The organism is bacterium (assembly GCA_035308905.1).
In the GTDB taxonomy this organism is placed as follows: Bacteria; Sysuimicrobiota; Sysuimicrobiia; order Sysuimicrobiales; family Segetimicrobiaceae; genus DASSJF01.
The window spans coordinates 1-55,670 of the sequence record DATGFS010000022.1 but is presented as its reverse complement, the minus strand read 5'-3'; the positions used below and the strand labels follow the sequence as shown (position 1 = coordinate 55,670).

Sequence of the window (55,670 nt, the reverse complement as noted above, 5' to 3'; positions counted from 1 at the left end):
CGTCCGTGCCGAGCGCTTCGAAGCGGCGGCGCTGGGCGTCCCGCGTCTTCGCGAGCTGCTGCCGCCAAGCCGCGGCGCTGTTCCACCGTCCTCCGGCCGCGGCGGCGGTCATCTGCTCCACGATCGCGCCGAGATCGCCGGCGATCCCCACGTGCACGCCGCGGTTCCGCCCGATCTCCGCGGGCGAGGGATCGGCCTGAATCAGCTTGGCGGCCGGATGAAAGAACGGGGGCATCCCGTAGCGGTACCGGTGGTCGAGGCGCTTGCCCAGCAGCAGAACGGCGTCCGCTTCGCGGAAATGCCTCGCGGCCTCGTTGAGGGCCGGATCCGCGTAGCCGAAGCACAGCGGGTGATCGTCCGAGAGGAGGCCGCGCGCCTGGTCGACGGTGAAGCACGGCAGGCCCGTCTCTTCGATGAACTCGGTAAGGCTCCGCCGCGAGACGGACGGCCGCGCGGCGTTCGCGGCGATGACGACCGGCCGCTCCGCGCCGCGCAGGATCGCGACCGCGTCCCCAACGAGGGCCGGGTCGCCCTGGGCGCGGCCGGCGTGACGGTATTCCCGTGGCGAGTATTTCGGCAGGTCCGCGTCGGTGATCGGCTCTTCCTGGATGTCGATCGGGATCGTGAGATGCACCGGCCCCCGGTGCCCCTCGAGCGCGGTGCGGAACGCGGTCGCGACCATGTCGGGGATGCGGCGCCGGTCCAGCACCATCCAGGAGCCCTTGGTCGCGGGCGCGGCGAGCCCGACCTGATCGATCTCCTGGAACCCGTACATCCCGCGCTCGGCGAGTTCCCCGCACCCGGCCAGGAGAATGACCGGACTCTCGCTGGCATGGATCGGGGGCAGCGCCGAGATCGCGTTGGCGAAGCCGGGGCCGCCGGTCACGAGCGCCACTGCCGGCTCGCCGGTCACCCTCGTCCACGCGTCCGCCATATGCAGCGCCGCCGCCTCATGGCGCGTGTCCACGAGCTCCAACCCTTCGTCCACCGCGGCGTCGCAGAGCGGCAGAATGGTATCGCCGACGATCGTGAACAGCCGCCGGACGCCTTCGAGTTTGAGGCAACGGAGCGCGAGGTGCGCTCCCCGCAGGGTCATGTCGTCTGTCCTCCCGAGCCCGACGCGGTCGATGAGGGATTCACTCCCGGCGAGCGACGCCCCTGGGCGGACGCGAAGTCTAGCCCTGATCGTATGCCCGCTGCAGGGCCGCGATATCGATTTTGCTCATCTGCAGCATGGCCTGCATGGCCCGCTGCGACTTCGCCGGATCCTTGCCTCCGAGCAGGCTGCCTATTGCCGTGGGCACGATCTGCCAGGACAGTCCGAACTTGTCTTTCAGCCACCCGCACTGGCTGGTGCGGCCGCCCTCGGACAGCTTCTCCCAAAAGTAATCGACTTCGTCCTGGGTCTCACAGTTCACGACGAACGAGACGGCTTCCGTGAATTTGAACTGCGGACCGCCGTTCAGCGCCAAGAAGTCCTGTCCCTCGAGCTGAAATTGCGCCACCATCACCCGTCCCTTCGGTCCGGGCCCCGCGTCTCCGTAGCGGCTGACGTTTCCCAGTTTCGAGTTCTTGAAGACGGACGTATAAAAGCGCGCGGCCTCTTCGGCCTGATCGTCGAACCACAGGAACGGCGTGATCTTCTGCATCTCAACTCCCTCCACACGATTTGTGTCGACGAATAGTCGTTCGGCGGCGCGGGGAATCGACACCGCCGCGCCCTCAATTATGAATGCGCTATGAATGTGCGCGAGATACCCTCGAGTTTCGCCGGGGTAAAAAATATCGTTGAAGGCCACCAAAAACCACTAGAGGAGGTGACTCCATCATGGTGGCTGGCACTCGATATCCCAAGCACGTGATTGTACGCGGCGCGGCATTGGCGCTCATCGCGGCGGCTTTCATCGCAATGAGCGGGCTTCCCGCTCAGGCCCAGGTTGTCTATTACTACACGTATCCGCCGGCCCCGGTGTACCAGACGTCCTGCTCGACGGTCTCGCTCGGGGTGTTGTCGTATATGTCGTGCACGAACCCGCCGGCGACGGTGTATAGTCCGGCTCCGGCGGCGCCGGTGTACTACGGCTATCCCTACAACAACTACTACTACCCGCCCGACAACACCATTTACTATTCGCGTCCGTATTACTACTACTACGGACCGTAGCGCCGCGCGGCGACGCGGTAGAGTCTAAATTACGCCATCGCGAGGGTGCGGCGACCCTGCCGCACCCTCGCTCTATACCACGCGCGATAGCGTTAGGGGAGATCGAGGATCTCAACCCAGTTGGGATTCTCGCCCATCGGGTAGCGGTGCCGTGGCGCAAGGGCGCCGGTGTCCGGATCGATCGCGTAGCACGTCATCTGGTTCGATGCCTGCCCCACCGCGAGGAGATACCGTCCCCGCGGATCGACGTTGAAGCCCCGCGGCTTGTCCTCGGTCGGAACGTTGCCCGCCGGCGCGAGCGCGCCGGTTTCGGCGGCGATCCTGAAACCAGAGAGGGTGTTCGACGCCCGCTCGGAGGCATAGAGACGGCGGCCGTCCGGCGTTATGTGAATATCCGCGGCCGCGAAGGGCGCGCCGCCCCGATGGCCGGACGGCAGCAGGCTCCATGCGCCGATCGGCCCGAGCGTCCCCGCCGCTTCATCGAGGCGGTAGGCTGCCACCGTCGCGTCGAGCTCGTTCGTGCAGTACGCGAACCGGCGATTCGGATGGAACACAAGATGGCGCGGTCCGGCCTTCGGTGCTGCCTCCGCGGCGCGCGGTGCGCTGGGCGTGAGGCGTCCCGTCGTGGAGTCGAACGTGTACTGCAAAATCACGTCACCGCCGAGGCACGGGACGAAGAGGTGGCTGTTCGACGGGTCGGTCATGATCGAGTGGGGGTGCCGGTCCGTCGCGAGGATCTGCAGCGGCGCGGCCCCCACCAACCCGTCGCGGCCGATGGGGTTGACCGAGATTTTATCGCCCGAGTACGACGCGCCGAAGAGGAACCGCCCCGTCCGGTCGACGGCCAGATACGCCATGTTGTCCGGCAGCGGTGCGGTCGCGAGCAGACTCAGCGCGCCGGTCGCCGGATCGATCCTGAGGGTCGCGGCCGAGAACGGTTCCGAACGGAGGCAGGCGTAGAGGAACCGCCGGTCCGGACTGATCGCGAGCGGCATGACCACGCCCGGGACCGGCGCCCGCTGAATCACGTCCACCGCGCCGGTCGCGTTGTCGAGGTGCGCGACAAAGATTTCGCGGCTGTCGGCATTGGCGACGTACACAACCGTGGGCATCTCTGCTTCCGTCCGGGCTAGCGGCGTTCCGCCGCGCCGGCAGCACCGCCCCGCGAAGACGGGGTCCACGCGCGCCGGAGGAATCCGCACCAGTTGCCGTGCATGATCGCCGCGACGTCATCGGCGCTGTACCCACGGCCGGCGAGCAGGCCCGCGATTTTCTGCAGATCCGCGATGGTGTCCAGGTCGTGCGCGAACCCTTCGCGGCCCACCCCACCGTCCAGGTCGCTGCCGATACCGGCGTGGCGCGCGTTCCCCGCGATCTCGCAGATGCGGTCGATGTGCGGCACGACGTCCGCGAGGCTCACGCCCTCGTTGCTGTCGCCGTTCCGCCAACCGGGCTTGAGCTGCCAGCAGCCGGGGACGATGCCGATGACCCCGCCGCGCTCGACGACGGCGCGGATCTGCTCATCGGTGAGCTGCCGCTGGTGGGGGTTGAGCGCCCGGCAGTTGTTGTGGCTTGCGTGCACCGGGCCGTCATACTTCGAAAGCGCCTCCCAGAACGCGCGGTCCGAGAAGTGCGAGACGTCGAGCGCGATCCCGAGGCGCGCCATCTCGGCCAGCAGCGCGGGGCCGAGATCGGTCAATCCGTCTTCGCAGCCCGTGCCGCCCGCGTACCTGCCCGGGCCGAAGTGCGCCGGGCCGAGAAGGCGGAGGCCGCCGTTCCACCACTCGCCGAGCGTCGCCGGCTCGAGGACCGGGTCCGCACTCTCCATCGTGATGACCGCGCCGAGCGGCGGAGTCGCGCCGTCTTCGTCGCCGGGACGCCGGGTGTCCCAGTCGCGCCATTCGGCCATGTGCGCGTCGAGCTGCGCCGCGTCGCGCACGATGCGGAGGTGTCCCTGGCGCTCCAGGGCGTGGTAGTAGGCGAGGTGGCCCTTCGCGATTCCGTGCGCCTGCGCGGGCGTCGGGTAGTCGATATGCGGCTCCGGGCGGCCGGTGGAGCGCGCGAGTACGGTGGTAATGCACAGCGCGACCCTGCCGCGGCGCATCTCCGGGAACCCGACCGTGCCCTGCGCGCGTCCCGGGCCCCGCATCGACCGCTCCAGCACGCGGACCGTGTACGCCGACTCCAGCAGGTCGCGATTGCCCTGGAGCGCGTTAAGCGCCAGGTCCAGGTGGCTGTCGACGATGAGCATGGATCTTCATCCCCTTCCGCCCAAGGTGCGTACGTCAGTCTACGCGGTCGAGGCGGCCGCGCCTTTCGGCGCAGCGCGTCCCCGCGCCAGATCGCGGCCGCAGATGTAGCCCCAGGTCAGGCAGGGTCCGATCGTACTGCCGGCGCCGACCGCTTTCGACCCGATCGGGTTGGCCATGGCCACGCCCGCGCAGTAGAGGCCTTCGATGACGCTGCCGTCCTCGCGGAGAACTTGCCCGCGCTCGTTGGTGCGCGGGCCGCCTTTGGTGGCCAGGATGGCACGGTCGTACGGCGCGGCGTAGAACGGCGGGATCCTGATCGTGCCGAGCGCGCCGTTCCCGCCCGTTTCCGGACCGGGGTCCGGCGCGTTGAATTTCTCCCAGGCGGTCTCGCCGCGGTGGAAGTCTTCGTCCCGGCCGGTGCGGGCGAACCGGTTGAATCGCTCGACCGTCTCCGTGAGCACGTCCGGATTGCAGTTAATCGTGCCTGCGAGCTCCGCCACGCTCCGGGCCTTGCGGAGCCATCCGCGATCCATCCGGCCGAGCAGCATGACCGTCGGATTCTTTCGCGCGAATTGCGTGTCGAAGATTCGCCACGCCGGCAGATGGACCGGCAGCCCGGTAGCCGGGTCCCGCTCGTCGATGACCACACCGAGATTGGGTCTGCCTTCATTTAAGAAGCGCCGGCCCGCGCGGTCCACGAGGATGCAGTGCGGTGCGTAGACGTCGGTGATTGGGACCGCGTGCCGGTGGCCCTCGTACCTGATCGGCAGGACGCAGTAGATGAGCGCCTGGTCCATCCGGTCGAGTTTGGCGCCCGCCGCCACCGCCATCCGCTGGCCGTCGCCCGTGTTCGTCCGCGGGCTGCCGATCAGGCCGACCTCCCCGGGGAAGTAGCGCGCCCGGAGGTCCGGGTCCCATTCGAACCCGCCCGTGGCCAGCACAACGCCCCGGCTCGCCTTCACGGTGAGCGGCCGGCCGCGGCGGACCGCCTCGACCCCGGCGACACGCTCCCACGGGCCCTCACCGCCGTCCGTCACCAGGCGGTGCGCGCGGGCCTCGGCGATGATCTCGACACCGTGATCGAGGCAGCCTTTGACGAGTCCGGTCACCAGCGCGTTCCCCATGCCGACGCGGCGGGTGAGCCACCGGTACATGAGCGTCGGCGCCATCCGTAGCAGCGTCCCAACGGGCCGGGACAATACGGGTCCCACCACCATCTCGCGGTACGTGAAGAGTTGCCCCACCGTAAACGGCCGAATGCGGTCGCGCCACGGCCCGAGGATGTTGCGGCTGATCGGCCGAGGCGAGAGCATCCGGCCGTGCGCCCTGCCTCCCGGCGCCTCCGCGTACGGATCGGGATGATGCACGAGCTCGAATTCGAGCGGCGTATGGGTTTCGATAAAGGTGAGCACCTCGGCTGCGGCCCCGGCGAACGCCCGCCAGAGGGACTCTTCCACGTCTCGCCAGCCCTCCGGGGCGACGGCGCGGAGATACATGAGGACCTCGTCTTCCGAGTCCGCCAGACCCGCGGCGAGCATATGTCGGTTCGCCGGGATCCACGTGCCGGCCCCCGACATGGCGGTCGTCCCGCCGAGCACGGGCGCTTTCTCGAGCACGAGCGCGCGGGCGCCTCCAGCCGCGGCGGCGAGGGCGGCGGACAGGCCCGCCGCGCCGGACCCCACGACCACGACGTCGGCCTCCCGGTCCCAATCTTGTCGCGCGCCGGTCATGCCGGTTGTCCCGGTTACTTGGCGATGCCGCAGGCGTGATCCTGAAGCTCTTCGCCGCTCGCATCGTCTCCCGCGGTTGGATTCGTGTGGTCGTCAAGAATAATGAACCCGGGGAGACCGCCGGAGAAGGTCGCCCCCACGACGACGAGCGTGTGGTGTCCCATGTCCTGCCGGGCGCCCGCCACGCCGTCGGCCAGCAGCGTGAAGGGGTTGACGTGGTCGAGGTCCGCGCCAGCCACCTTCATGGCCAGGTACGCGTGCCCGGCGAGCGGAGCACCGAGGGGCGCCCAGCGGCCGCCGATCGACGCCTCCCATTGTTTGAGAGCAGCGTGGATATCACCGCGGACGCAGTCGATATGGATGTGAAGCTGATTCTGCGACCGGCCGGAGACCGAATTGATGGCCAGCGAGACGTCGTCGCGGGGCAGCGCCTTGCGCAGCGCGCCGTCGACATACGTGCGTGACCGCCATGCATAGGCGAAGTAGTTGGGCGCACCCGGCGCAAGAAGCGCGGGGCTCTCGATGCCGATGACGCGCGCGGTCGGGATGAGCAGAAACTGGGTCGCGCCGACCAAGTCCTTCAGCACCACGTAGCCGTGCTGTTCTCCGCGGCTCAGGTCCACGAGCCGGCACGGCGCGGGGTTGCCCTGCTGCTGCTCGTTCGGGACGCACTTGGTGTGCACGATCGTCCACAGCGCGTTGGGATCCGCGAATGCCGTCGCGGCGACGATTAGACCGATGCCGGCGCAAACCACCAATGCGGCCGCGGCCGTTCGAGACCGGAACCTCGCGATGGCGCCGCATACCATGGTCCTGCCATTTTCGCGGGATGGAGCGGCACTCCTCGCGCGATCCGCGGCTCGCAGCAGTGCCGGCGCGGCCGTTCGGTCGAGGAAATCGGCCACCGCGCCGCCGAAGGGGCAGGCGCCCTGAGTCCGAGAGGGGAGAGGCCGCTGTGGTCAAGGTCGAGGAGATCGTCCGGCAGGTAGACGCCAAGCGCGATACGTTTGTTGCGCTGGCGGACGAAATCTGGCGGCTCGCCGAGATTCGATTCAAAGAGCATCAGTCTGCCGCCGCGCACGCCGCCGCCTTGGAGGAAGAGGGCTTTCGCGTGACCCGCACCCTCGCCGGCATGGATACCGCCTTTGTCGCGGAGTCGGGCGCGGGCGGTCCGGTGATCGGATTCCTCGGCGAATACGACGGGTTGGCCGGGCTGAGCCAGGACGCCGGGGTGGCGCAGCCCCGGACGCCGTCGCCCGGCGCGGTCGGCCACGGCTGCGGCCACAACCTGCTCGGCGCGGGGGCGGCGCTCGCCGCGGTCGCGCTGCGGAACTACTTGATGGCCACCGGCGTCAAGGGCACGGTCCGCTTTTACGGCTGTCCGGCGGAGGAAGGCGGCTCCGGCAAGACGTTCATGGCGCGCGCCGGCGCCTTCGACGACCTGGATGCCGCGGTCTCCTGGCATCCCGGGTGCTTCGCCGGCGTGATGTCGCGGAGCTCACTGGCCAACTTCCAGGTGTACTGGCGGTTCACCGGGCGCGCCTCCCACGCCGCCGGAGCGCCGCACCTCGGACGCAGCGCGCTCGACGCCGTGGAACTGATGAACATCGGCGTGAACTTTCTGCGCGAGCACATGCCGTCCAGCGCGCGCGTCCACTACTCGATCACCGACGCGGGCGGCGTGTCGCCGAACGTCGTACAGCCGCGGGCCGAGGTGCTGTACCTGATTCGCGCGCCGGAAGTCGGCCAGGCCCGGAAGCTGTTCGACCGCGTGCGCAAGATCGGCGACGGCGCGGCCTTGATGACGGAGACGGCCGTCGAATTCGAGATCGACAAGGCCTGCTCCAACATCGTTCCCAACATGACGCTGGCGGAAGCGATGCACGCGAACCTGACCCGCATCGGGCCGGTGCCGTTCGACGCGCGGGACGCCGCCTTTGCCGAGCAGATCCGGGAGACGCTGACCCCGGACGACGTCGCGCACAGCATCGAGATGTATGGAACGCCGGAAGCCGCGTCCGCCGTGCTGTACGGCGCGCCGGTGCCGCTCGACCCCACGCCGCGCCTCATCGGCGGCTCGACCGACGTCGGCGACGTCAGCTGGATCGTCCCGACGGTGCAGATGTGGGGCGCCTGTTTTGCGGTCGGGACGCCGGGCCACTCCTGGCAGCTCGTGGCGCAGGGCATGACGCCGGCCGCCCACAAGGGCATGGTCCACGCCGCGAAGGTGATGGCGGCCACGGCGCTGGACGCGATCCGCGACCCGGAGCTGCTGTGGCGCGCCAAAGCCGAGCTTAGGGAGCGGGTCGGCGGCGACGGTTACGTGTGCCCGATTCCGGACGAGGTAGTGCCCCCACCGCTGCGCGGGGAGCCGCGGTAGCGGTGATCGGACCCATGGCCGGCCCGCGGCGCTCTCCGGCGTCCCTCCGAGAGCCCGTGTGGGTGAGCGCCGCGTAGAGCCCGTCGAACAGGGCGACCCCATGCGCTTCGCGCTCGGCGTCTGCGCGCGACGTCCAGCCGCGGAGGACCGCGTCGATCCCCGGCACCTCGGGGCGGACATACCGGCCGTCGCGCAGGTCGATCTCGTGCACGATCTCCGCGATCGCGTCCACCGCGGGATCGTTCAGCCCGAAGGCTCTGACCATCGTCTCAAACGTGCAGAGATTCCCGTGGTGGCTAAACGGGCCCCGGCTCATGTCAAAGGCGACTTCGTCGGCGAGCGGCGCCTCGGAATAGTGGATCACGGCGCGGGGATTGATGAAGCGCCGGATCAGCCAGGCACACGCCAGCCGGTCGACGTGCGGGCTGGGCCGCGTCACCCAATGTCTGTTCCGGTAGGCTGAGAGCGCCGCGGGCGCCACGGGCGGCTCATCCGGCCGCGCGGGCGAGAGCTTCTCCTCGAGCGCGGCCAGCCGTGAGCCGGCCTGCGCTCCCGCCGGAGAGTCGAAGAAGTCGGTCCGCGCGATCTCCCCGTGCTCCCGCCTGAGTTTGGCCAGCAGCTCCCGCGCCTGGGCGGCATCCCTGGGATCGCGTTTGCGCGAGCCGGCGAGGGTTTTCTCCAAAGCCGCGGCCCGGGCGTCGAGCGCAGCATAGTCTTGCTTCCGCGCCTCCTGGAATAGCGCGATCAGCTGGGTATCGCTCAGTCCCTGGAACCGCTCGACGCGCATGAGCAGCGCTTCTCCTTTCGCCTGCTCGACCTCCTGAGCGAGCCACTGGAACGCCTCCACGCACTCGTCGCGGGCGGGCAGGACGTGCACGCCGCCCTTGGGAGATACGGCGCCCAAGGCCCGCATGCGGCGCCATACCGCGACCCGCGGGCTCGACCGCCCGGCGGACGGGAGGGAGTAGGAGAGAACGATCCACGCCATTTGACGTTGACAAACGTAGCATATGTTGCTAGTATCTGCAACACATATTACCAGAACAAGATCGACCGGCCCGAGACAGCGGAGGTGTCAGGCAATGAAGTGGGTCACCCGCAAGAACGCGAACGTGGACCGGATCGCGTGTCCATGGCTCATCCGAACGTTCGTCGACAAGGATCCCGTGTTCATCTACGTGTCGGCGGAAGACGTGCAGGCCGCGGCCGAGCGGGAGAAGGCCATTCCCTACGACGTGAAGGGCGTCGAGTTGGGCCACGTGGACGGCCGGTGCAGCTTCGAATCGATCATGGTCAAGTACAATCTCACCGACCCTGCCCTGCAGAAGCTGGCCAAGATTGTCCATGGAGCGGATGTCGCCGCGGACGTTAACATCGTGCCGGAGGCGGCGGGGCTCAAGGCGATCGCCCACGGCTTCGCGCTGTTGCATGGAGACGACGACCACGAAAAGGTTCGGCTGGAGACGCCCCTCTACGACGCCTTGTACGCGTGGTGCCAACAGCAGGTCGCCGACGGCGCGGACAGGCGGTGACGCTGGTCCCGGCCCGGTCAATAGAACTGCCGGCCCATCCCGCGGGCGGCGGCTTTGATCACGGCGACGTATGTCTCCGGTCTGGACGGGTGTTCGTCGCGCACACCGCGATCGGGACCGTGGAAGTCATCGACGGCGAGCGCGGCGTCCACAGCGGCACGATTCCGGACTGCCCGGAAGCAAGCGGCGTGGTGTGCGGTCAGGAGGAAGGGCTCGTCTTCGCGGCGGCGCGCGGCGCCGGCAAGGTTCTTCTCATCGCGGCGGCGTCAGGCGGCGTAGTCAAGGCCATCGCAGTGGGGCCGAAGCCGAACGGCCTGGCCTGGGGTTCGCGCCGAAAGCGGCTCCTGGTTGCCGACGTCCAAGATCTTCGCGCCAGGCTCGTGGACCCATACGCGGGCGCGGTCGTCAGCGACACGGAGTTGCCTGGGAGACCGCGCTGGTGCGTCTACGACGCCGGCGCCGATCGGTTTCTCGTCAATATCCGGGAACCGGCATGCGTGGCCGTTCTGACCGCGGACACGGCGGCGCCGCTGGGCGCGTGGCCGGTATCTTCGGCCGGCCCTCACGGACTCGACCTTGATTCGGAACGCGGCCGGGCGTTTGTCGCCTGCGACGGCGGCAAGGTGCTCGCGATCGACCTGAAGATGGGACGCGAACTGGCCGGCGTGGCGATCGCCGGGGTACCCGACGCGATTTGGTACAACGCCGATCGATCACGCGTGTACGTTGCCATTGGACAACCCGGAGTCCTCGACGTCATCGATACGCAAGACATGCGGCTCGCGGAGGAGCTTCCAACGGAACGCGGCGCGCACACCACCGCCTTTGACCGCGTCCGGCAGCTCCTCTATGTGTTTCTCCCGAACAGCTGCCGCGCGGCGGTATACGAGGAGAAGTAGCCCCATCGCGAGGAGCGGTGAATGAGCCGAAGAGAAACTGATCGCCGGGTGCCGTTGCAGGATCTCGTCTCATACTATCTGCGTCTCGGCACCATCGGCTTCGGCGGTCCCGTCGCCCTCGTCGGGCAGATGGAGAAAGAACTCGTTCAGGAACGCCGGTGGCTCACGAGAGAAGAATTCCGCGAGGGCCTGGCGGTGTGCCAGTCCCTGCCGGGCCCCCTCGCGATTCAAGTCGGTATCTTCATTTCCTACATTCGCGGCGGGTTCTGGGGCGCGTGCGCCGGAGGCTGGGCCTTCATTCTCCCCAACTTCCTCTTCGTGGCGGCGTTGGGCGCGCTGTACGTTCACTTTGGCGACCTCCCGCCGATCAAAGCGATCTTCTACGGGGTGAGCCCGGCCGTGATCGCGCTTATCCTTTATTCATCTTACCGGCTGGCCAAGCTGGGCATGGAGGACCGGCTGCAGTGGGCGACCGCCGCGGGATGCTTCATCGTCACGGTCGCCGTGCAGGCGGAGGTCGCGCTTCTGTTCATCATCTCCGGGGCGATCGGGATTGCGTATTATGGGACGCTGTTTCGAAGACGGGCACGGGCCGCCACCCTCCCGCTGCTGGCCGCCCTGCCCGCAAAAGCGGGCGCCGTGGCCGCACCAACGGGATCCCTCCTCGGCCAGTTGCTCGTGTTCTTCCTGAAGGCCGGGAGCCTCACGTTCGGCAGCGGGCTCGTGATCGTGCCGTTTCTCGAGAAGGGGCTGGTCCAGCAGACCGGCTGGCTCAACGGCCGGCAGTTCCTCATTGCCGTGGCGATGGGCATGCTGAGCCCCGGGCCGGTCGTTATCACAGCGACGTTCGTCGGGTATCTAGTGGCGGGGTTTTGGGGATCCGTCGTGTCCACCATCGGGATTTTCTTGCCATCGTTTCTCCTGGTGCTGATCGTCGCCCCGATTCTTATCCGCCATCGGGACAATCCGAACATCCAGGGCTTCGTGAAAGGCGCGTACGCAGCGGCGATTGGGACAATCGTAGGCGCGGGGGTGCTCTTGGCGAGAATCGCCGTCGGGGATTGGTTCACCGCGCTCATCGGCGCGGCGAGTCTCGTCGCGCTTGTCCGCTGGAAGGTGAGTAATCCGCTCCTGGTGGCGCTCACCGCCCTCATTGGGCTGATTGGGTTCGAGGTGCTCAAGCCCACGTGGGTTTTCGTGAAATAGGGAGGAGCTGAGCAAGATGGCGTCTGCCCGATCGATCGTCTTCGTGTGCCTGCACGGCGCGGCCAAGAGCGTGATCGCCGCGACCTATCTGAATCGTCTCTCCACGAAGCGTGGCTTACAACTGCGCGCGGCCGCGGCCGGGATCGAACCGGAGTCCGAAGTGCCGCCTCACGTCTGCGAGGGGCTTCTGTCCGACGGCCTTGATGTCAGACGCTATCGTCCTCGACGGGTAACGCCCGAGGAATTGACGGCCGCATGGCGGGTGGTGTCGTTCGGATGCGACGTCGGGGAGATTGCGTCTTCGAGTCTTGAGGTCGAGCGCTGGGATGACGTGCCGTTGGTCAGCGAGGGGTTCGCGGCGGCCCGCGACGCCATCGTCGCACGCGTGCATAGGTTGCTGGACGGATACGAATGCGAGGGGCGGCCGGCATCGCGACAGTGACAGGAGAGGAGTGGTGGCGGCCGCTGCCGCGGGGGTTCTCAACGGATGCCCTGCGGGTGCTCGCCGGCCGGAGCGTGCGGGCCTTCGCGGACGGGTTTGTCTCCTTGCTGCTGCCGATCTACCTCCTGCGGCTCGGCTTCACCCCGCTGGCCATCGGTGCCATCATCACCAGCACGCTGCTGGGGTCGGCTTTGCTTACCCTCGCGTTGGGGCTGATCGCGCACCGGTATTCCCGACGACGGATGCTGTATGCCGCCTGCCTGTTGATGGCGGCGACGGGTGCGGGCTTTGCGCTGACGCACCAATACTGGCTGATCCTTGTCATCGCATTTATCGGCACCCTGAACCCGTCGGCCGGCGATGTGAGCGTTTTCCTGCCGCTCGAACACACCGTGCTGGCCGAGACGGTCGACCCGAGGCGGCGTACCGCGCTGTTTGCCCGCTACAGTCTGGCCGGGACGCTCATGGCGGGGATCGGGACGCTGGCCGCGTCGCTCCCCGACTTCGCGGCGGCACATTTCGGCGTCAGCCCGCTCGCCGCGGTACAGTCGACGTTCTGGGTCTATGGCGCGCTCGGTCTGGCGGCGCTCCTGCTTTATCGCCCGTTGTCGGCGGCCGTCGAAGCCCCGCCCGTGGCCGCGGCCGCTCGGTCCGCGCTGGGACAATCAAAACACATCGTCTACAGTCTCGCGGCGCTGTTCAGCATCGATGCGTTCGGGGGCGGATTCTTCGTCCAATCGCTGCTCGCGCTCTGGCTCTTCCAGGCGTTTCATCTCTCGGTCGCGACGGCCTCGTCGATCCTCTTCTGGAGCAGCGTGTGCGCCGCCGTGTCCTTTCTTGTGGCCGTGCCGGTGTCCGAGCGGATCGGCCTGATCAACACGATGGTGTTCACCCACCTGCCGTCCAACATCTTCTTGATCCTGGTCCCGTTTGCGCCGAACCTCGCCACCGCGATCGGCCTGCTGCTGGCTCGGAACGCGCTGTCGCAGATGGATGTGCCCACCCGGACCTCTTATGTCATGGCGGTGGTCACACCCGGGGAGCGGCCCGCCGCGGCGAGCATCACGGCCGTTCCCCGCAGCCTCGCCAGCGCCGCGAGCCCGATCCTCGCCGGGTACCTGCTGACCCTCTCGACGTTTGGGTGGCCGCTGATCATCGGCGGGGCACTGAAGGCGGTATACGACATCTTACTGCTGGTCAAGTTCCGGGGAGTGCGCGCGGCGGAGGAGAGTGGCGTAGCACGCGCAGTTCCATGACCCCGTCTCGTTCCGGAGTTATTGAGGGAGGAGAATCGCCTCAAAACCATCTCTTCGGAGCCGGTTCGCGAGCTGCTCTGCGTCCGACCGGTCGAAGGTACCCTTGATCCACACCCGATGCGGTGGTCCTGTCCGGGCATCAACCAGAGTCGCGGGATAGTCGTGAGAACGCAGCTGATGCATGAGATCTTCGGCATATTCGCGGACGTTAAACGCGCCGGCTTGAACGTGGTAGCCGGGGGATTGCTCGGGGCGAGGCGCGGAGATCCCCAGTGCGGCTGAATCGACGCCCGCGGCCGGCGGGGGTCCGTCCTGCGATACGGTGGACAGTGGTGGCGTAGATCGGGCCGCCTCCCGGCCTGCAGCGGGAAGGAGTGAGGCGGGGGGAGGGGTTCCACCGGCAGCCGGATGGGCCGCAGCCTGTCCGCGCGGCCCCCACGGGACATGAAGCGACATGCGGCTTGAGGGTTCCAACAGTTGAGCGATGAGATAGGCGGACGTTATGGCGGCAAGCAGCAGCGGGATGAGGGCCCGTAACCTGATCCGTTTCGTTGGTGTGGGTGGAGGTGGAGCCGACGGGCCCGCCCTCAATGCTTCACCGGCGAGCCATATCTGGCGAAACTCGACCATGAGCTTGAGCATCGCGTCTTCTTGATGTCCGGGATCCCGTGGCTCAACCATTTGACCGCCCGGCGAGCATGCCTCGGATAAGAGCATCAGATCGAATCGACGTAGATGTTCCAAGGGACCAAACGATATCCTCCACATATTGCGTTGTCGCGGATTGAAGGTGTAGGAAAATCCGGCAAAAATTGCACAGAATTACGCGGAGCCTCCGCGGTTCAAGGAGTTCGCCGCGGATCCGCCAACATCACGGCAGCGCGTTCATGACTTCTCAATCAAAGGGTGCTGCCATGGCGTGGTTCGCCAAGAAGGAGCCGGTTAACCCGGACAGTGAGGTTCAAACAACAGCGGAGGCTCTTCCGCTGCGGGAGCAAGCCATCCGGGATCTCATGCGGTTCTTTCAGGAACGGGGCACGTCCGTTCCGGATGCGGTTCGCTATAGCGCGTTGTTTGTGGGGTTCGCTGTCGCGAATCTGATGTCGGTCAAGGGCGTGGCGGAGTCCGACTTAGAGGCGCAGCAATTGATGAAACTGGCCCGCGATGCCATCGACGAGGGCATTGGGGCGGTTCGTGCCGCCCGCGACTCTGAGATCGGACGGACACTTAGCGAACACAGATACATATAGAAGCCAGCCCAACAGGACAGCCTAGAGGATCTCCGCCTCCGTGAGGATACGCCGGAGGATCTCCCGCTGCTCAGCCGAGAGCGGCTGGAGCGGGCTGCGTGGGTTGCCTCCGAACAAGCCCACCATCTCCATCGCCGCCTTTAGCCCGGGCACGCCGAAACGGGCGGTCACCGCCGTGTTCGGCGAGATCAAGCGAAGTTGGAGCTCCTTAGCGTCGATGTGCTTTCCCTGCGTGGCGAGGTTCAGCAGATCACAACACTGCTGGGGCGCGATGTTGGCCAGCGCCAAGACGCCGCCCACAGCCCCGAGACACAACGCGGGATAGAGGAAGCCCGCGGAGCCGGCCAGCACCTGGAACCCAGGCCGGCTGTTTCTGATGATCTCCCCCAGCTTGGCCAGGTTCCCGCCGCTGTCCTTCACCCCTGCGATGTTGGGGTGCGCGGACAGCGTGACGATCAGGTCCGCCGACATATCCACCATCGTGTTGGCGGGCATGTTGTAGATGCTCACCGGTATCGACGATGCGTCAGCCACTCGGCGGTAGTAGTCGGTGAGGGCCGCGTTGTCCATCTTGGATTTGTAGTAGCTCGGGCTGATCAGTAGGGCGATGTCGGCGCCGAGGGCGGCGGCCTTCTTGACCAGAGCGATCGTGCTGTGCGTCGACTCGCACCCGCAGCCCGCCATGAACAGCTTCCCCGGCGGGATGAGCTTCCGTGCAGCCTCGAAGTAGGTCAACTTCTCCGCGTCGCTGAGATACGGCATCTCGCCGTTCGTTCCCAACACCGCGTACCCGGCCAGCGGAAACGTGTTCCATTTCCGGAAGTTGGACGCCAGCGCCTCGAGATTTACCTCGCCTGCCGTGTCGAACGGCGTCGGAATCGGGGGGAAGATGCCCGCCATTGAAACCGCCTGCTGCGTCATAAGCGCCTCCAGGGAACTGCCCACCAACATGATAAGGGTGGAGCGAATTGGCGAACCATCGGGTCCAAGCCGTAATTTACCGATCCCACCCACATCTCATTCTCGCAAAGCCACCTCGTCAAAGTAGTCGGCTCGATTCCGTTTATCGAACGGGTCCGATATCATCTTGATCGCCGGTGGTGGCGTGACCCGGAGTTCTTCCAGGAGGACCGCGCGCGCCGTTTCCGTCAGGCCGTTGGCGCAGAAACCCGCGTACGCGAGGTTCCCCTCGCGATTGTACTGGCCGAGGATCAGAGTGCTGGAGCCGCGTATGGCGGTTTCCCCGCTACGCGATTGGCGCTCCGCAGGCCCCGCAGAACTTCTGACCTGGTGCCGCTTCGGCGCCGCACTGCGAGCACACCGCGCGGGCGGGTGCAGCCGCCGCTCCACATGAGCCACAGAACTTCTGGCCGGGCGTCAGGACGGCGCCGCATTGGGAGCACAAAGCGGTGGCAGTCGGCGGAACAATACCCGATTGTGCAGCCGGGGCGGCTGCGGCTCTCGGATGCACACCGCGGACGCTCAAAATCCGCGCCCCCGGAAGCGTCTGACCGCGGCGCAGCGCAAGACCCATGACCGCGGCCACTAGAACCAAAACACCAATCCACTTGGCAAGGGTGGCGACCACGCTCGTTGCGGGCCGGTCCTTGCCAGCGAGGATCGCCGCCTGCGAACTGGACATGAACTGCTTGACGAACGGATTGCCTGGAAACAACGCGTCGACCTGCTGGAAGATCGCGAAGGCGGCCCGGTAATGGCTTTGACCGTAATCCCCCAACGCCTGCGCATAGAGTTCGGAGGTCTTACTCGACCGCGGGTCCGCACCGGCGCGCTTCAGAAATTCCTTGATGATGGTCGTCGGGACAATGAAGTTTGTCCCCGCTGCGTCGCTCGCGCCAAACGTCGCGATACCGACAACCTGACCCTGGGTATTGAGTACCGGGCCTCCGCTGTTGCCATGGTGGACCGTCGCATCCGTCTGCAGCGCGGTCCACCCGCCGCTCATTTCCGCTCGACGGCTCAGGATGCCCGCGGTCAGCGTGGGTTCCACCTGGCTGGCACTCGAGAGAATTGGGAGGAACGTGGCATCCCCAGGGTATCCGATCACGAGCAGTGGATCAGACACGTTGAGTTGTGTCTCGTCCCCCATCGGGAGCGTGGGTAGGTATTGCCGCCCCTCGATCTTCAGAATTGCGACGTCCTTGCCCGGCGTGACCGCGCCCTTGGCGGCAACCTCCGCCGCGGCGCCGCGCTGGCCGACGACAACGCCCGGCACCGCCGCCCCCATTTCTACAGCGACCGCTGTGCCGACGTTTTCGATGCGCATATATTTCAGAACGTACTGGGTGTCGGCGTTCTGCAAGTCTTTCATGGTTTGGGTGGACAACTGGTAGCCGAGGAGTTGAGTCAAACTCTGCGTGTCTTCTGCAAGGAACTGCGCAACGAACTGCGTCGCCGTCTGAGTGACAGCCTGTTTGAGGTCGTCCGATGATGGTGTGACGACGTGGGCATTGGTGACGATGTAGCCGTCCGGCGTCACAAAGAACCCCGACCCCATTACCTGCATCTGCACCCGCTTGCGGACAAACCGGTCGCTCGGTTCAACGTAGGCCAGCGGATCATTCAGCAACAGCCGGACCACTGCTGCCTTGGCCGCCTCCTGAGTTTGGGCGATCTGGCCCGCCTGCATCATCTGACGCACCTGCTGCACGAGCAGTTGGGACTTTGCGGAAGAAATCTGACCATGTGGCACGGCTACTTGGACGTTGATCGTATTCAGAACCATGACGGAGGCGAGTTTCGCCATTTCGTAGATTTCGTTCGCAGACGGCTTACTCGCGCTCCATGCGGCGGTCGTCCCGATGCAAGCGACCGCGAGCATCCAGACCAGCGATAAGGCCGCGATTCCTCTCCCCAGTCGTGTCACCTAACCCACCCCCCGCGACGCGTCAGCACGGTTTCTCGGGGGGTTCACAAAGATGCGTCATCCCTCCTGCCCACAGGGCGCCCTTGTCTCCAAGGGTGGAGTCACCAAAGTCAGGGGCAGGCACGAGCATCCCGCGACTAGCGGAGAGCGTGGCTGGCTAGGCGCGCGGCGTTGATGCCGTCGTCATTGCGTTCCGGATGTTCGGTAAACGCCTCCTGCAGCATGACCGACAACGATGCCGTTTACAAAACCTCGTTCCGCCTCCCGTCAGGGCACGATGGCGATGCCCGACGGTTGATGCAGCGGCGGCCCTTGAAAGAGCACCGTGATGTTCCCATCAGCCATGATGCGGTAAAGTGCGCTGTTGAAATCGACTACGACGTATCCGCCGTCCGGGTGCAGCGCCACCGCCCGAAACCGCGCCATCGGCCGCCGCGCGATCGTCGAGACTTGGCCGTCGGAGGTAATCTTGAATAGCGTGCCCGGGTGCCTGGATTTCTCCAGGTCCATGCGGCCGTTCTCATCCAAGACAATGCCGATTTCCGTCACAATGTAGTTGCCGTCCTTGTCGACCTTCACGTCCGTCGGAGCGACGAGCGGAGCGCCGGTCGCCACTGTCGTCACTTTGCCCTGCGGAGAGACGCGAAACACAGATCCCGAGTGGTCGGCGACGATGTAGTTGCCCTCGGCGTCCACATCGATCCCGTGGGGCCACCGCAACGGTGGACCGCTCGCGACCGTCGTGATCTTGCCAGCATCTGTCAACTTGAAGATGGATCCATGTGCGTTGGCCTTGAACGTGTCGAAATCGGCGATCACGTATCCGCCGCCTCGATCAGCCGCTACGTCCTTAGGCTCAGTCAATGGTGCGCCGGAATGAAGTGTCGTAATCGCACCCCACGCCGTCACGATTCGTATGGCGCCGCCGAGCGCATCCGCAAACACGAACCGGTCCCCTCCGAGCGCGCGGATCCCTCGGGGGGCAGTGATCTGAGGCGGCTTGGACATAACGTCGATTTGGCCGGTTCGTGTCAGGTGAAAAATGAATGATCCCGCCGAGCGACTCTGTTCCTGCTGTCGGGCCTGTGGACTCTCCTGGGACAAGACGTAGTCACCAGACGCGAACGTCGACGCGGGTGCGGGCGCGCCGAGGGTGGTAGGAGCGGCAGCCGCCCACAGCATTGCCATGACCGCAATAGCCGCCTTCGCCACCCGGGCGAACCACCCGACACGACCCGAAGACTCGCCCTTAACAGCCAATAGCGGCACCTCGAATTTCATGGTGCCGTCCGCCTCGGAAGATGCCAAAGCCGCTCGGCGTTACCATGGGCAAACGCGTCGGCGGCATCGTCCGGTAGGTCGGCGAGGGCACCGCGCCAGAGCGCGATCTGATCCAGGTACTCTGGTCCCCAGTTGTTCGCGACAACGTTGTCGAAGCCCAGCAGGAAGCGATCGGGGTGGTCCACGAGCAGCGCCTTCCATTCCGGCGCCAAATGTCGGCCTGCGAACATGTTGGTCCACGGCTGTCCACCCCGGTGGGCCGTGATCGGGTTGGAAGTGGACGCGATAAAATACACGTTCGGATGGGCGGCAATCAGGCGCCCGACCTCCGATGCATTAAGTTGGCCCATGTGGATTAGGGCAAAGGGTTCGTCAGGGTACTTCGTCATGAGTGCTTCGAGTTTGTTCATCAGCGCGGTGCGCTGTGCCGGAGGCGCCGCCGCGAACTCGATATGGATAATGAATGGCCAGTGATTGCGGATGGCGAGATCGAGGGCAAAGAGAACGCTCGGGTCGTCTGGTTCGAGGTCTACCGCCCGCATCTGCCGTCCGTTGCTCATCTCTTTGGCGACGTGATACACGAGTACTTCCGCCATCGCGCCGTACTTGCCGGATCGCACCTGGCTCTCGACAGCTGGGCCTTTGTAGTCCTTCGTGCGAACAGCGGCGATGATCTTGGTGGGATTGCGCTGTGCAAGCCTAAGTACGTTATCCTGCGATGCGTTGCCCGTTGAAGAGAGAATGGTTTCCCGGACTCCGCTCTGTTCGAGCAACTTCGTGACGGTATCCGGCTGAGTCTGGCGATCGATTTGGCTGTGGACATCGATGAGGTAAAGTTCACGGGCGTGGCTCCCCCCAGGGAAGGGGATCATTGCCAGCAAGGTGACCACGATTGTACCGATCGCCGCAGGGGCTACCCGAACGATTCCACGTGCTCTCGCGACCGACAAACTGGAATTTCCGCTTAGGTCTTTCGCCTGGGTTTCAGCGTGTACCTGATTCAACCGGGTTTCCTCCCGCCCGCCCCCAAGAAGGGCCCGTTCCTGAAGATTTATGGTTTACGGGGACTCTCAATTTTGACGGAGATTTCCGTTTTGACGCCTGCATCCCTCCCAACCGTAGGTTGGTGAGAAGGTACGTGGAGCATCCAATCAAGAACGGCGGAACGCCCGCGTAACGCGAATCAGACGATCTGCGGACTCGGAATCAGACGTCCGCCTGACGCGGCACCGTTTCACGAGACCTACCATCATAGCGAGACAATTACATACGGGCACCTCGTTCAAGGGCAAACCCAGGGGAACCTGGGGACGCAAAGCCACGGGACTGGCCAGCGGGTCGCTGGCACGTTAGCCGGGCTGCCGAGGGGCGACGACACCGTCTCCCCGGCTCAATAGGGGGGATTTTTGATGAGTACGGTGATCTCGACGTCATCGCGCGGCACCGTCGACTTCGGCCGCCGGTACGGTCCGCTAGAGTCCGCGAGCAAGAGAAGTTACGTACCACGAGTGGCTTTCCGATTACCCCAGTCCCAATGTGGGCTCCGCGCGGGCTGCTACGCGGCCTTCGAGCCATCCCGGATCTAACCAGGGGACAGTCGAGTACGCGTTACTGACCGCAGTCGTGGCGTCCTTCATCCTCGTCGCTGTCGCCGAGTTGCTCAACCTATTCCTCAGCGTCGTTGCCCACATTAACGCCTGGGTGCTCACGACGAATCTACCGGTGCTGGCGAGCCGATGACGATTTGGTAGATCCATTTGAGGCGGGGAGATCATGAGGACGCACGAGACAGCCCAAATGTCACCCTCACCGAACTCCGGGAGTTGGTGCCGAGCCGATGACGATCTGAGGTTCCCTTCTTGGGCGGCCACAAGCCTTTCTTCCGGAGTCGCTCCATTTCTGCTTCTTCCTCCGCCACGATGGCCTCCGCGTTGTGCGCCGCGTAGATCAGGGCGTCCAGCCAGTAGTCGTCGGGGTCAGACCCGGACACCGGCTTCTGCGGTGCGTCTGACGGCTTCGGCATAGGTTCACCCTCCCCACCACGCGACGAGCCACGCACGCTGCGGGTATCGGACTCCGACATTCATCGGCCACGGGTACGAGAAGCACCCGGCGTACTTCAGTCGATGCCCGCTCTGCGGCGGCCGGGTCCGCTGGCGCCTGCTGGCGACAAGCGAGAGCCCTGTCGGTCCGGGCGGGTTTGCGTTATAAGACTGAACGGGTGTGTGAGTAGCGTTGGTGCCGGGAGTGGGATTTTGGCGCAATTCACACAGTATCCGCCGGGTCGCTTCATCGCAGCGTACGCCCTCCGATCCGGCGAACCGAGGAGGTGAAACATGACGAAGCACCGGTTGCCGCAGGATGTGATCGAGCAGGATCACGTGCTTGAGCGCGAGTGGGAGCAGTCGGCTCTCGCTCTTGCCGAACTGTGTTGGCATTGGACGCTCGATAGGACGAATGGGGAACGCGTCACGGAATACGAGTTCGCGCGCCAGGTAAGGCGCGCCGAATCCGAGGTGCGGCAGTACGCCCTTGCGTATCAGAACCACCGGGAGGCTGCTGCGCAGGGGACGCGCCGCACATTTGAGGCATGCCTCGAGTGGGCCGCGTTCAGATTGGAAACCGAGGCAGCGACACAGGCGGTCGCGGACGCGCGCGGCATCGCGTTCTCGATCGCGCGGCAAGAGCACACAAACGAGGTGCGGCGTGTGCGGGAGATCGCGCCGCGGCGCGCGGAGGCTAGGGGCACGTCAGTCGCCACTGAAGCCCCCCTCGTCGCCGCGAGGATAGCAAGAAGGGCAAAACGTGGCTCGTGATGAGTTTCACAGATCTACACAGCACCACAATGCCGCGCCATCCGACGTGGGCGCGCCGTGGGCGAGTGCCGTGGGTGGTGCAGGTCTTGAACCTGCGGCCTCATCCGTGTAAATTCGCCAGGCCCATTTCCCTGATGTTCCGCCCTCCGCCGCCACATGTCGCCCTGAGCGTGTTTTCAAGGGGGTTGCGCGTCACCCTGAGACGCTCCGTTCCGCCGTTTGTCATGGCTGGCGTTTGCAATCCGTTTGCAATCCGTTTGCGCCAACAAGGTCGGAGTGGCTGACGCGTGCGGCACTTAGGCGCCGCCATTCAAAAACATAGGAATCTATCCTCAACCCACCGAAGCCCGCTACTAACTCTGCCTGACGCCCACGACCCGCGGCAAGGAGAGTGTAGCGATCATAAGTCGGGCAAGTGGGCCGGGGGAAAGCGAGTCATGGCACAGCGTTGCCGTGTTGTCCTGGGCATGCTCGCGGGAATTCTCGCTCTGTCCGCCCTTTTCGGGCCGCTTCCAGCCGACGCGACTCCTGCCAAGACCACGATCGCGCAGGCCACGCATCTACGGCCGGTGCAGAGCAAGGCGGATTGTGCGGTTCTGAGCCTCATGGCTGTGATCTGTGACGCGGCCGTGAGGGCAGGCGACCTTCAACTGATCTGGGACGACTCGAACAAGACCGTAACCGGGTATAAGGTGTTTCGCGTTGACGGCGGCGGCCATCAACTTTTGGGGATGCCAACAGTACGTTACTTCGTGGTGAAGAAGCCGTCCGAGGGGTACGCCAACCTGTGCTTTGCGGTCCAGTCGTTGGCCGGGGAGCAAACCTCTGGCGATAGCGCGCGCTACTGCTACGCCCCCGGTGCGACGGCGACGACGCGTTCGTTCAAGCCAAGCCACACGGTCACACAAGTCACCTGGCAACAGCCACCTTATATGAACTGGAACTGCGGCGCCTACGCAGCGTTCTTCCCCTTTGTGAAGAACACGCAGCCGTCGTACTCGCCGTTCTCGCAACTTCAGAAGCAGCCGCCAACGTCAGGACAAAAAGGCGTGGTCGGCGTCTACGCTGGGAACGAGGAGGCATTCGTGCTCAATACCTCCAGCGCGGCTCTTGCGCCGTGCACCGGATCAGTCTCCGGTCCTGGTTATGCGCTCGCGGAGGTCGACGCGCTCGCGGGCGTGGCGTTCGATCTCGGGGAACTCACCAGGCACAAGTTCTATTCGGCGTCCTTGGCGCTCGAGTCAGTACAGACCCTGGTGTTTGCTTCGGGGAATTTCACGCTCCGGAACGGCGGTTGGTGCGCAGTGTCGGTCGGCGCCGCGACCCGAGAGTGGCGGATCGCGCCCCTGGGGAATCTGACGTTCAGCAAGCACGGACTGGTGACGCTTGCGTCTCACCCGCCGTCCAGCATCGACGTGAGCCCGATTGTGTCGGTCTGGGCGAGTCAAAAATACGCGGCCGCCTTCGGATTCATCGTAGCGAAACTGCCGGGCCCTTCCCCGTTGAGGAGCACCGCCTGCCTCACGAAGTTCACGACGCCGTCACTGAAGGTCGTCTACTTTTGAGCGCCGACCCGTTACGGTGGCAGTGCCGTGTACGGCCTTGGCGATAGCAACCTCAGGAGAGTGACATGAAGACACCGGAGAGGGCAACGCGCATGACACGGCGAGATCTGTTCCAGACGTCCGCGGTGGTCGCAGGCGGCGCGGCTGTGGCGCGGTGGGGGGGCGCGCTGGCGTTCCCGCGGATGGCCGAGGCGCAGGGCCCATATCTCCCGAGCTCCAAGAATGTAATTTTCGTCAACAAGTGTCAGAGTCTGCAAAACCTGACTGTATCCTTGCGGGCCACGCAGAACTTGATCACGCTCGGGAATAATGGATTCTCGCTTCAATTGAATTGCTATCCGCAGACCCACCCCCAAGCTACTTATCGGGGCAAGCCGCTGGATTGGTTTCAGTACGTCATCGCCGTACAAAACAACTCGGTTCTGTGGGGGGTCCAGTACTGGTCCAAGGTAAAGGGTTTCGGTTTTAGCCCTAGCCCAAATTACGTCTCATTCGCCTCTGCCCCATCGAATCGGGTGCCGGCAGGCTCGGTGATGAAAATCGCGCTCGACACTAAAGCCAACGGCAATGTGACGAAGGCGAAGTTCAGCGTTACCGGTTCCAAGGGTAAGGTTTCCAGCCACACGTTCACGTTCCCGTCTAACGTCTTGTATGCGATCTATGGCTTCCAGGTCAATCTCGTAGGACCACCTAGCGGCACCCACACCTGCAAATTCACGTCAGCAGGTGGGTTCCTGAACTACTCGGTGTCCTCAGGCACGCTTGCGGTACAGGGAGGTCGTATTCCGTATACAGGAGCCACGAACACCTGCGGCGGCCCTCAGATCGTCACGGGTGAGACGTCCAATGTCGTCTATGGCCAACCCCTGACAACCTCCGGCAATCCGATGGGCCAGGAATTGTCGCCAATACCTCCATGAGGGCTGGAGCCAGCCACCTGGCCGTTCGGGGACGAACGCGTTCGTGATCCGGCAGCAGCTCGGCCACCAGCCGGTCAGCTTGTCCCGGGTCTCCCGCTCCGTTAGGGGTCGGACCCGAGGGCGGTTGCGTAAGGCTAACCGCGACGCGTGGGAGTGCGGTGCAGCTCCCTCGCGCTATTTGGAACGTCTGGGATGGGTTTCTCGGACCTCGAGAGTTCATCAATGAACCCACCAGGTCTTCGCCGTGCGGCGCTTGTGGTGGTCTGCGTCTCCCTGTTATCGATGATGGCCTCCGGCGGAACGGCCGTGGCCTGGAGCCGCGCCGAGACGCCGCCCTTCCGCATGGTCGGCACGCCCCGCATCGACGAAATCGACGAGGCCGTGCGCAAGGTCATGGCGGGAGGCGGCGTGCACGGCGCGTCGCTCGCGATCGTCTACGGCACGCGCCTGGTCTTCGCGAAAGGCTATACTTGGGGTCCGTCCTCAACGCCGCTGGTCGTGCCGACGACGTACTTCCGCCAAGCTAGCGTTTCAAAGCTGATCACCTCGCTGGCGATCATGCAGTTGGTCGACGAAGGCAAACTTACGCTCAGCACGCGGATGCAAAGCATCCTGCACCTGCGCGCCCCCGGCGGCAGGCCTCCCAAGGACCCGCGCTTTGGCGACATCACGATCCGAAATCTGCTCGATATGGATTCCGGTCTCGATCCGGCGCTCGAAGATTCGGACGCGGCGATCGCGGCGGCGGTCGGCAAGAGGGTTCCCGTCAACGTCGACGATCTCGAAACGTACGCAGCCGGCGAGACCTTGGCATTCAAGCCCGGCGACAAGTCGCGGGCGGCCTACAACAACAGTAACTTCAACTTCTTGGGCTATATCGTTGCGAAGATGCGTGGCGAGAAGTCGTTCGCTGACGCCATTCGAAAACCGTTGCTGGAGCCTCTCCACATCACGCGGATCCGCGGTGCTGAGGCGTTGCTGAGCCAACAGCTGCCGGGCGAGGCGATCTACTACCCCAACCCGTCCGCGACCGCAAAAAGCGTCATGAGCCCAAGCCAGCCCACCGTCGAACTCGGCTACGGCGACGAGAACTTCTCCCTCTTTCAGGGCGGCGGCGGGATGAGCGCTGCGGCAACGGACATGGCCCGCCTTCTCGCCGCGTTCAACCTGGAGCGCGGAAACCCGGCATTCAGCGCCGCCGCGCTCACTCGGTGGTTGAAGTACGCTTACAACGACCTACACAACCACGCGTACAGCGGCTCCGAGGCCTTCGGGTTCTTCGGCTTCGACGCGCTCGGACCGGTCGCCCCGAGCAGTTCCGTTCCGCCGTACGAAGGCGACAAAGGCGGCTACCTGGAAACCAGCCAGAACGCGATCTACTTCCAATCCGGCGCATTCGCGTACGTGTTGTGTTTCAGCGGGCACACGGGCCACGACTCTAATTGGTATCCGTCCTTCGCGCCGGTGGTCAGCGCGATGGAACATTTGGATTGGAGCAAGGCCCCTGACCTGTTCCCAATGTACGGCATGCCGTCGTTCGAAACGACGATGCGTAAACCGCACCGACCCGGGGTGCCGCATTTGCAGTTCATCGATCCCAAGCGCTTGTTCGTTCACTAATGCCGCAACTCTAATCGGCAGGGTTCACGGCTATGGTCGTGGTGTTCTGAGAACGGCTCTTGGTTATGCGCCCGGCGCGCCGGCTACGGCGCGTTCGTTCAAGCACGATACCCCACTCGCTCAGATGCTCGTTGATCGGCCGTCTGTGGCTCTTGAACACACTCGGGTGGTAGGGCCCGCCGTAATACGGGCGGCCATCTTCATGGACGCAGGACAGCACGACCGCGCCGTCGCGCACGGTCGCCTCCGCGACCTTGTGGACGATGTAGTGCATGTCCTCATGCACCAGCCGCCTCGGCCACTTGCCGCCGTGCTCGTACCCGCTCTGATCCGACATATTCGCCTCCCTCTTGGGAGGCTATCAAGCGCGCGCGAACACGAAACCCCTCCGCGCACGGAGAGGTGCGCGACCTTGGTTCCCTCGCGGGCCTATCGCCTCGAACATCGAGGCCGGGCACCTCGGCGTCGCTCGCCAGGTTGCCGGACGCGTCGCTTGCCGCGTCGCTCTTGATAGTCTCCTTATTCGATTGTGACTACAGGATTCCACGCGGGGGCCGGAGATTGTCCGCGTCGAGCGCGGCGATAGCGCCTCCGTGTAGTTAATCGGCGTCAGCCCTCGGCTTTGACTTGAAGGTCTGCGCCGCGATACGCATGGGTCGCGGCGCTCAGAAGTATACGATTTGCAGCGACGGGGTCGAGAACTTCGTGAGGCAGGCATTGCTCGTGGTCGGAGCACCGCCCGACGGGGGGTTGCCTTCTATGACGAATCCGTAGTTGTTGGTGTTGTACTTGACTCCCCAGGCGGATGCGAGCGAGGTGACATCGGTGTCGGTCGTCGGCGAGGACGCGACCTGCACCCGCCCGGACTTGTTAGAGGTCAAGTTTCCAAGGGGAGCGAGCCACCACTCCCGATTCGCGGCCCCGACCCAAATCGGGCACCAACCACCGTTGGAGAGCGTGGCTTTCCCGGAGGCAAAGCCCACGGTTTGCGACGCATTGAGCGTCAGGCTGGCCGAGTACAGTTTGTGATGGGCGAGCGCCCCGAGATCGAAAGCCGCGCCCGCGAGGGCGTTGACTGTTACTGTCGCTGTCGAACAAGGACCATAAGGGTGAATGATCCCTGCCTCGTTCCCGACATACACACCACCTACGCGACGCCGGCCTGACAGGAGATTGGCGGACTGGGGGTTCTTCAGTAGCCAGGGGAAGAACGCCGTGAAGGCGGAGCCGAACTTCGTGTCAGCGCTTCGGAAATTGGCGGCGCCGAACGGCGGGTTGGCCCCACACCCTTGACTCGTCGGCGCATTCCAGGTGACCTGCGTCGCCGTGTGGCTGGGCTTAAACGACCGCGTCGAAGCCGTCGCGCCGGGCGCATAGCAGTAGTGCAGGCTATCCGGGGAGGTTTGGCTACCGACGTACGCCTGGACCGCGAAGCACAAGTTGGCGTAGCCCTCCGGCGGCTTTTTGACCAAGTAGTAACGCGCCGTCCCCGTCGACGTCCCCAAGAGTTGGTTGCCGCCCGCACCGAATTGATACACCTTGTACCCGGCCACGGTTTTATCCGACTCGTCCCAGATCAGTTGAAGGTCGCCTGCCTTCACGGCTGCATCACAAACAACAGCGGCGAGGCTGAGAGCCGTTGCGCAATCCGCCTTGCTTTGTACCGGGCGTAGGTTCGTCGGCCGCGCAATCGCAGCACTGGCCGGAAGCGGCGCTCCTAGGGTACTCAAACCGAGGATCGCTGCGAGCAGGGTCGAGACAAAACGAGGGCGCTGAGTCACGACAGCGCATCTCCTATAAGCACGGCGTGGTCGATTGAGACTGGGATTTCCACTTGTGATCGAAGTCAAGACGAAACGAGCGTTCGTCGTCGACTCATCGCCCCCTCTCCGGTCCATGTGCGCTTGGCCGTCGGGTGACGCACGCGGGATTGATCCCCGTCCGTGAAAAAGGTGAACTCCTGTTCCCCTATTTCCGAACCGGTCGCCAGGGCGGCGGCGATATGGCGATGGCGTCGTTCGCGTAGGCACGCAGGTACTGGAACGAGACGAACCCATACCCGGCGTTCCCGAAGTCCGGGCCGAAGCTGTTCCGGAAGATGAAGTAGCCGCCGCCGGGAAAGGCGCGCGATTCGTGGAACCCGACCAGGTCGATGGAATGGCCGTCGAACATCGGAGGGTTAGAGCCCGAGTTGGCGCTACGAGGATAATCCTTGAGCAGCGGCACGCCGTCGACGGTCACCGTGGCGAAGTTCGTGAGCCACCAGATTCCGGTGGCCACGGGACGGCCGGACCGGAGCGTCGCCAGCACGCGCTGCAGCTCCGCGGGTGTCAGCCCCTTCGTGTTGTCCCAGACCTTGAGGATGGTGAACGGGTATCGCACCGGAAACATCGCCTTGGCCGCGGCGATGGTCGAGGCGCTCGGCGTCGCGGGATGGGTGGGATCGTATGCCGGCAGGTACGGCATGCTCGCGTTTGGCGCGACCCCCCAGGCCTGATACCCGCTGATTATCTTCGTGAAGAATCCGCCGTCGTTGTCTTCGCCGGTCGCTTTGTTGCCCGCCCAGTTGAGATACTCCTCCGACAGCGCAGCCCCGCTCCCGTGTGCGCTGGTCATCGCGGCCCGCTGATACTCGATCAGAAACGTCGTCGCGAACACGGTGCACGTGCCGCGATTGCCCTGGTCGCGCACGGCGAGTCCGCGGCGCATGATGATGGGGCGAAGGTCGACTTCCGGCGCGTAACCGGAAGCGAAACGCTCGATGAAGGTGATATGGATCACTGGCGCGGGTCGCCACGCGGGGTTCGGTGGTTGGGCTGCAGTGGCTATCCAGGGAACGAGCAGCGCCGCACCAGGCAGTACCATTGACAGCGCCAAGGCGGCAAGCCGAGTAAGCGACTTCTTCACGGACGACACCTCCGGAACGTGGCTCCCAACCTCTTCTTCCGTGATATGCGATCTACGGTAGCGACCAATTTGCCACGTGGGGATGGACGCCATCGGTGGTCTCCCTCCCATCCCCCGAAGGAGCCCCTGGATCAACAACGTCCTGCTCACCAGGGCCGACGCGCGAGGAAGCCCATTCATGCGACGCTCGGGATTCACCTGCCCCCGGTCGCTCCCTGGCGTCCGACCGCACAGGGCGCATCTATTCTCCGCCCCACCACGCGGTGAGCCGCGCGCGCTGCGGCACGACGTCGTATCCGTGGCCCTGCACGGTGCCGACGGCATCCAACGCCACGTCGAGTAAGAACGGCCGTATCCCCTGGCCAGCCCTGTCCCGTCGCGTTCTCGCCTTTACGGACACCCGCATCACGACGGCGACGTCCACCTCGGGAAAGTCGGCCCGGTACCGGGGCATGATCTTTGCGCTCCTGATCTCGCGTATTGAGGCCAGCCGGTCGGCGAAAATCAGCGGGACGCTCTCCGGGCACTCCAGATGCCCCGGCAATGAACCGTTCGATGTCCGGCGTCGCGCGGTCGAGGGCGGCGAGGACGTAGTCCTGGACGACGCGGCGCATCGAGAAGACCTTCGCCCACCGCGTGACCTTCCTGCCGAAAGAACAGTGGCGTGGGAAGGTGACCAATCCGACCAACCGAAAAGATAGCAGTCGCCTCATGCCCGGCCCCAGCGGGGCCAGCGCGGAAATCTTGGGCCAGCATTTCGAGCGAGTCGTAGGCGTGCCGCATCGTATGGAGGTAACATGCCTCGGTAGAGGGTGCGTTGATCGAGACGCGTCCTGAATTCGGATCGACGTAAAATTAGGAGGCCCAGACCGTGCCTAAAGTGCCAGACCCTTATTCCGTTAGCAAGACCAAGAAGTTGGTCGCAGACCGGCGTCCATCGAGGAAGGCCCGGGTCCTGATGCTCCGGGCGTGTTCGTTCCGGATCGTTCGCAGCGTGGGGTGCGCGGCGTTGACGCTCTTGCTCGCCGCCGTTACTTATCCCGCGTTCGGCGCGTCTACCGCCCGCGACCTCGAATCGCTGAGCGCCGCCGACCGCGCCAGTCTGCCTGACGCGACGCTGATCAAGCTCAAGATCGGCGCCACGGTCTCACTTGGAGTCCTTCGTTCAGAACACAAGCTCCGATTGCAACGCTTCGCGACCGCCGCGAAGCTCGGGGCTCTTCAGCTACAGACGCTGTTGAAGTCGGAGAAAAATGAAGGTTCGCTCACGCCGCTCCCCATGAATTTTTCACGAAGCAGCTTCAAAGTGTCCGGGAAGGAGTTCGTCGGGCCGTTTCCCGCAGATTTCTTGGCATTCTGCAAGGGCGCGGCTGCCACAGCCTGCCTGTACCTCCCGATCGCAGTGTACTATTCAATCCGTACCAATTACGTGGACTTCGACGCTTTGATCACCGACTCGAAGGTGTGCCAATCGGAGGGTGGTGTCGCGAAATACGGAGGCTGCAACTACCACTATCCGATCCAGTACGGCCTGACCTTCAAACCGGGGAAACCGACGGCGCAAGGTTACCCCGTGACGCAGTCGGCTGCCTGCCCGTCGCCGTTCACTTATGCGGTGGATCCACGCGGCGCGGTTTCCTTAAATGCTCGCAACTTCCAAACATATTCCACTTACGGTGCTTACGGATGGACATGGTCTGTGCCGAATTCGATAAACGTTACTAAACTAGCGTCCTGCGTCGTACGCGTCTTTGTGAAGAAGTAGACCCTCGACACGCGAGGCGATATGTAAGCGCGCTGTTTTCGTTTTGCGCGGCTACGAGAGGTCGGCCCGGTTCTGCGACCAACGTCGTGTGGTATTACGAGCGCAAAATTTTGGCGGCTCCAATCAAAGGGGCTCTCTGGCGACGCGATGGGTATCGTACGTCCCAGTGTGTTTGCGATGCCTTGGGACGGTGCCAGACGGCCGATACTCCACCTTCGGTGACGTTCACAAGATTTTGCAGTGCCGACACGAATCGCCCCGCGCCAAAAGAACTCTTTTGACGCGGCGCACGATGCCGTCCGGAACCGGCAGATTATCGGACTTTCCGGGGGCGACTTTCCACTAGGTTTTGGCGCGGCCTAGGATAGCCGTGGTTTGCTCGACAGCCTACGCGGGGACCGGGTCTACCTTCCCCACGGCCGCGCCGGCCAGAAGCCTCCGCAACGTGCCGTCGCCGCTGCCGAGCGTCCTGGCTGCTACCCAGCAGTTTATCTCACGCGCTAGGTGTAGGTTGGCCAATCATCCGTGACACATGACCTGGAGCTTCTCACGGAGCCGTTCGTAGGGGGTCTGCCCCTGGAGGCTGCCGTGTGGCCGTGCGTAGTTATAAAACCGCTCCCACTCTTGGAGCAGGCCGTTGAATTCGGCCACCGAGGAAATGACGACGCCCTCGAGCTGCCGATAGAATTCTTCGTTGTCGATTCGGTGAGATCGCTCGGTCTTCCCGTTCAGGTAGGGGCGCCGCGGTCGAATGTAGCGGTGCTGAATGCCCTTGTCGAGGACATGCCAGTGGAACTGCGGGCCAAACTCAGCCCCATTGTCGGTCTGGATGCATTCGACCTTGAAGGGGAGTTTGGACAGGACATAGTCGACAAACGCGATCGCGACCTGCTGGGTGTTCGCATCGAAGATCTTCAGGATGCGGATGCGCGTGCAGTCGTCGATGGCCGTGTACTGGTAGTACTTCCGCGTGCGGCCGGCGACGGGGGCCAGGAATTTGACGTCGATCTGCAGCTGGTGGCCAGGCAGCGGTTTCTCATAACGCTTGAAGCGCTGCTCGCGACTCTGGTACCGCATATTGGAGGGCAGTCGACTTACGCCGGCGCGCTTCAGCAGCCGCCAGATACCGGACTGGCTGATGGTCAGCGCGTGATAGCGCCGCAGGTACATGCAAATGCGGGCCGGGCCGAAGTGGTAGTATCGCCGCAAATAGAGAACCTTCTCAACGACCTCCGAGGGCGTCGCCCGGGGCGAATGCAAGGGCCGCGAGGATCCGTCCCGAAGCCCGGCCTCCCCAAGCTTCCCGTAGCGTCGGTACCAGCGGTAGTAGGTCTGGCGGCTGATTCCAAAGTACCGACAGGTCTTCGCGACATTGTGGGTAATCTCGTCGACGTGCCGAAACCAGCCCAACCGTCGATGAACGACGCGGTCATCCGGACCCATGGGCACCCCCCTCTAGGCTCTGGCGGTGCTACCTCATGTGTCACGGATGTCCTGCAGTTTTAGAGCTAGTACACGCGGCCGCAACAACGCCCGGCGTTCCCCGAAACCGTGAACCGGCGCCTCTGCCCGGCTGACGCCGATGTCCCCCTGGGGGGACGTCCGATCACATCATGACCGACGTCATGCCGGTCGTCGACGCGCGCGCTGCAACCGGTCAACTCCCATGCGCTCTATAGCCCCAGCGTCGCGATGGGCCTGCTGGAGGTCGGCCGAGACCAGGCTGCTGTACCTTAACGTGGTGTTCAGGCTGCTGTGGCCCAAGAGCCGCCTCACCTGGTCGAGCCCCATCCCATTCCGCAACCACGCGGTCGCGGCCAGATGCCTCAAACTGTGAGGATGCAGACGCCGATCCGGCGGCAGGCCCACGCGTACGCTGAGCCGGTGCAGAATGGTGACGAGACCTCGATTGGTAAGCGGCCGTCCGTCGCGCTGGCAAAAAAGCCACGTCTCCGGTCCGGGCTGCGGGTGCACGGACAGCCACGCCTTCAGAGCGCGCGCGGTGGTAGCACCGACAAACACAACGCGATCCCGGGCCCCCTTGCCGCTCCGGACGAACACGGACCGGTCAGCGGGCCGCCAGTCCTCGACCAGCAAATGAAGTGCCTCGCTCGCGCGCAGGCCAGCGTCTGCCATCATGAGGATCGCGGCGTAATTGCGTATCCCGGCTGGTGAGTCGGTACAGGATTGCAGCACGGCGTTCAGTTCCTCGTCAGCAGGGACGGCCGGGAGCGTCTTCGGCGTCCGGATCGCCAGCCCGTCGAGTCGATTCCGACGGATGGCACCGGTCGCGATCAGCCAGCGCGTGAACGTGCGGAAGGTCCGGAAAGCCTGGTGGACCGTCGAGGGCGAGACGCCGCGCTCGCGCAGCCCGGCAAAGAACCTCGTCATGGCGGCCGGATCAACGGCGCTGGTGTCCGGCACAACGGCAGCGAGGCGGTCGAGCCACCATTTGTAAACGGCTACCGTGCGGGCGGAGCAGCCGTTCACCTGTTTTTGGAGCAGGAACGCTTCAACTACCTCGGCGAACGGCCGAGGCGACACCTTGGCGCGCATACTGGCTCCCTGCGCCCCGTCCCCTGGGGCACCGTCAGGAGCCGAGGATGAGGGACTTGTGCGCGCCTCGGCGATTGATTATCTGTCCGGGATGAGCCTCTGCTTTTCTGGCCCGTTTCCCGACGTGCTAGGTTCGAGAAACTCTTGTTTTACTAGGTCTGGAGCGGGAAATGGGATTCGAACCCACGACCCTCTGCTTGGGAAGCAGATGCTCTACCACTGAGCTATTCCCGCTCGCCTTGTGGTGCCGGGATACGGCGTCTCCTATTATAGTCCCTGCCCGGGCGGAATCAAAGACGGAGCGGCCTTGTACCCCCGGCCTGCGCACCCCCGAGGCCACCCATCCAGACATGCGTATATTCCACCCGTTTGGGGTAAGCAGTGTAGTGGTCGTTTTTGGATTCCTGCCATTTTGCTTGCCGACCACGACGACACAACAAGATAGGAAGGTGCCTACGTGACGAGAGCCACATCGCTCTTGTTAACTGCGTGTGTGATCGCGACGCTGGCGGTCTTGCCGGCGGCCGCCGGACCTGGGCCGAAGAGTGGACCGGGAGCGCCGCCCCCGGGTCAACAGGCCATGGTCCGCCATGCAGGGGACCCCTTCTGTCCGACCCGGACGCTCGTCGCCGGCAGCGTCATCATTCCGGCGGGTCAGTGCTTCATGCTGTCCGTCCTGCGCGATCGGACCGGGACGTTCCTGGCGTTCGTGCCGCAGGGGGAGAAAATTCCGCCGGGACAGCTCGTGCGGCTCAACACTCCGGCCGGTCCAAAACTGAAGGGCCGGTTGTTCCTCATTCCGTTGTCAACGACGGCCGCCCTTGTGCCGCTTAACACCCTGACGCTGGTCGCCGCGCAGATCCTGGATCTTGGGACGCTGATCCGCATTGTCTTGACGGGCATGTCGGCGCCGCCCATCGAAATTCACGAACGCTAGGCGGTTTGCGGGCGCGGGTAAGTAAAGTGTAGAAACCGGTGGGGCCGGCGTCGGCTTCCCCGGACCGCACCAAACACGAAGGCCCCCGGGCCTGAGCGGGACCGGGGGCCTTCCTTCTTTCGGTTTCGCATGCCCCGGTTTCGGACCCGTGGGCGCTACCGAGCGACCCGCTGCGCGAGGCGCCGGTCGAGGAGTGTCACGAGCGCGCGGGCGATCATCTCCTTGCCCTGCACGACCTGTTCCACCGTGCCGTCCGGCCGCACCAGGTGGCCGGTGTGGGTGCCGTGCTCGATGTCGCGCATGTCGTTGGCGACCACGAGATCGGCGTGCGTCCGGCGCGCCCAGTCCGCGGCGATGCCCACGAGGTCCCCGGCCGACTTGTCGACTTCGAGCTTAAAGCCAATGAAGAACGTCTGCGGCGCGAGGTCGCGGACCAGCGCCGCCGCCTTGGGGGTCGGGACCAGGCGGACGTTCCACTCGGTCAGATTGCTCGAGACCTTCTCTTCGCGGGTCTCGGCCGGCTGGAAGTCCAGGACGGCCATCGCGTGTACGACCGCGTCATAGCCGGTCGGCAGCTCCTGACGGAACACCCCGACCAGGTCGTCGACCGTGTCGATCGGCAGCACGCGCAGGTGGTCGATGCGGCCGCCGCGGACGAGCGGAAGCGCGCTGCCGCGCCCGTAGACAAACGTGACGTCCGCCCCGGCTTCGAGCGCCGCCTCGGCGATCAGCGAGCCGAGCCGCCCGGTGGACTTGTTGGACACGAACCGGACGGCGTCGATCGGCGCCCGTGTCGGGCCGGAGGTGATGAGGATGCGGCGTCCGCGAAGACTCATGAGGATAACTTCTACGCGGTCCGCTCCCCTGCGTCCTCGCGCGCGCCGAGCGCAAGCTCGATCTCTTCCCTGACCGCGAGATCGCGTTCGTCGGTGAGACGCCCGCGCAGGTGTTCGCGGGCGGTCTCACCGCCGATCCGCCCCAGCGCCCAGGCGGCGTGCGCGCGGACCAACGCATCCGCGTCCGTGAGCGCCTCGCACAGCGCCGGGACGGCGGCCGGATCCCCCGCGTTGCCGAGGGCCACGGCGACGTTGCGGCGGAGGCCGCTCCGCTTCGTGCGCTTCACCGGCGAGCCGCGAAAGCGCCGCCGAAACTCGGCCTGGGTGATGTTGAGCAGCGGAATCAGCTCCGGCCGGGCCCCGGTCTCCGGGCGCGGCGCGAGCTCGGGGTGGCGCGCGGACGCGGTGCGCGCGTTGTGGGGGCACACCGCCTGACAGATGTCGCAGCCGAAGATGTGATCGCCGATCTGCGGCCGGAGGTCCCGGGGAATCGGGCCGCGGTGCTCGATCGTGAGGTACGAGATGCAGCGGCGCGCGTCCACCGTGTACGGGTCGACGATCGCGCCGGTCGGGCAGGCGTCGAGACAGATCCGGCAGCGGCCGCAGTCGCCTTCCGCCTCCGGGTCGGGGGCGATCTCGAGGTCGGTGAGGATCTCGCCGAGGAAGACCCACGAGCCGTAAGTGCGCTGCGTGATGATCATGGTGTTCTTGCCGAACCACCCGATCCCGGCGCGCCGCGCGGCCGCCCGGTCGATCACGGGCCCGGTGTCCACGTAGTACCGCGCGACGCGGGCGCCGAGGCTGCGCAGAAACTCCGCCAGCCGGCGCAGGCGCGGCTCCATCACGAGGTGGTAGTCGTCGCCGTGCGCGTACCGGCTGATCCGCCCGCGCGGCCCGCGGGCCGAAGACGCGTCGCCCGCGCCGCCGGGGACCGCGTCCCCGTAGTAGAGCGCCACCACCACGAGCGACCGCGCGCCGGCAACCACGGCCGCCGGGGCCGGCGACCGGGGCGCGTTTCGCGCCATGTAGGTCATCTCGCCGTGGTAGCCGTGGGCCACCCACTCCGCGAGCGCGCGGCCCTCGAGCGCGAACGGCGCGGCCGTCGTGATGCCGCACAGGTCGAACCCGGCCGCCCGCGCTTCGGATTTGACCGCGGCGGCAAGGGAGGCGGGAGCGTTCACGGTTCGAGTATAGCATCGCCCTTCGCGGAGGACTCGCTCCGATGCGCGGGAACCTGTCGTATCGTGAATGCGTCTCCGTCGCTGGCGGCCACGAACGTCGCGCGGGCGTTCGGCCGCCGTCAGGTCCTCCGCGGTGTCTCGTTTTGCGCCTATCCCGGTGAGATGATCGGCATCGTCGGGGAGAACGGCGCCGGCAAGACGACGCTCATGCGGATCGTGGCGGGCCTCCTGCCGGCGACGAGCGGCCGGGTGGAGATTCATGGACGGCTCGGCTATTGTCCGCAAGAGCCGCAAACTCACGCCGCGCTGACGGTGGCGCAGAATCTCGAGTGGTTCGCGGCCGCCTACCGGATGCCCGATCCCGGGCCGGCAGAGGCGCTGATGAGGCGCCTGGCGTTCGATCAGTACCGGCATGCGCTGGTGCGGGACCTGAGCGGCGGGACCCGCCAGAAGCTCAACCTGGTGCTCGCCCTGATGCACGCCCCGACGGTGCTGCTGCTCGACGAGCCCTACCAGGGATTCGACTGGGAGACCTATCAGCGGTTCTGGACGCTGGCCGAAGAATCGCGGCGCGCCGGTCAAACGATCGTCATCATCTCGCACCTGTTTTACGATCTCGCGCGGTTCGACCGCGTCCTACGGCTCCGGGACGGCGTGCTGGAAGCGGAACTCACGGCGTGATCGCCCAATTCGGCACCACCTTCCGGCTCAGCCTCGTCGAGCAGAAGCACAATCGCTTCGCGATCGCGCTCCTCCTCTGCTACCTGCCGGCGTGGTACGGCATCATCGCCGCGCTGTCGGCGGGCACGATCCAGTTCAAGCTGCGCGCCTTCGGCATCATCGTCATCACCAGCCAGGAGCGCCTCGGCCTGCTGACCGGCATGCTGAACGCGACGACGCTCATCATGGGGTTCGTCGGCCTGACCGTCATGCGGCAGTCCGAGGCCGTGGACCAGCGGTTGGTCTTGTGCGGCCACTCGCGCGCGGCTCTGGTGCTGGGGCGCCTCCTCGCGCTGGGCCTGGCATCGCTCGCCGTCGCGGCGTACGCGACCGGGATGCTGGCGCTGTTCTTCCCGCCGCGGCACTTCGCGCTCGTCGCGGCGGGGTCGTTCGTCGCCGTGGCGGCCTACGTCGCGATCGGAATGCTGGTCGGGGTCGTGCTGGCGGGAGATCTCGAAGGCCTCTTCTTCATCATCATGCTGAGCATCGTCGACACGTTCATGCAAAACCCGATCGGCAGCGCGGCCGCGAACCATCAGGTGGTCGAATTCTTTCCGTCCTACCTGCCGATGCAGATGGTCGTCGCGGGGGCGCTCACGAACCGCGCGGCGTGGTGGCAGTTCTGGGCGGGGTTGGGATGGGCGGCGGGCTTTGGCGTGCTGGTGCTGGCCGCGTTTTGGTACCGGACCCGAACGGAGCGCGCCTACGGGTGACCGGCGGGTCGGGCCTTAGGCGGCGATCCCCGGCCGGAACCCCACGATATGAAACGTGCCGAGGCGCCGGTTGGTCGTCGGCTGCCATTCTACTTTGATCGCCGCCGCGAAGTCCGGGGCCAGCCGGCCGTGCTCGATCCAGTAGCGGGCGTGCTCGTCGTTGAGGATCGCGGGGCTCGCCTTCGCGAGCAGGGTCATCGGCGTGTCGACGATGTGCACCTCGTCGAGTTCGGGCAGCGCCTCGAGCTCCGCTCGCAGCCGCTCCCGCGCCGCGGCGGGCGGCAGGGGACGCACGTTGACGAGGCCGATGTTGCGGCCGAGCGGGCCGATGATCTTCACGTTCGCGAGATCGGCGGCGACCCCGGCCTCCCGCAGCACGCGCAGCACCACCTCGTTGGCCCGCGCCACCGCCTGGCCGTGATACTCGGGTGAGACGAGCGGCTTGAGCAGGTGCTTCAGTTTGCAGCCCTCGCGCCCGGGGTTTTCACCGATGCGCGGCGGGCGGACGCCCATCAGGTCGGCGAGCGCGCGGATCTCGGGCTTGTCGAGATCGAGGAGCGGCGCGTAGTATCCGTTGCAGACCCTGAGGCCGAGCTGGCCCCACGTGTCGCTGCGGTTCGCGCCGGTGAGGACAAGCCGGCCGCCGGACACGGCCTTGACCATGCCGAGCTTGATCTCGCGGGTGCAGCGGTTGCACGCCGGCCCGGCCGCCTGGACCCGGTGCTGTTTGTACTGCCCGAGCAGGCACCGCTGGCGGAGGCCGAGCGACTCCGCGACTTCCAGGACGATCTCGTTGCCGCGGGCGTACGCGTACGGTCCCATGTTGACGGTGACGAGCAGGACCTGGTCGGGCCCGAGCGCGTCCCGCGCGAGGGCCGCGACGACGGTACTGTCGAGCCCGCCGCTGAACGCGACCACGACCGGCGCGCCGGCAGTGGTCTCTCGGATCTCCTCGATCAACCGGGCTTTCACGTCCCCAGCCTAGCCGATTCCCCGCCGGTTGTCATCCCGATGCGGCCGACGACGGAGGAGAGCCGCCGGGCCGCAAGAAACAGCACGAGCGATGTCATTCGGGGGTGGCGACATGCGTACGCGAATCTGGACCGCGGTGATCGTCGCCGTGCTGCTGGCCGGTGTGTGGCCGGCGGCGGTCGGCGGGCAGGGCAGAGCCGCGATGACGTTCTGGAGCTGGCGCGGCGACGACCGGGCGTTCTACGAGGGCATGATCAAGAAGTTCGAGGCGCAGAACCCCGGCGTCTCGATCGAGTTCCAGACCTACAAGCCCACCGAATACAACACGGTGCTCTCGGCCGCGATGCAGGCCGGCAAAGGCCCCGACATCGTGCACCTGCGCGCGTACGGCGCGCTGCAGCCGTTCGCGCGACCGGAATTTCTCGTCCCGCTCGAGGACAAGGTCCCGGAGCTCAAGACGTTCTCCCGGCAGTGGCTGGACGGGGCGCGCGGCCAGGCGGACCACAAGGTGTACGGGGTGCCGTTCGCGGTGCAGACGCTCGTGATCTTCTACAACAAGAAGCTGCTGGCGCGGGCGGGCGTCCAGCCGGCGGCGACGTGGACGTGGGACCAGTTCCTGTCCGCCCTGCGGATGCTCAAGGACAAGGGCATCACGCCGGTGGCCAACGGCGCCAAGGAAGGCTGGACGCTCGAGATCGCGATGGGCGTCGTCGCGCCCAATTTCTACGGCGGCACGAACTTCTACGAGGCCGTGACGCACGGACAGACCACGTTTCGCAGCCCGCAGTTCACCGGGGCGCTCGCCAAGATGGAAGACCTGCGGCCGTACCTCTCGTCCGGCTACATGGGCGTTGCCTACACGGACATGCAGCAGCTGTTCATTAACGAGCAGGCCGCGATGTTCATCGGCGGCATCTGGGAGCTCGGCTACTTCCAGAGCCAGAACTCGTCGCTCAACATCGGCGTCATGCCCGGTCCGGTGGCGAAGGCCGGCGACACGCCCTGGGTCAGCAGCTACGACGACGGAAACTACGGGGTCAACGCCAAGACGCCGCACATGGCCGAGGCGATCAAGTTCATCCGTTTCACCGCGACCCGCGAGTGGGGCCAGGCGTTCACCGACCAGCTGAAGCAGCTGTCGGCCGTGCCGGGCGTCGAGGTGCGCGACCCGCTGCTCAAGCAGGTCGTCATCTGGATGCGGCACGCGACGCCGTATATCATGCTGGTCGGCTTCCGGTGGAAGAACCCGACCGGCAGCGAGCTGATTCAAAACGATCTGCAGGGGATGTTCGCGGGCAAGTTGACGCCGCAGCAGGTGGGGGAGGACGTGACCCGCGGCATCGGCACCTGGTTCCCGCCGTTCGCCGGCCGGTAACCCCTGCGCGGCCCGCGCGGGCGGCCCTTCCATATAAGACCGTCCGCGCGCTGTGGGTCGCGGCGTGCCTGGCGCCGGCGCTCCTCCTGTTCAGCGCATTCGTCGCCTATCCGGTCCTGACCGCGATGGCCTACGCCTTCGGCCGGTGGGACGGCATCGTACGGGCGGGCTTCGCGGGGCTCGACAACTTCCATCGCCTGTTCACCCAATACCCCTACCGCGAGCGGATGACGTCCGCGTTCTGGCACAACGTGTGGACATTTCTGCTCACGATGATCGTGCAGAACGTGCCGGCGATGCTGTTCGCCGTCCTGCTCGCGGGCCGCGCGTGGGGGGTGCGGATCTACCGCGCGGTGTTCTTCATGCCGGTCGTGCTGTCGCTGGTCGTCGTCGGGTTTCTCTGGCAGCTATTCCTGAACCCGGTGTGGGGCGCCGTGGACAAACTGCTCGCGCTGGCCGGCCTGGGGGCGCTCGCGCGCCCCTGGCTCGGCGATCCGCATACGGCGCTGGTCGCGCTGGTGCTGGTCAACGCGTGGCGGTGGGTCGGGTTCCCGACGATCGTGTTCCTCGCCGGGATTCAGGCGGTCCCCGAGGATTATCTCGAAGCCGCCCGCCTCGACGGCGCGCGGCCGGGAACGATCTTCCGGCGGATCGTGCTGCCGCTGCTGGCGCCGCAGGTCAACATCATCGTGATCCTGACGTTCATCGGGGCCTTCAACTGGTTCGAGCTGCCCTACGTGATGGAAGGCGTGACCGGCGAGCCGTTCCACAGCACCGACGTGTTGGGACTGCTGTTCTACCGATCCGCGTTCGGCGCGGTGGATACCGGCAACCCCGACGTCGGACTGGGATCCGCGATCGCGGTGGTGATGTTCGCGCTGATTCTGGTGACGAGCGGGCTGGGCGCGGTGTACCTGCGCCGGCGGGAGATCGAGGCGTGAACGCGCCGGCGTCCGCGGTGCGCCGGCCGGGCCGGCCGGGTGACCCGGTTCGCGCCGTGCTCACCCAGGCGCTGCTGGGCGCGAACGCGCTCCTCGTGGTGCTGCCGCTCGTGTTCATGGGCCTCTCGTCGCTCAAGACCACGCGTGAGATCTTCCAGCGGCCGTTCGGGCTGCCCGCGGTCACGCGGTGGGACAACTACACGCGGTTGTGGAGCGCGGCCCACTTCGGGCTGTACATGCGCAACAGCGTCGTCGTGACGGTCGTTTCGATGGCGCTGATTCTGGCGGCGGGCACGCTCGCGGCCTACGCGCTGGGACGCTATCGCTTCCGCGGCAACGACCTCGTCTATCTGTTCTTTCTCAGCGGGATCATGGTGCCGATCCGTCTCGCGATCATCCCGCTCTTCGTCATGATGCGGGATCTGCGGTTGCTCGACTCGCTCGCGTCGCTGGTGCTCGTCTATGCCGCGTCCGGGCTGCCGAGCGCGATTTTCATCCTGACCGGCTTCTTCCGCGCGCTGCCCCAGGACCTCGACAACGCCGCGCGCGTCGACGGGGCCGGCGAGGCCGCGATCCTCCTCCGCGTGCTGCTGCCGCTCGCCCGCCCGGCGCTCGCGATCGTCACCGTGTACAACATCATCCCGATCTGGAACGACTTCTTCTTCCCACTGGTGTTCATCCACGACGAACGGCTGAAGACGCTGCCCCTCGGCCTCACCGTGTTCTTCGGCCAGTACGCCACCAATTGGGCGGCGCTGTTCGCGGGACTGACCCTGTCGGCCGCCCCGGTGCTGCTGCTGTACGTGCTCATGTCGCAGCAGTTCATCAAGGGGCTCACGGCGGGCGCGGTCAAAGGCTAGCGCCTGCGCGGCGTCGCGGCGCCGGTCACACCGCGGGCGAGAAGTCCGTCGCCTGGAGCAGCGCGGTCCTGATGCTCTTGACGATCACCCCGCGCTCGTGGCTCTTGTCGCGCGCGGCTTTCCACTCCGGATCGCCCTGGAAGGCGCCCCAGCGCTTTTCACGCTCCTCCCACGTCTCGAAGCGGGTGATGTAGACGAGTTCCTCCTGTTCGCCGACGAGGGTCTCCCAGAAGCCGACCACGTGGATCCCGTGCTTCGTGAAGAGGCGCATCGTGTGGTCCCGGAACCGCGCCAGCACGTCGGCCTTGCGTCCCGGCATGCAGCGGTAGACGCGGAGTTCGTACACCATCGGACTCACCTCCGAATCGGATCTACTGCGGGTGGGCGCGGCCGTCGCCGAATAGGAGGGCGAGGCCGCTGGGCGACATGAACATCGCCCGGTGATCGTGCCCGACGCCGGGCACGACGTGGAGCGAGTGCGTCGCGAGCGCCTCGGGGCCGAGGAGCGCCTGCACGTAGCGGAAGTAGCGCCGGCCGCGCTCGAGGCGCGTCGCGCCCTGCGCCATCGCACCGCACGACCGGTCGAGCGAGTCGCTGTTGGGGTCCGCGTCCGCTTCGCCGAGCAGGTAGGCCACCTCGCGCCGGCCGTACTCGCGGGCCATTGCGCCGGCCGCGTCGCCGCCGCCGAAGGCGGCGAGCGCCGCGGCCCCGTACTCGTTCGGCTGCTCGAGCCCGTACCGGTACCGGTTGAAATCTTCGCACTGCTCGCGGGGATAGAGGGCGAGGCCCCGGTCGCCGTCGACCCGGCGCCCGTCGAAGTAGAGGTACGAGGACGGGTTCGAGACGATGTACCGGACTGCGATGCCCGCGCGGCGGAGCGCCGCGTGGACGCGGTTGAACGCGATGTACCGGTGGACGAACTGCCCGCCCGCGGAGTGTCCCGCGACGACGACCGCCCGCAGCGCCGGGAACCGGTCGCGGTCCAACGCCGCGGAGATCATCGCGTCGATCACCGTGTACGAGCTCGGGCCGCGCTCCGGATGCACGGACCGGTCTCCGATCTTCCAGCCCTCCGGCGTCCAATACGGGGTGTCGGCGCGGAGCGCGAACTTCTCCGCATCCGGCGTCGCAAGAAACTGCGGCGCCGCGATCAACGTCCTGTCGGTCCCGGCGCCGGCGGCCGCCGCGGCGGCGATCGTGCTGTCGAAGTAGACGTCGGCGTTGCGGAGCGTGCCGTTGATCATGATGACGAGCCGCGCCACGCTCGGGTGCGGCGCGAGCATATCCCCGGTCGCGAACAGCGTCATGCGGAGCGTCCCCCCGTCCGCCTCGACCGGGAACCACCGGTCGGCGATGCGGTTGACGGGCTCGCGCGGCGGGGACGGTTCGATGCGCTCGGGGGGGACCACGCCGACTGGTACCCCGGCGCCCGCGGAGACTCCTTGTCACCGCAACAAGGGCTCCGGCGCGACGCACCCGTATCTGTGCGCGTGGCCGACTCTTCCCTCGTGTCCTTCGACGACGTGCGCCGCGCCCGCGAGGCCATCGCCGGCCGCGTGCACCGCACCCCGCTGTTTTCCGCGACGCTGCTTGGCCGCCGGACCGGGACGCGGCTCTTCGTGAAGGCCGAGAACTTGCAGAAGACGGGATCGTTCAAGCCGCGGGGCGTGCTCAACAAGCTCCGCGGCCTCACGCCGGAGGAGAAGCGGCGGGGCCTCATCACGATCTCCGCCGGCAACCACGCGCAGGCGCTTGCCTACGCGGCGGCCGTCGAGGGGCTGCGGTGCGTCGTCGTGATGCCGGAGAGCGCCAGCCCGACGAAAGTCGCGGCGAGCCGCGGGTACGGCGCCGAGGTCGTGTTGCACGGCACGGTGCACGAGGCGCTCGAAAAGATGCACGAACTGCGGGAGTCGGGCGGGCTCACGCTCGTGCACCCGTACGACGATCCGTTGGTGATCGCGGGGCAGGGTACGGTGGGGCTCGAAATCCTGGAGGATCTGCCCGACGTCGACCTGGTGATCGTGCCGGTCGGCGGCGGCGGGCTGATCTCCGGCATCGCGGCCGCGGTCAAGCGGACGCGTCCCTCGGCCCGCGTCATCGGCGTCGAGCCCGAGGGCGCGCCGACGGTGACGGAGGCCCTGCGGGCGGGGCGTCCGGTGCGCCTCGAGCGCATCGCGACGATCGCCGACGGGCTCACGGCGCCGATCGCCGGGGACCATACCCTCGCGCACGTGCGCGCGCTGGTGGACGAGGTCGTCCTGGTGTCCGAAGAGGAGCTCGCCGAAGGTGTGCGCGCGGTGCTGCAGTATACGAAGCTGCTGGCCGAGCCGGCCGGCGCGGCCGGGGTCGCCGCTCTGCTCGCCCGCCGGGTAAGCCTCCCGGCGGATCTCCGCGCGGCGGCGGTCGTGGTGAGCGGCGGCAACGTGGACTTGGCGCGCCTGCAGCAGGTGTTGTGACGGGTATTGTTGTAGGTTCGGCCTACCGGTCACGCCCCTGCAACGGGGACGGGGCCGTTCATCCTCTTATCGGGAGGGAGCGGTCGGTATGACAAGGCGGGTCCTGATCCTGGTCGTTGTGTTTTGCACCGCGGCCTGGGCGCTCGCGCCGGCTCGGCTGCCGGCAGATGCGCAGGCGCCGCGCACGGTCACCGTGGGGCTGTACGCCGACGCCATCAGCCTCGATCCCGAGGATTCCAACGACAACCTCTCGCTGGGCGTCGAACGCGAAATCTACGACGGGCTGCTCGGATTCGACTCAAACATGAAGGCGATCCCGCAATTGGCGGCGTCGTGGGAGGCGTCGCCCGACGCGAAAGTCTTTACGTTCCATCTGCGTCCCAACATCAAGTTCCAGGACGGCACGCCGCTCGACGCGGAGGCCGTCAAGCTGAACTTCGACCGCGCGCGCGACGCCGCGCACAAGCTCAAGAAGTACAACCTTTACGAGATGATCCAGGCGATCGACGCGGTGAACCCGACCACCGTCCGGTTCACGCTGAAGCAGCCGTTCGGCGCCATGCTGTTCAACTTCGCCCACCCGAGCAGCCGGATCCTCAGCCCGGCACTCATCAAGCAGGGCGAAGACGCGATCGCGCGCCATCCGGTCGGCTCGGGGCCGTTCCGGTTCGTGAGCTGGACGCCCGGCCAGCAGATCGTGCTCGAGCGCAACCCCAACTTCTGGCAGAGCGGCGAGCCGAAGGTGGACCGGCTCGTCGTCCGGTTCGTCACCGAGGACGCAAGCCGTGTCGCGCTGCTCCTGAGCGGCGAGGCGCAATTCATCTACCCGGTCCCCGGCGTGCAGCTCGAGGCCGTCTCCCGCGCGCAGGGAGTCGAGGTGCCGAAGCGCTGGAGTATCTTCGCCGGCGGCATCGCGATGAACACGCAGCACGCGCCGCTCAACATCCCGCAGGTACGCCAGGCCCTCAACTACGCCGTCGACAAGAACGCGCTCATCAAGGCGGTGCTGGCCGGGACGGCGCGTCCGATGGAGGCGCCGATGGCGCCGGGCGTGGCCAGCTATCCGGGGCCGGCGCAGAAGGGCGGGTGGCCGTACGACGTGGCGAAAGCCAAGGCCCTTTTGTCCGAGGCCGGCTTCCCGAACGGCTTCAAGACCGTCTTGTGGTCGACCAACCGGACCGAGTCGGTCCGGATGTGTGACTTCATGCAGCAGCAGCTCGCCCAGGTCGGCATCCAGTTGCAGACCACGCCGATGGAGGTCGGGACGCTCAGCGCGCTCCAGTACAAGCCCCTCAAGGAGAACCAGGCTCAGATGGTCCTCGTCGGCTGGTCGCCGTCCACCGGGGACGCCGACTGGGCGCTGCGGCCCAACTTCGCCAGCGAGTCCTGGCCGCCAGCGCTGTTCAACCTCGCATTCTACAAGAACCCGAAGGTGGATGAGCTGATCCAGGCCGCGCTGGCGACCGCCGATCAGCGCAAGCGCACCGCGGACTACGCCGAGGCCGACCGACTCATCTGGAACGACGCCCCGTGGATCTGGCTGCAGAACACGCAGATCCTGTCGGCGCAGCGGACAAACGTCAAAGGCATGTTCACGCTGGGCGACGGGATTGTGGATCTTCGCGGCGCAGAAATGGCGGGACGGTAGGATCGGGCCGCGGCATCCGGTGAGCAGTTTCGGCCGGATGCCGCGGTAACACACCCCCTCGAGCGGCGCCCGTGCTGCGGTATATCGGCCGGCGTCTTTGGCAAATGATTCCGCTTCTCTTCGGCGTCTCGCTCGGAGCGTTCGTTTTCAATCAGTTCTTACCGGGAGATCCCGCCCGCCTGCTGGCGGGGCCGGACGCCACGCTCGAGGACGTGCAGGCGATGCGCGCGCGCCTCGGGCTCGACCGGCCCTGGCCGGTGCGATACGTCATCTTCGTGCGCGGCGCGCTCGTCGGCGACTTCGGCCGCTCGTACCGGACGCGGGAACCCGTCGGGCCGACCATATCCCACTACATTCAGCCCACCCTTGTCCTCTCGCTGGCCAGCACAGTGCTGGCCGTCGTGCTCGGCATGGGGGTGGGGATCCTCCAGGCGGTGCGGCGCAACTCCCTCGGTGACTACGCCAGCACCGTGGGGTCGGTCCTCGGCGTCAGCACGCCGTCGTTCTTCCTCGGACTGCTCCTCATCTACATCTTCGCCGTGGACCTGCACTGGTTCCCGACCGGCGGGACGACGGCGGGCCTCCGGAGCCTCATCTTGCCCGCGGTGACGCTGGGCTTGGGCGGAGCTGCGGCGATCGCCCGCTTCACGCGCAGCAGTCTCCTCGAAGTGCTCGGCGAGGACTTCGTGCGCACCGCGCGCGCGAAGGGCGTGCGGGAGCCCTGGGTGCTTGCGCATCACTCGCTCCGAAACGCGCTGATCCCGGTGCTCACGGTCGTCGGGCTGCAGTTCGGGTTCGTGCTGAGCGGCGCGATCATCGTGGAGACTGTGTTCACGTTTCCCGGCCTCGGGTGGCTCCTGATCCAGTCGATCTCGTTTCGCGACTATCCCGTGCTCACGGCGGAGATTCTGCTGTTCGCGCTCCAGTTTCTCTTGATCAACCTCGTCGTCGATCTGGTGTACGCGGCCCTCGACCCGCGGGTCAGTTATGCGTAACGCCGCGGTCCTCCCGGCCCCCGCGGCGGCGGCACGGCGGCGGCCGCGCACGCGGTCGTGGAGCCGCTTCATGCGGCGCCGGACCGCGGTCGCCGGGGGCGCGATTACCGCGGTGTTTCTGCTCGCGATGCTCGGGGGCCCGTGGGTCGCGCCGTACCCTCCGACGGCCGTCGACTACAACCACACGCTCACGCCGCCGTCGCCGGTCCACCTGTTGGGGACCGACGATTTCGGACGCGACATCCTGAGCCGCCTGATCGCCGCCACCCGCTATTCGCTCGGCATCGGTCTCGTCGCGACGTGCTTGGGCGCGCTCCTTGGATCGGCCTGGGGGATCGCGGCGGCCTTCTACGGCCGGCAGTTCGACAATGTCTCCATGCGCATCGTGGACATCATCCTGGCCTTCCCGGGGTTCCTGCTGGCGATCGCGATCGCCGCGGCGCTGGGCCCGGGCCTCTGGAACGTCATCCTGGCCGTCGGCCTCTACAGCATTCCGACCTTCGCGCGCCTCGTGCGGGGCCCGGCGCTCTCGGCGATGGGCCAGGAGTTCGTGATGGCCGCGCGGGCCCTGGGCGCGCCGAACCACCGCATCATGGCCCGGCACCTGTTCCCTGTGGCCCTCCCAACGACGATCGTGTACGCGAGCCAGCGTATCGGCTTCGCCATCCTGATCGCCTCGTCACTCAGCTTCCTCGGGCTCGGGGTGCAGCCGCCGACGCCGGAGTGGGGCGCGATGCTGGCGACCGCGCGAGACTTCCTGGGCGTGGCGCCGCAGCTCGTGCTCGCGCCCGGCCTCACGATCTCGGCCGCCGTCCTCGGCTTCAATCTGCTCGGCGACGGCATCCGCGACGCGCTCGACCCGCGCCTGCGGGACTGACGCGCGACTACCCGAACGACTCTGCGTCCCCGGCAGGGCCGCCGCGCCGGCGGCCCGTATTTGGATATTCGGGCGCCGTCAATCGACGGACCAGAGGAGGCAGCAACGTGAGACCCGAGGATATGGAAGCGATGCGGGCGCGGTTGGCGCGCGCGGAACGCAGGCTCCGCGTCACGTCGTTGAGCTGGCTCGTGGCGGTGATCGTGATCGCCGTGCTGTGGGTGGGCGCGCAGCAGGCGCAGTCCCAATCCTCCGCGCTGGTCGCGCGGCGGATCGCCGTCCAGGATCAGAACGGCCGGGACCGGATCATCCTGTCGTTCGACACCAACAGCCGTCCCGCGATCTGGCTGCGGGACGACGCCGGCAAAGACCGGATGTTCATCGGCTTCGGCAAGGAAGTCGGCCGTCCGCTGATCGGACTCAACGACGAAGCGGGCCGGCTGCGGCTCAGCATGGGATTCAGCATCGAACGCAACACGCCTCAGTTTGTGCTGCTCGACGAAAACGGCAAGCAGCGCGGCTTCCTCGGGTTCGCGGCCAGCGGCGCGCCCACACCGCAGCTGGATCTCGCCGACGAAAAAGGAACCGACCGCATCTACCTCGGCTGGAGCACCGCCGAGAAACCGGTAGTCCTGGTGAGCGACGAGTCCGGCAAGACGGTCTGGTCGGCGCCGTAGGGAGAGGCCCATGGAGAAAGAACTCGAGGCGTTGCAGCGAGATCTCGCCCGGTTCGAACGCGGGGCCCGCATGATGTGGTTGGCGGGGTTCGCCGCCGCGGTGATCGCCGCGGTCCTCTGGGGAGGCGCGCGACAGGCGCAGTCGCAGGCCACGTCGTTGTCGACCCGCGCGCTCGTGCTCGTCGATCAGAACAACCGGCAGCGGATCGTCCTGTCCAGCGATACGAACAACCGACCCGGGATCTGGATGAACGACGACGCGGGCAAGGCTCGGCTGCGCTTCGGTTTTGGGACCCAGCCGGCTTCACCGCTGTTCTATCTGGCGGACGAGACGGAGCGCCCGCGGGTCAGCGTGGGATTTAATGTCGAACACGGGGATGCCCAACTCGTCCTTTCCGATCCCACGGGAACGATGCGCACGTACTTCGGCTTCGGCGTGCAGTTGCGCACACCGCAGCTGACGCTCAACGACGAGCGCGGCAAAAACCGCGTCTACGCCGGATGGACGACGGGCGGCACGGCCATCGTCGATGTGTCCGACGACTCGGGCAATATCATCTGGAAAAGCGGGACGGCCGGCTCGGGCGGCGCCGCGCCCGGCACCGGCGGCTCGTCGGGCGGGATTCCCGCCGGCGCGACTCCAGGCAACCAGCACAAATCCGGAGCGCCGTAGCGGGCCGCGGTCGTCGAGCAAGGGCGGAGGGACCGGCGTAGTCCGGTCCTTTCGCCGTTCTCCAAGCTGATCCGGGGGAACCGTGGATATCGCGCTTTTCACCACGCTCAACGCTCTGCCCGCGCGCCTGCCGGTTCTCGGCCGGATCGCCGTCGCCATTGCGGAGGACGGGATCCTGCTCTACGCCGTTCTGCTGCTGTGGCTGTGGGTGCGCACGGCGCGGACCGCCGACCGCCGGCGGCTCCTGCTCCTCGCGGTGTTCGCGGCCGTGCTCTCGTTGGGCATCAACGCGGCCCTGAACATCGCGTACCCACGGCCGCGGCCGTTCAGTGTGCTGCCCGCGCACTTGCTCGTGCCGCGCCCGCACGACGTGTCGTTTCCGAGCGATCACGCGGCCGTGACCGCCGCCATCGGCGTCGCGCTCATCCTGGGGGGCGGAGCGGCGTGGGGTGTGGCCGCGCTGATCGGCGCGGCCGTTATCGGACTCGCCCGCGTAGCCGTTGGAATTCACTACCCGTCGGACATCGCCGGCGGCATGGCGGTCGGCGCGCTGTGCGCCGCGGCGGTCACCGGCGCCCGGCGCCTGTTGCTTCCGGTCGCGGATGCTCTGATTGTACTCGCGCGCCGGCTCCGGTTGGGCTGAGAGCGCCGCGCCGGGCGGACGAGCCCGGGCCACCGCGCACCGCCGATGCTATACTGGGCACCGGAGGGATGGCAGAGTGGACGATTGCGGCGGTCTTGAAAACCGCTAGGGGGCGACCCCTCGGGAGTTCGAATCTCCCTCCCTCCGCCAAGCCGGCACGGCGTGCCGGTACCGCGCTTTACCGGAAGAGGGCGCTTCCCCCCGCGAGCGCCGCGTAGTCGACCTTCCAGTCTCCATCGATCAGGCGCAGGGCCACCCGCATCGGCGTGGTCGCGGTCTCCCCGCTGCGCATCGTGACCTGCGCGCGGAACGTGGCGGTCGCGGCGTCCGCCCCGACCGTCGATGTCACGCCGGTGAGGGAGAACCGCGCGAGGGACGAGCGCTCAAGCGGCTGCGGCCACGAGGCCGGCCGGTTGTAGGTGAAGCGCTCGATCCACGTCCGGGCCTCCGGGGCGCGCGAATGGACGAACCCGTCGTAGAGCTGGATGAGCGTGTTCTCGATGAGCTCGGGGACCGCGGTGGGATAGCCGACAAGCAGTCCGGCCTGCGCGTCACGTACGAGGCCTTGATAGGTCCAATGCCACGGGGGTACGTCCGGGAACGGCGCCGCGGGCGCCTGCGCCGCGGCCCGGCCGGCCGCCGACAGCGCGACGACCAGCGCGATGAGCGCGAGCCGCGTGTAGCGTATCCGGATCTTCATGGTGCGTCCCTTCGTCGTCGCGGCATTGGTCCCCGGCGGCCGCATCCGGGCGCCCTCTCGATTCGCCGCCGGGCGCCGCGTTCCCCATCGTCATGCGCGGCCGGCCCCCTCGTCCGCCGGGCCGGGGCAGATACTTGACTAGGTCAACTATCTCTGCCACGATGGCGCCATGACGGAGCTGTTGTACCTTCAGGACAGTTATCTCCGCGAAGCCGACGCCGTGGTCCAGTCCGCCGGCGAAGGGGCGGTGGCGCTCGATCGCACCGTGTTCTATCCCGGCGGGGGCGGCCAGCCGTTCGACCTGGGCCTGCTGCGCTGGGAGGGCGGCGAACGGCGCGTCGTCGAGATGCGCCGGGACGGCGACGCGGTGTGGCATGTGCTCGACGGGCCCCCGCCCGCGCCCGGCACCGCGGTGGGCGCGGCGCTCGACTGGGACCGCCGCTACGCGATCATGCGCTACCATTCCGCGCTGCACGTGCTCGTCGGCGCGGTTTACCGGCTGTTCAACGCCAAGGTCACCGGCGGCGCGATCTACCCGGACCGCGCCCGCATGGACTTCTCGCTCGAGGACCTCAACAAGGATCGCGTCGGCGAGATCGAGCGCGAGACCAACCGGGTGCTCGCGGAGGACCGGCCGATCGTCGTGCGGTTTGTGACCCACGAGGAGTTCGCGCGGTCGGATCTCGTCCGGCTCGCCCGGGACCTCGTGCCGAAAGACGTCGACCGCATCCGCGTGATCGAGATCGAAGGGTACGACGCCCAGGCCGACGGCGGCACCCACGTCGCGCGGACCGGGGAGGTCGGCGTCCTCCGCATCGTCAAGACGGAGAACAAAGGCAAGGCCAACCGGCGTCTCGAGATCCAGTTGACGGCCGATCCGGCGCGCTTTGGCTCGCGCCAGCAGGCCCAGGGCGGGTGAGGGTGATGGGGCACTACGTCCTGCTGTACGAGGTCGTCGACAACTTCGCGGCCCGCCGCACCCCGCACCGGGAGGCGCACCTCCGCCTCGCGCGCGCGGCGAACGCGCGCGGCGAGTTGATTCTGGCCGGCGCGCTCGGCGACCCACCGGCCCGCGCGCTGCTGGTCTTCCGGAGCGCCGACCGCAGCGCGGCCGAAGCGTTCGCGCAGGCCGATCCGTACGTGCGCGAGGGCCTCGTGCGGCGGTGGGAGGTCCAGCCGTGGGCCGTTGTCGTGGGCGGCGGTACCCCGTGATCGCGAGGGTCTGGACCGCGCGGACGACGCCGGCCCGGGCGCCGGCCTACGCCGAGCATTTGCGCGGCCGCGTGCTGCCGCAGCTGCGCGCGCTCGACGGCTACACCGGCGCCACGCTGCTCCGCCGGGACGCGGACGGCGAGACTGATCTCATCGTCGTGACCCGGTGGCGGTCGCTCGACGCGGTGCGCGCGTTCGCCGGCGCCGATCCCGACGCGGCGGTCGTCGAGCCCGAGGCCGCGGCGGTGCTGACCCGGTACGACGCGCGGGTCAAACACTACGAGGTCGTGGTCGAGGATGCCTGATCGCGCCCTGGGGGCGCGCGTCGACGCCGTGCGGGCGTTCAACCGATTCTACACGCGGCGGATCGGGCTGCTGCGCAAGGATTACCTCGGAAGTCACTTCTCGCTGACGCAGGCGCGCGTCCTGTACGAGATCGCGCGGAGCCGCCGCCCCACCGCGTCCGATCTTGGGCGCGACCTGGATCTCGATCCGGGATACCTGAGCCGCATCTTGAGCGGCTTCGCGGCGCGCGGTCTGCTCCGCCGCATTCCGTCCCGGGCCGACCGCCGGCAGCGGCTGCTCGTCCTCACCCCGCGCGGCCGGGACGCCTTCGCGCCGCTCGACGTGCGTTCGCACGACGAGATCGCGGCGATGCTTCGCCGTCTGCCGCCGCGCGCGCAGACGCGCCTCGTCGGGGCGATGCGCACGATCGAGGCCTTGCTGGACGGGCCGGTCAGCCCTCTCGCGCTCGAACCGCCCGGACGGCGCTCTCCGCGCTGAGCCAGGCCGCCGCCCCGAGCGGCGCGCACAGCAGGAACGGCGCGGCGATGCCGAAGAACGCCGCCGCGCCGCCGAGGAGCGGTCCGACGAAGAACCCGAGGTCGCCCGAGCTATTGTAGACGCCCATCGCGCTCGTATAGTGCTCCCGCGTCGTGACGCGGGCGATCAGCGTCGTGAAGGTGACGGGGACGACGCCGCCGATGAGGCCGTACAGCGCGCCCACGACAAAGAACGCACCCGGCGTGTGGAGCAGCGGGACGAGCAGGGAGGCCGCGGCGCGGCCGAGGACGGCGGGTACGATCAACCGCTCGGGACCGATCCGGTCCGTGAGCCGGCCGGTAGGGATCTGACAGAGCGCGTAGGTCAGGCCCTGGACGGCGAACACCGCGCCGATGACGAGAACCGATTGGCCCTGCGCCGCGGCATAGAGGGGAAGAAAGGTCGACCAGATCGCGGACACGGCGTAATGCAGGTGGTTCGCGACGCACAGGCGTACGACCACCGGTTCGCGCAGGACCTCCCGGGCGTGCACCCGCGGTTCCGCGACCGCCGGCCGGCCGGGGCTCGTGATCGGCAACACCACCGGCACGGCGGCAAGAGTCAGCACCGTTCCGAGATAGAATGCCGCGCGGTCGCCGTACAGTGAGGCGACGAGCCCTCCGAGGGCCGGTCCGAGGAGAAACCCGAGCGACGTCACAGTCCAGAAGATGCCGAACGTCCGGCCTCGCGTCTGCGCGGTGGCGTCTTCGGCGACCCCGGCCATGAGTGGCGTCCACACCGCGCCGCGGGCGGTGCCGACCCCGGCGAGCGCGAGCGCGATCGTCCCCGTTGTGCGCGCCTCGGCGGCCCCCAAGAGCGCCAGCGCGTGGAGGGCCAGGCCGCCGATAAGCGTGCGCCGCCGCCCCAGCACGGCGGCGATCCGGCCGACTTCGAGCTCGATGACGCCCATCGCGAGGCTGAGCAGACTCGCGAGAAACCCGATCGCGGCCGCGCTGTAGCCGATGCGCGCAAGATGCAGCGGGAGGACCGGCACGACCACCTGCCACGAGATCGCGTTCAACAGGCCGGCGGCGCCGAACAAGCCGAGTCTTAAGCTCGACGTGCGCGAGACCACGGTCTCAGACGGAACGGCGGCTCGCGTGGCGTCGGGCCCGGACGGCAGTGGCACGACGCACAGGTTGGACGCCGGGCCGCCGACTCCTCGAAGGAGCGGAGGAGGAGGCGCCCGCAACGCGAACATCGCCGGACATGATTCCCGGATCCGGCGGGCGGATCGCACTGCGCCGCGTCACCGCGCTGTGGCTCGCGGTCGCGCTCGCGCTGGCGGCCATCTCGGCGGCGCCGTCGCGCGCCGCGGCCGCGGACGCCTCGCTCGTCGTGGCGGCTTTGCGTATCGCGGAGCGCGAGTACTTCCGGGCCCTCGATCCCATCGCGCTGCTGAACGCCGCGGTCGCCTCGCTGCGGGCACGCGCGGGGCTCGGCGCCGGGGCGCTTCCGGATCTCCCGCCCGGGATGGCGGAAGATGAGGCGGTCCGGGAGTTCACCGTCGAGTTCGAGCGCGCCGAGAGCGCATCGTCGGCGCGCGAGCCCGAGTTCGCCTACGCGGTCACGCGGGCGATGCTGCAGTCGGTCCACGACAGTCACGTCCGGTTCATGACCCCCGACCAGTACACGGAGTTCAAGGACAATCTTGCCGGCCGGCCGGGGTACGCTGGGATCGGGATCCGGACCACGTTCCCCGCGGGCGCCGATGGGCCGTTCGTCGTTGCGGTGGTGCCGGGGTCTCCCGCGGCGGCCGCGGGCGTCAGGTTGTTCGACCAGATCCTCGCCGCCGACGCCGTGGGATTTCGCGGCGGCTCCGCCATCGACGTGGTCTCCCGGCTGCGCGGACCGGCCGGTTCGGCGGTCGTGCTGAAAATCCGGCGGCGCGGGGAAACGCTTGAGATCCCGGTGACGCGCGCGGTGATCCAGACGCCCGCGGTCGAGGTCGAGATGGTTCGTCCCGGCGTCGCCTACGTTCGGATCTGGGGATTCACCCGCGGCGCGGCGGTCGAAGCCCGGCGCGCCATGCAGGCGTTCGGCGATCCCGGTGGCATTCGCGCGATCGTGATCGATCTTCGAGGGAATCCAGGCGGGCTTGTGGTCGAGACCGAGTGGGTGGCCGGGCTCTTCGTACCGGCCGGGACCGTACTCGCGCGGACGCGCTCGAGCGCGGGTTCAGGGGCGTTCGCGGCCAGCGGCGAAACGCCGTTCCGGGACACACCGCTCGTGGTGCTCACCGACCACGGCTCGGCGTCCGGGGCGGAGATCCTCACCATCGGGCTTCGAGACGCGAATCGGGCGCTCGTCGTGGGTGAGGCGACGGCGGGCGCGTTCGGCGGCGCGCGCGACTTCGCGCTTCCCGAAGGCGGCATCATGATCACGACGCGGGCGCTGACGGGACCGCGCGACGAAGAAATCGAGGGAATCGGCATCGCGCCGGACCGCACGGTCTCGATGGCGGTCGAGGACATGCTGCGCGGCGACGATGTCCAGCTCGGCGTGGCGCTCTCGCTGCTCGGCGCGGTGCGGCCGGCCGTAGACCGCGCGATCGCTGCGTAATCAGCTGAGCCGGAGGACAGGCATGCGCTTTGTTCGATGAAGCCGCGCAGATGGAACGCCTGGCCGCAGACGTGATTCCGCGCATGCTAGAATAGAACACGCGTGGGGACGTAGCTCAGTGGGAGAGCACCTGCTTTGCAAGCAGGGGGTCGCGAGTTCGAACCTCGCCGTCTCCACCAGCCCTTGAATACCAATGGTTTGCGAGCATTATCGAGGTTTACCGGTACTGACTGGATCGTCTGGCCGCCGTCATCCCGGATACCGCCGCCTTGGACGCGGCGACGGTCCTATGGCGGATTGCCGTCGACGTGACGCTCCCCGGTAGGATCGCCTTCGGTCACCGGATAGACGATCACCTGGTGGTGGCCGGTGGATTCCTCGTGGTCACGCTTGCTTGCGTCGGCCTGCGCCCGATGAACGGCATGCATATTCCACTGGCACT

The 55,670-nt window shown here is 66.7% G+C and carries 55 protein-coding genes, 3 tRNA genes and 2 riboswitches (1 of these 60 running past the window's edge); of the genes, 33 read left to right on the top strand and 25 right to left on the bottom strand.

All coding sequences use genetic code 11. The features are described from left to right. Together VKT83_05635 and VKT83_05630 are read right to left on the bottom strand one after the other, a co-directional pair. Positions 1-1,096 carry the 5' portion of a thiamine pyrophosphate-binding protein gene (locus VKT83_05635; protein HLY21930.1) on the bottom strand. The gene continues 590 nt to the left of window position 1, outside the view, so only the first 1,096 of its 1,686 coding nucleotides appear in the window; it begins with the start codon at positions 1,094-1,096; its stop codon lies beyond the left edge, outside the window. A 79-nt stretch (positions 1,097-1,175) separates the two neighbouring features. After that, a complete protein-coding gene (locus VKT83_05630) occupies positions 1,176-1,649 on the bottom strand; it encodes a VOC family protein (GenBank protein HLY21929.1) in 474 nt (157 codons plus the stop codon). A gap of 179 nt (positions 1,650-1,828) precedes the next feature. Between VKT83_05630 and VKT83_05625 the strand changes: the two genes are divergently transcribed. Further along, positions 1,829-2,164: a hypothetical protein gene (locus tag VKT83_05625; protein HLY21928.1), complete on the top strand. Its 336-nt coding sequence runs from the start codon at positions 1,829-1,831 to the stop codon at positions 2,162-2,164. A gap of 92 nt (positions 2,165-2,256) precedes the next feature. Here VKT83_05625 and VKT83_05620 read toward each other — a convergent pair whose 3' ends face one another. From VKT83_05620 to VKT83_05605, 4 genes are read right to left on the bottom strand one after another with little or no spacing between them, the layout of a single operon-like run. Then, positions 2,257-3,276, bottom strand: coding sequence for a beta-propeller fold lactonase family protein (locus VKT83_05620; GenBank protein HLY21927.1), 1,020 nt, complete (start codon positions 3,274-3,276; stop codon positions 2,257-2,259). Positions 3,277-3,293: 17 nt separating this feature from the next. Next, a complete protein-coding gene (locus VKT83_05615) occupies positions 3,294-4,415 on the bottom strand; it encodes a membrane dipeptidase (GenBank protein ID HLY21926.1) in 1,122 nt (373 codons plus the stop codon). Between the two features lie 39 nt (positions 4,416-4,454). After that, positions 4,455-6,146, bottom strand: a complete 1,692-nt coding sequence (locus VKT83_05610; GenBank protein ID HLY21925.1) for an FAD-dependent oxidoreductase — start codon at positions 6,144-6,146, stop codon at positions 4,455-4,457. 14 nt (positions 6,147-6,160) lie between these two features. Continuing rightward, a complete protein-coding gene (locus VKT83_05605) occupies positions 6,161-6,901 on the bottom strand; it encodes a CDP-diacylglycerol diphosphatase (protein HLY21924.1) in 741 nt (246 codons plus the stop codon). A gap of 200 nt (positions 6,902-7,101) precedes the next feature. On the opposite strand from VKT83_05605, the gene VKT83_05600 reads away from it, so the two are divergent. Then, positions 7,102-8,526 carry a M20 family metallopeptidase gene (locus VKT83_05600; GenBank protein HLY21923.1) on the top strand — a complete coding sequence of 475 codons (1,425 nt, stop codon included), beginning with the start codon at positions 7,102-7,104 and terminating at the stop codon, positions 8,524-8,526. Here the strand turns inward: VKT83_05600 and VKT83_05595 are convergent. After that, positions 8,441-9,514 (bottom strand): chromate resistance protein ChrB domain-containing protein, encoded by a 1,074-nt coding sequence (locus VKT83_05595; GenBank protein HLY21922.1) that lies wholly within the window; start codon positions 9,512-9,514, stop codon positions 8,441-8,443. The genes VKT83_05600 and VKT83_05595 overlap by 86 nt on opposite strands. A 94-nt stretch (positions 9,515-9,608) precedes the next feature. Here VKT83_05595 and VKT83_05590 point away from each other — a divergent pair, with 94 nt between their 5' ends. The 6 genes from VKT83_05590 (at position 9,609) to VKT83_05565 (ending at position 15,111) form a co-directional block, all read left to right on the top strand. Then, positions 9,609-10,058, top strand: coding sequence for a chromate resistance protein ChrB domain-containing protein (locus VKT83_05590; protein ID HLY21921.1), 450 nt, complete (start codon positions 9,609-9,611; stop codon positions 10,056-10,058). Beyond that, complete coding sequence (locus tag VKT83_05585) at positions 10,055-10,957, top strand: hypothetical protein (GenBank protein ID HLY21920.1); 903 nt, start codon at positions 10,055-10,057, stop codon at positions 10,955-10,957. Before VKT83_05590 ends, VKT83_05585 begins: the two co-directional genes overlap by 4 nt. 21 nt (positions 10,958-10,978) lie before the next feature. After that, on the top strand, positions 10,979-12,163 hold the full coding sequence (gene chrA / locus VKT83_05580; GenBank protein ID HLY21919.1) for a chromate efflux transporter: 1,185 nt from the start codon (positions 10,979-10,981) through the stop codon (positions 12,161-12,163). 16 nt (positions 12,164-12,179) lie between these two features. Then, positions 12,180-12,605, top strand: a complete 426-nt coding sequence (locus VKT83_05575; protein HLY21918.1) for a hypothetical protein — start codon at positions 12,180-12,182, stop codon at positions 12,603-12,605. Then, entirely contained in the window at positions 12,575-13,861 is a 1,287-nt protein-coding gene (locus VKT83_05570) for an MFS transporter (protein HLY21917.1), read from the top strand. Before VKT83_05575 ends, VKT83_05570 begins: the two co-directional genes overlap by 31 nt. 914 nt (positions 13,862-14,775) lie before the next feature. Continuing rightward, complete coding sequence (locus tag VKT83_05565) at positions 14,776-15,111, top strand: hypothetical protein (protein ID HLY21916.1); 336 nt, start codon at positions 14,776-14,778, stop codon at positions 15,109-15,111. Between the two features lie 21 nt (positions 15,112-15,132). Here the strand turns inward: VKT83_05565 and VKT83_05560 are convergent, their stop codons facing one another. From VKT83_05560 to VKT83_05545, 4 genes are all read right to left on the bottom strand, one after another. Further along, entirely contained in the window at positions 15,133-16,032 is a 900-nt protein-coding gene (locus VKT83_05560; GenBank protein ID HLY21915.1) for a dihydrodipicolinate synthase family protein, read from the bottom strand. A gap of 325 nt (positions 16,033-16,357) precedes the next feature. Then, positions 16,358-17,998 (bottom strand): trypsin-like peptidase domain-containing protein, encoded by a 1,641-nt coding sequence (locus VKT83_05555; protein ID HLY21914.1) that lies wholly within the window; start codon positions 17,996-17,998, stop codon positions 16,358-16,360. Positions 17,999-18,265: 267 nt separating this feature from the next. Next, positions 18,266-19,279: a hypothetical protein gene (locus tag VKT83_05550; protein ID HLY21913.1), complete on the bottom strand. Its 1,014-nt coding sequence runs from the start codon at positions 19,277-19,279 to the stop codon at positions 18,266-18,268. After that, the gene (locus VKT83_05545) at positions 19,276-20,169 is read right to left on the bottom strand and encodes an amidohydrolase family protein (GenBank protein ID HLY21912.1); all 894 of its coding nucleotides are present in this window, start codon (positions 20,167-20,169) and stop codon (positions 19,276-19,278) included. Before VKT83_05545 ends, VKT83_05550 begins: the two co-directional genes overlap by 4 nt. A 387-nt stretch (positions 20,170-20,556) precedes the next feature. Then, positions 20,557-20,645: riboswitch (cyclic di-GMP riboswitch) on the top strand. A gap of 970 nt (positions 20,646-21,615) precedes the next feature. Here VKT83_05545 and VKT83_05540 point away from each other — a divergent pair. The 4 genes from VKT83_05540 (at position 21,616) to VKT83_05525 (ending at position 26,200) form a co-directional block, all read left to right on the top strand. Beyond that, positions 21,616-22,095: a hypothetical protein gene (locus tag VKT83_05540; GenBank protein HLY21911.1), complete on the top strand. Its 480-nt coding sequence runs from the start codon at positions 21,616-21,618 to the stop codon at positions 22,093-22,095. Positions 22,096-22,532: 437 nt separating this feature from the next. Then, a complete protein-coding gene (locus VKT83_05535; protein HLY21910.1) occupies positions 22,533-23,660 on the top strand; it encodes a hypothetical protein in 1,128 nt (375 codons plus the stop codon). A gap of 65 nt (positions 23,661-23,725) precedes the next feature. Continuing rightward, entirely contained in the window at positions 23,726-24,580 is an 855-nt protein-coding gene (locus tag VKT83_05530) for a hypothetical protein (protein ID HLY21909.1), read from the top strand. 192 nt (positions 24,581-24,772) lie between these two features. After that, positions 24,773-26,200, top strand: coding sequence for a serine hydrolase domain-containing protein (locus tag VKT83_05525; protein HLY21908.1), 1,428 nt, complete (start codon positions 24,773-24,775; stop codon positions 26,198-26,200). Between the two features lie 10 nt (positions 26,201-26,210). Here VKT83_05525 and VKT83_05520 read toward each other — a convergent pair whose 3' ends face one another. The 4 genes from VKT83_05520 to VKT83_05505 form a co-directional block, all read right to left on the bottom strand. Further along, the gene (locus tag VKT83_05520; GenBank protein ID HLY21907.1) at positions 26,211-26,537 is read right to left on the bottom strand and encodes a hypothetical protein; all 327 of its coding nucleotides are present in this window, start codon (positions 26,535-26,537) and stop codon (positions 26,211-26,213) included. 65 nt (positions 26,538-26,602) lie between these two features. Continuing rightward, positions 26,603-26,719: riboswitch (SAM-I-IV-variant riboswitch) on the bottom strand. Positions 26,720-26,865: 146 nt separating this feature from the next. After that, positions 26,866-27,981 (bottom strand): hypothetical protein, encoded by a 1,116-nt coding sequence (locus tag VKT83_05515; protein ID HLY21906.1) that lies wholly within the window; start codon positions 27,979-27,981, stop codon positions 26,866-26,868. 187 nt (positions 27,982-28,168) lie between these two features. Further along, entirely contained in the window at positions 28,169-29,200 is a 1,032-nt protein-coding gene (locus VKT83_05510; GenBank protein HLY21905.1) for a C1 family peptidase, read from the bottom strand. Between the two features lie 148 nt (positions 29,201-29,348). Continuing rightward, a complete protein-coding gene (locus tag VKT83_05505; GenBank protein ID HLY21904.1) occupies positions 29,349-29,561 on the bottom strand; it encodes a hypothetical protein in 213 nt (70 codons plus the stop codon). 417 nt (positions 29,562-29,978) lie between these two features. Between VKT83_05505 and VKT83_05500 the strand changes: the two genes are divergently transcribed. Beyond that, a complete protein-coding gene (locus tag VKT83_05500) occupies positions 29,979-30,872 on the top strand; it encodes a hypothetical protein (GenBank protein ID HLY21903.1) in 894 nt (297 codons plus the stop codon). Positions 30,873-31,391: 519 nt separating this feature from the next. Here VKT83_05500 and VKT83_05495 read toward each other — a convergent pair. The 3 genes from VKT83_05495 to VKT83_05485 all read right to left on the bottom strand — a co-directional run bounded on the left by VKT83_05495 (position 31,392) and on the right by VKT83_05485 (position 33,662). Then, entirely contained in the window at positions 31,392-32,315 is a 924-nt protein-coding gene (locus VKT83_05495; protein HLY21902.1) for an IS481 family transposase, read from the bottom strand. 180 nt (positions 32,316-32,495) lie between these two features. After that, positions 32,496-33,428, bottom strand: coding sequence for a tyrosine-type recombinase/integrase (locus tag VKT83_05490; protein ID HLY21901.1), 933 nt, complete (start codon positions 33,426-33,428; stop codon positions 32,496-32,498). Positions 33,429-33,587: 159 nt separating this feature from the next. After that, a tRNA-Gly gene (locus VKT83_05485) sits at positions 33,588-33,662 on the bottom strand. Between the two features lie 346 nt (positions 33,663-34,008). Between VKT83_05485 and VKT83_05480 the strand changes: the two genes are divergently transcribed. Further along, positions 34,009-34,365 carry a hypothetical protein gene (locus VKT83_05480; protein ID HLY21900.1) on the top strand — a complete coding sequence of 119 codons (357 nt, stop codon included), beginning with the start codon at positions 34,009-34,011 and terminating at the stop codon, positions 34,363-34,365. 155 nt (positions 34,366-34,520) lie between these two features. Here the strand turns inward: VKT83_05480 and VKT83_05475 are convergent, their stop codons facing one another. Beyond that, a complete protein-coding gene (locus tag VKT83_05475) occupies positions 34,521-35,201 on the bottom strand; it encodes a phosphopantothenoylcysteine decarboxylase (protein ID HLY21899.1) in 681 nt (226 codons plus the stop codon). Between the two features lie 11 nt (positions 35,202-35,212). Next, positions 35,213-36,382 carry a tRNA epoxyqueuosine(34) reductase QueG gene (gene queG, locus VKT83_05470; protein ID HLY21898.1) on the bottom strand — a complete coding sequence of 390 codons (1,170 nt, stop codon included), beginning with the start codon at positions 36,380-36,382 and terminating at the stop codon, positions 35,213-35,215. A 63-nt stretch (positions 36,383-36,445) separates the two neighbouring features. Here queG and VKT83_05465 point away from each other — a divergent pair, with 63 nt between their 5' ends. Continuing rightward, positions 36,446-37,063 (top strand): ABC transporter ATP-binding protein, encoded by a 618-nt coding sequence (locus VKT83_05465; GenBank protein ID HLY21897.1) that lies wholly within the window; start codon positions 36,446-36,448, stop codon positions 37,061-37,063. Then, the gene (locus VKT83_05460) at positions 37,060-37,815 is read left to right on the top strand and encodes an ABC transporter permease (GenBank protein ID HLY21896.1); all 756 of its coding nucleotides are present in this window, start codon (positions 37,060-37,062) and stop codon (positions 37,813-37,815) included. Before VKT83_05465 ends, VKT83_05460 begins: the two co-directional genes overlap by 4 nt. 15 nt (positions 37,816-37,830) lie before the next feature. On the opposite strand, the gene VKT83_05455 is transcribed toward VKT83_05460, so the two are convergent. After that, complete coding sequence (locus VKT83_05455; protein HLY21895.1) at positions 37,831-38,787, bottom strand: asparagine synthase-related protein; 957 nt, start codon at positions 38,785-38,787, stop codon at positions 37,831-37,833. A gap of 112 nt (positions 38,788-38,899) precedes the next feature. On the opposite strand from VKT83_05455, the gene VKT83_05450 reads away from it, so the two are divergent. From VKT83_05450 to VKT83_05440, 3 genes are all read left to right on the top strand, one after another. Continuing rightward, entirely contained in the window at positions 38,900-40,162 is a 1,263-nt protein-coding gene (locus VKT83_05450; GenBank protein ID HLY21894.1) for an extracellular solute-binding protein, read from the top strand. A 125-nt stretch (positions 40,163-40,287) separates the two neighbouring features. Beyond that, a complete protein-coding gene (locus VKT83_05445) occupies positions 40,288-41,103 on the top strand; it encodes a sugar ABC transporter permease (protein ID HLY21893.1) in 816 nt (271 codons plus the stop codon). Beyond that, entirely contained in the window at positions 41,100-41,963 is an 864-nt protein-coding gene (locus VKT83_05440) for a carbohydrate ABC transporter permease (protein HLY21892.1), read from the top strand. Before VKT83_05445 ends, VKT83_05440 begins: the two co-directional genes overlap by 4 nt. Positions 41,964-41,988: 25 nt before the next feature. Here the strand turns inward: VKT83_05440 and VKT83_05435 are convergent, their stop codons facing one another. Beyond that, the gene (locus VKT83_05435; protein HLY21891.1) at positions 41,989-42,312 is read right to left on the bottom strand and encodes an NIPSNAP family protein; all 324 of its coding nucleotides are present in this window, start codon (positions 42,310-42,312) and stop codon (positions 41,989-41,991) included. A gap of 22 nt (positions 42,313-42,334) precedes the next feature. Beyond that, positions 42,335-43,372 carry an alpha/beta hydrolase gene (locus VKT83_05430; GenBank protein HLY21890.1) on the bottom strand — a complete coding sequence of 346 codons (1,038 nt, stop codon included), beginning with the start codon at positions 43,370-43,372 and terminating at the stop codon, positions 42,335-42,337. Between the two features lie 81 nt (positions 43,373-43,453). Here VKT83_05430 and VKT83_05425 point away from each other — a divergent pair, with 81 nt between their 5' ends. From VKT83_05425 to VKT83_05390, 8 genes are all read left to right on the top strand, one after another. Further along, the gene (locus VKT83_05425; GenBank protein HLY21889.1) at positions 43,454-44,419 is read left to right on the top strand and encodes a threonine/serine dehydratase; all 966 of its coding nucleotides are present in this window, start codon (positions 43,454-43,456) and stop codon (positions 44,417-44,419) included. Between the two features lie 88 nt (positions 44,420-44,507). Then, positions 44,508-46,067, top strand: a complete 1,560-nt coding sequence (locus VKT83_05420) for a glutathione ABC transporter substrate-binding protein (protein HLY21888.1) — start codon at positions 44,508-44,510, stop codon at positions 46,065-46,067. A 71-nt stretch (positions 46,068-46,138) separates the two neighbouring features. Then, positions 46,139-47,062, top strand: coding sequence for an ABC transporter permease (locus VKT83_05415; protein ID HLY21887.1), 924 nt, complete (start codon positions 46,139-46,141; stop codon positions 47,060-47,062). Then, on the top strand, positions 47,055-47,939 hold the full coding sequence (locus VKT83_05410) for an ABC transporter permease (GenBank protein ID HLY21886.1): 885 nt from the start codon (positions 47,055-47,057) through the stop codon (positions 47,937-47,939). The genes VKT83_05415 and VKT83_05410 overlap by 8 nt, the downstream gene beginning before the upstream one ends. Positions 47,940-48,046: 107 nt before the next feature. Next, a complete protein-coding gene (locus VKT83_05405) occupies positions 48,047-48,616 on the top strand; it encodes a hypothetical protein (GenBank protein HLY21885.1) in 570 nt (189 codons plus the stop codon). A 10-nt stretch (positions 48,617-48,626) separates the two neighbouring features. Then, complete coding sequence (locus VKT83_05400) at positions 48,627-49,289, top strand: hypothetical protein (GenBank protein HLY21884.1); 663 nt, start codon at positions 48,627-48,629, stop codon at positions 49,287-49,289. A gap of 82 nt (positions 49,290-49,371) precedes the next feature. Then, the gene (locus VKT83_05395) at positions 49,372-49,932 is read left to right on the top strand and encodes a phosphatase PAP2 family protein (GenBank protein ID HLY21883.1); all 561 of its coding nucleotides are present in this window, start codon (positions 49,372-49,374) and stop codon (positions 49,930-49,932) included. 62 nt (positions 49,933-49,994) lie between these two features. Then, a tRNA-Ser gene (locus VKT83_05390) sits at positions 49,995-50,082 on the top strand. 28 nt (positions 50,083-50,110) lie between these two features. On the opposite strand, the gene VKT83_05385 is transcribed toward VKT83_05390, so the two are convergent. Further along, positions 50,111-50,632: a hypothetical protein gene (locus tag VKT83_05385; GenBank protein HLY21882.1), complete on the bottom strand. Its 522-nt coding sequence runs from the start codon at positions 50,630-50,632 to the stop codon at positions 50,111-50,113. A gap of 169 nt (positions 50,633-50,801) precedes the next feature. On the opposite strand from VKT83_05385, the gene VKT83_05380 reads away from it, so the two are divergent. The 4 genes from VKT83_05380 to VKT83_05365 are packed head-to-tail and all read left to right on the top strand — an operon-like array spanning position 50,802 to position 52,627. Further along, positions 50,802-51,551 (top strand): alanyl-tRNA editing protein, encoded by a 750-nt coding sequence (locus VKT83_05380; protein ID HLY21881.1) that lies wholly within the window; start codon positions 50,802-50,804, stop codon positions 51,549-51,551. Between the two features lie 5 nt (positions 51,552-51,556). Continuing rightward, positions 51,557-51,844 (top strand): YciI-like protein, encoded by a 288-nt coding sequence (locus VKT83_05375; protein HLY21880.1) that lies wholly within the window; start codon positions 51,557-51,559, stop codon positions 51,842-51,844. Continuing rightward, the gene (locus VKT83_05370) at positions 51,841-52,149 is read left to right on the top strand and encodes an antibiotic biosynthesis monooxygenase (protein HLY21879.1); all 309 of its coding nucleotides are present in this window, start codon (positions 51,841-51,843) and stop codon (positions 52,147-52,149) included. The genes VKT83_05375 and VKT83_05370 overlap by 4 nt, the downstream gene beginning before the upstream one ends. After that, positions 52,142-52,627, top strand: coding sequence for a MarR family transcriptional regulator (locus VKT83_05365; protein ID HLY21878.1), 486 nt, complete (start codon positions 52,142-52,144; stop codon positions 52,625-52,627). The genes VKT83_05370 and VKT83_05365 overlap by 8 nt, the downstream gene beginning before the upstream one ends. Here the strand turns inward: VKT83_05365 and VKT83_05360 are convergent. Then, a complete protein-coding gene (locus tag VKT83_05360; GenBank protein ID HLY21877.1) occupies positions 52,581-53,741 on the bottom strand; it encodes an MFS transporter in 1,161 nt (386 codons plus the stop codon). The genes VKT83_05365 and VKT83_05360 overlap by 47 nt on opposite strands. Before the next feature lie 134 nt (positions 53,742-53,875). On the opposite strand from VKT83_05360, the gene VKT83_05355 reads away from it, so the two are divergent. Then, entirely contained in the window at positions 53,876-55,228 is a 1,353-nt protein-coding gene (locus VKT83_05355; GenBank protein HLY21876.1) for a S41 family peptidase, read from the top strand. A gap of 104 nt (positions 55,229-55,332) precedes the next feature. Beyond that, positions 55,333-55,407, top strand: a tRNA-Ala gene (locus VKT83_05350). The last annotated feature ends 263 nt before the right edge of the window (positions 55,408-55,670 follow it).

Excerpts from the sequence above, each read along its gene's own strand:
- VKT83_05630 (HLY21929.1), bottom strand. The coding sequence starts at position 1,649 with ATGCAGAAGATCACGCCGTTCCTGTGGTTCGACGATCAGGCCGAAGAG.
- VKT83_05625 (HLY21928.1), top strand. The coding sequence starts at position 1,829 with ATGGTGGCTGGCACTCGATATCCCAAGCACGTGATTGTACGCGGCGCG.
- VKT83_05620 (HLY21927.1), bottom strand. The coding sequence starts at position 3,276 with ATGCCCACGGTTGTGTACGTCGCCAATGCCGACAGCCGCGAAATCTTT.
- VKT83_05615 (HLY21926.1), bottom strand. The coding sequence starts at position 4,415 with ATGCTCATCGTCGACAGCCACCTGGACCTGGCGCTTAACGCGCTCCAG.
- VKT83_05610 (HLY21925.1), bottom strand. The coding sequence starts at position 6,146 with ATGACCGGCGCGCGACAAGATTGGGACCGGGAGGCCGACGTCGTGGTC.
- VKT83_05595 (HLY21922.1), bottom strand. The coding sequence starts at position 9,514 with ATGGCGTGGATCGTTCTCTCCTACTCCCTCCCGTCCGCCGGGCGGTCG.
- VKT83_05590 (HLY21921.1), top strand. The coding sequence starts at position 9,609 with ATGAAGTGGGTCACCCGCAAGAACGCGAACGTGGACCGGATCGCGTGT.
- chrA (HLY21919.1), top strand. The coding sequence starts at position 10,979 with ATGAGCCGAAGAGAAACTGATCGCCGGGTGCCGTTGCAGGATCTCGTC.
- VKT83_05575 (HLY21918.1), top strand. The coding sequence starts at position 12,180 with ATGGCGTCTGCCCGATCGATCGTCTTCGTGTGCCTGCACGGCGCGGCC.
- VKT83_05570 (HLY21917.1), top strand. The coding sequence starts at position 12,575 with ATGCGAGGGGCGGCCGGCATCGCGACAGTGACAGGAGAGGAGTGGTGG.
- VKT83_05565 (HLY21916.1), top strand. The coding sequence starts at position 14,776 with ATGGCGTGGTTCGCCAAGAAGGAGCCGGTTAACCCGGACAGTGAGGTT.
- VKT83_05560 (HLY21915.1), bottom strand. The coding sequence starts at position 16,032 with ATGACGCAGCAGGCGGTTTCAATGGCGGGCATCTTCCCCCCGATTCCG.
- VKT83_05550 (HLY21913.1), bottom strand. The coding sequence starts at position 19,279 with ATGAAATTCGAGGTGCCGCTATTGGCTGTTAAGGGCGAGTCTTCGGGT.
- VKT83_05540 (HLY21911.1), top strand. The coding sequence starts at position 21,616 with ATGACGAAGCACCGGTTGCCGCAGGATGTGATCGAGCAGGATCACGTG.
- VKT83_05535 (HLY21910.1), top strand. The coding sequence starts at position 22,533 with ATGGCACAGCGTTGCCGTGTTGTCCTGGGCATGCTCGCGGGAATTCTC.
- VKT83_05530 (HLY21909.1), top strand. The coding sequence starts at position 23,726 with ATGAAGACACCGGAGAGGGCAACGCGCATGACACGGCGAGATCTGTTC.
- VKT83_05525 (HLY21908.1), top strand. The coding sequence starts at position 24,773 with ATGGGTTTCTCGGACCTCGAGAGTTCATCAATGAACCCACCAGGTCTT.
- VKT83_05520 (HLY21907.1), bottom strand. The coding sequence starts at position 26,537 with ATGTCGGATCAGAGCGGGTACGAGCACGGCGGCAAGTGGCCGAGGCGG.
- VKT83_05510 (HLY21905.1), bottom strand. The coding sequence starts at position 29,200 with ATGGCGTCCATCCCCACGTGGCAAATTGGTCGCTACCGTAGATCGCAT.
- VKT83_05505 (HLY21904.1), bottom strand. The coding sequence starts at position 29,561 with ATGCCCCGGTACCGGGCCGACTTTCCCGAGGTGGACGTCGCCGTCGTG.
- VKT83_05495 (HLY21902.1), bottom strand. The coding sequence starts at position 32,315 with ATGGGTCCGGATGACCGCGTCGTTCATCGACGGTTGGGCTGGTTTCGG.
- VKT83_05490 (HLY21901.1), bottom strand. The coding sequence starts at position 33,428 with ATGCGCGCCAAGGTGTCGCCTCGGCCGTTCGCCGAGGTAGTTGAAGCG.
- VKT83_05480 (HLY21900.1), top strand. The coding sequence starts at position 34,009 with ATGGTCCGCCATGCAGGGGACCCCTTCTGTCCGACCCGGACGCTCGTC.
- VKT83_05475 (HLY21899.1), bottom strand. The coding sequence starts at position 35,201 with ATGAGTCTTCGCGGACGCCGCATCCTCATCACCTCCGGCCCGACACGG.
- VKT83_05450 (HLY21894.1), top strand. The coding sequence starts at position 38,900 with ATGCGTACGCGAATCTGGACCGCGGTGATCGTCGCCGTGCTGCTGGCC.
- VKT83_05445 (HLY21893.1), top strand. The coding sequence starts at position 40,288 with ATGGCCTACGCCTTCGGCCGGTGGGACGGCATCGTACGGGCGGGCTTC.
- VKT83_05435 (HLY21891.1), bottom strand. The coding sequence starts at position 42,312 with ATGGTGTACGAACTCCGCGTCTACCGCTGCATGCCGGGACGCAAGGCC.
- VKT83_05420 (HLY21888.1), top strand. The coding sequence starts at position 44,508 with ATGACAAGGCGGGTCCTGATCCTGGTCGTTGTGTTTTGCACCGCGGCC.
- VKT83_05410 (HLY21886.1), top strand. The coding sequence starts at position 47,055 with ATGCGTAACGCCGCGGTCCTCCCGGCCCCCGCGGCGGCGGCACGGCGG.
- VKT83_05400 (HLY21884.1), top strand. The coding sequence starts at position 48,627 with ATGGAGAAAGAACTCGAGGCGTTGCAGCGAGATCTCGCCCGGTTCGAA.
- VKT83_05385 (HLY21882.1), bottom strand. The coding sequence starts at position 50,632 with ATGAAGATCCGGATACGCTACACGCGGCTCGCGCTCATCGCGCTGGTC.
- VKT83_05380 (HLY21881.1), top strand. The coding sequence starts at position 50,802 with ATGACGGAGCTGTTGTACCTTCAGGACAGTTATCTCCGCGAAGCCGAC.
- VKT83_05375 (HLY21880.1), top strand. The coding sequence starts at position 51,557 with ATGGGGCACTACGTCCTGCTGTACGAGGTCGTCGACAACTTCGCGGCC.
- VKT83_05365 (HLY21878.1), top strand. The coding sequence starts at position 52,142 with ATGCCTGATCGCGCCCTGGGGGCGCGCGTCGACGCCGTGCGGGCGTTC.
- VKT83_05355 (HLY21876.1), top strand. The coding sequence starts at position 53,876 with ATGATTCCCGGATCCGGCGGGCGGATCGCACTGCGCCGCGTCACCGCG.